The sequence below is a fragment of the Eubacterium sp. An3 genome (assembly GCF_002159465.1).
Lineage (GTDB): Bacteria > Bacillota > Clostridia > Lachnospirales > Lachnospiraceae > Anaerobutyricum > Anaerobutyricum stercoris.
Genome location: NZ_NFIR01000006.1, coordinates 1 through 57671, shown reverse-complemented (window position 1 = coordinate 57671; position 57671 = coordinate 1). Strand labels below are relative to the sequence as shown.

General features: G+C 47.0%; 56 protein-coding genes, 1 tRNA gene and 1 pseudogene (1 of these 58 running past the window's edge). 49 read left to right on the top strand and 9 right to left on the bottom strand.

The annotated features are described in order from the left end of the window. From B5F87_RS21585 to B5F87_RS07755, 7 genes and pseudogenes are all read left to right on the top strand, one after another. Positions 1-114: the 3' portion of a hypothetical protein gene (locus B5F87_RS21585; RefSeq protein ID WP_275532334.1), read on the top strand. 21 nt of this gene lie to the left of the window's left edge; 114 of the gene's 135 nt are visible here — the last part of the coding sequence; its start codon lies beyond the left edge, outside the window; it ends in the stop codon at positions 112-114. Between the two features lie 13 nt (positions 115-127). Continuing rightward, positions 128-331 (top strand): hypothetical protein, encoded by a 204-nt coding sequence (locus tag B5F87_RS21700; protein ID WP_343215741.1) that lies wholly within the window; start codon positions 128-130, stop codon positions 329-331. Continuing rightward, the gene (locus B5F87_RS07775) at positions 328-1722 is read left to right on the top strand and encodes a hydantoinase/oxoprolinase family protein (protein ID WP_343215740.1); all 1395 of its coding nucleotides are present in this window, start codon (positions 328-330) and stop codon (positions 1720-1722) included. Before B5F87_RS21700 ends, B5F87_RS07775 begins: the two co-directional genes overlap by 4 nt. A 22-nt stretch (positions 1723-1744) precedes the next feature. Further along, entirely contained in the window at positions 1745-2500 is a 756-nt protein-coding gene (locus B5F87_RS07770; RefSeq protein ID WP_087279287.1) for a hypothetical protein, read from the top strand. Positions 2501-2524: 24 nt separating this feature from the next. Next, positions 2525-2983: a YhcH/YjgK/YiaL family protein gene (locus B5F87_RS07765; protein WP_087279284.1), complete on the top strand. Its 459-nt coding sequence runs from the start codon at positions 2525-2527 to the stop codon at positions 2981-2983. A 37-nt stretch (positions 2984-3020) separates the two neighbouring features. Further along, positions 3021-4109, top strand: coding sequence for a mannonate dehydratase (locus B5F87_RS07760; RefSeq protein ID WP_143405234.1), 1089 nt, complete (start codon positions 3021-3023; stop codon positions 4107-4109). Then, positions 4025-4270, top strand: a pseudogene (locus B5F87_RS07755) (PfkB family carbohydrate kinase); the annotation flags it as partial. The gene B5F87_RS07760 and the pseudogene B5F87_RS07755, both read left to right, overlap by 85 nt. A gap of 97 nt (positions 4271-4367) precedes the next feature. Here the strand turns inward: B5F87_RS07755 and B5F87_RS07750 are convergent. The 4 genes from B5F87_RS07750 to B5F87_RS07735 form a co-directional block, all read right to left on the bottom strand. Continuing rightward, the gene (locus tag B5F87_RS07750) at positions 4368-6749 is read right to left on the bottom strand and encodes an ABC transporter permease (protein WP_087279281.1); all 2382 of its coding nucleotides are present in this window, start codon (positions 6747-6749) and stop codon (positions 4368-4370) included. Beyond that, entirely contained in the window at positions 6733-7428 is a 696-nt protein-coding gene (locus B5F87_RS07745) for an ABC transporter ATP-binding protein (RefSeq protein WP_087279277.1), read from the bottom strand. The genes B5F87_RS07750 and B5F87_RS07745 overlap by 17 nt, the downstream gene beginning before the upstream one ends. A 61-nt stretch (positions 7429-7489) precedes the next feature. Then, positions 7490-8728 (bottom strand): HAMP domain-containing sensor histidine kinase, encoded by a 1239-nt coding sequence (locus B5F87_RS07740; protein ID WP_087279275.1) that lies wholly within the window; start codon positions 8726-8728, stop codon positions 7490-7492. Beyond that, the gene (locus B5F87_RS07735; protein ID WP_087279273.1) at positions 8725-9426 is read right to left on the bottom strand and encodes a response regulator transcription factor; all 702 of its coding nucleotides are present in this window, start codon (positions 9424-9426) and stop codon (positions 8725-8727) included. Before B5F87_RS07735 ends, B5F87_RS07740 begins: the two co-directional genes overlap by 4 nt. Positions 9427-9618: 192 nt before the next feature. Here B5F87_RS07735 and B5F87_RS07730 point away from each other — a divergent pair, with 192 nt between their 5' ends. The 3 genes from B5F87_RS07730 to B5F87_RS07720 all read left to right on the top strand — a co-directional run bounded on the left by B5F87_RS07730 (position 9619) and on the right by B5F87_RS07720 (position 14469). Next, positions 9619-11355, top strand: a complete 1737-nt coding sequence (locus tag B5F87_RS07730) for an ABC transporter ATP-binding protein (RefSeq protein ID WP_087279271.1) — start codon at positions 9619-9621, stop codon at positions 11353-11355. A 2-nt stretch (positions 11356-11357) separates the two neighbouring features. Next, positions 11358-13115, top strand: a complete 1758-nt coding sequence (locus tag B5F87_RS07725; RefSeq protein WP_087279268.1) for an ABC transporter ATP-binding protein — start codon at positions 11358-11360, stop codon at positions 13113-13115. A gap of 196 nt (positions 13116-13311) precedes the next feature. Next, a complete protein-coding gene (locus B5F87_RS07720) occupies positions 13312-14469 on the top strand; it encodes an MBL fold metallo-hydrolase (RefSeq protein ID WP_087279265.1) in 1158 nt (385 codons plus the stop codon). 15 nt (positions 14470-14484) lie between these two features. Here the strand turns inward: B5F87_RS07720 and B5F87_RS07715 are convergent, their stop codons facing one another. Further along, on the bottom strand, positions 14485-15612 hold the full coding sequence (locus B5F87_RS07715; protein ID WP_087279262.1) for a ribonuclease H-like domain-containing protein: 1128 nt from the start codon (positions 15610-15612) through the stop codon (positions 14485-14487). Positions 15613-15714: 102 nt separating this feature from the next. On the opposite strand from B5F87_RS07715, the gene ruvA reads away from it, so the two are divergent. The 7 genes from ruvA to B5F87_RS07680 all read left to right on the top strand — a co-directional run bounded on the left by ruvA (position 15715) and on the right by B5F87_RS07680 (position 23888). Continuing rightward, on the top strand, positions 15715-16395 hold the full coding sequence (ruvA, locus tag B5F87_RS07710) for a Holliday junction branch migration protein RuvA (protein WP_204246062.1): 681 nt from the start codon (positions 15715-15717) through the stop codon (positions 16393-16395). 25 nt (positions 16396-16420) lie between these two features. Continuing rightward, positions 16421-17425 (top strand): Holliday junction branch migration DNA helicase RuvB, encoded by a 1005-nt coding sequence (gene ruvB / locus B5F87_RS07705; RefSeq protein WP_087279255.1) that lies wholly within the window; start codon positions 16421-16423, stop codon positions 17423-17425. Between the two features lie 24 nt (positions 17426-17449). Next, positions 17450-17896 (top strand): cell division protein ZapA, encoded by a 447-nt coding sequence (locus B5F87_RS07700; protein WP_158096993.1) that lies wholly within the window; start codon positions 17450-17452, stop codon positions 17894-17896. Then, positions 17847-20399: a U32 family peptidase gene (locus tag B5F87_RS07695; protein WP_087279250.1), complete on the top strand. Its 2553-nt coding sequence runs from the start codon at positions 17847-17849 to the stop codon at positions 20397-20399. Before B5F87_RS07700 ends, B5F87_RS07695 begins: the two co-directional genes overlap by 50 nt. Before the next feature lie 125 nt (positions 20400-20524). Then, on the top strand, positions 20525-21772 hold the full coding sequence (locus B5F87_RS07690) for an FtsW/RodA/SpoVE family cell cycle protein (RefSeq protein WP_242964324.1): 1248 nt from the start codon (positions 20525-20527) through the stop codon (positions 21770-21772). Then, on the top strand, positions 21726-23276 hold the full coding sequence (locus B5F87_RS07685; protein WP_242964323.1) for a penicillin-binding transpeptidase domain-containing protein: 1551 nt from the start codon (positions 21726-21728) through the stop codon (positions 23274-23276). Before B5F87_RS07690 ends, B5F87_RS07685 begins: the two co-directional genes overlap by 47 nt. Positions 23277-23435: 159 nt before the next feature. Further along, a complete protein-coding gene (locus tag B5F87_RS07680; RefSeq protein WP_087279243.1) occupies positions 23436-23888 on the top strand; it encodes an NUDIX domain-containing protein in 453 nt (150 codons plus the stop codon). A gap of 95 nt (positions 23889-23983) precedes the next feature. Here B5F87_RS07680 and B5F87_RS07675 read toward each other — a convergent pair whose 3' ends face one another. Beyond that, a complete protein-coding gene (locus B5F87_RS07675; RefSeq protein WP_343215739.1) occupies positions 23984-24769 on the bottom strand; it encodes an HD domain-containing protein in 786 nt (261 codons plus the stop codon). Positions 24770-25136: 367 nt separating this feature from the next. Between B5F87_RS07675 and B5F87_RS07670 the strand changes: the two genes are divergently transcribed. The 24 genes from B5F87_RS07670 to B5F87_RS07565 all read left to right on the top strand — a co-directional run bounded on the left by B5F87_RS07670 (position 25137) and on the right by B5F87_RS07565 (position 45115). Then, on the top strand, positions 25137-25811 hold the full coding sequence (locus B5F87_RS07670) for a DUF6198 family protein (protein WP_087279241.1): 675 nt from the start codon (positions 25137-25139) through the stop codon (positions 25809-25811). A 203-nt stretch (positions 25812-26014) separates the two neighbouring features. Beyond that, the gene (locus B5F87_RS07665; protein ID WP_087279238.1) at positions 26015-26509 is read left to right on the top strand and encodes a pyridoxamine 5'-phosphate oxidase family protein; all 495 of its coding nucleotides are present in this window, start codon (positions 26015-26017) and stop codon (positions 26507-26509) included. A gap of 46 nt (positions 26510-26555) precedes the next feature. Continuing rightward, positions 26556-27872, top strand: a complete 1317-nt coding sequence (locus B5F87_RS07660) for an MATE family efflux transporter (protein WP_087279235.1) — start codon at positions 26556-26558, stop codon at positions 27870-27872. Between the two features lie 118 nt (positions 27873-27990). Next, on the top strand, positions 27991-28749 hold the full coding sequence (locus B5F87_RS07655) for a flavodoxin (RefSeq protein ID WP_087279232.1): 759 nt from the start codon (positions 27991-27993) through the stop codon (positions 28747-28749). A 207-nt stretch (positions 28750-28956) separates the two neighbouring features. Beyond that, positions 28957-29271 carry a nucleotidyltransferase domain-containing protein gene (locus B5F87_RS07650; RefSeq protein WP_087279229.1) on the top strand — a complete coding sequence of 105 codons (315 nt, stop codon included), beginning with the start codon at positions 28957-28959 and terminating at the stop codon, positions 29269-29271. Further along, entirely contained in the window at positions 29261-29710 is a 450-nt protein-coding gene (locus B5F87_RS07645) for a HEPN domain-containing protein (protein ID WP_087279226.1), read from the top strand. Before B5F87_RS07650 ends, B5F87_RS07645 begins: the two co-directional genes overlap by 11 nt. Before the next feature lie 508 nt (positions 29711-30218). Beyond that, positions 30219-31145, top strand: coding sequence for a hypothetical protein (locus B5F87_RS07640; protein WP_143405233.1), 927 nt, complete (start codon positions 30219-30221; stop codon positions 31143-31145). A gap of 77 nt (positions 31146-31222) precedes the next feature. Continuing rightward, complete coding sequence (locus B5F87_RS07635; protein ID WP_087279220.1) at positions 31223-31591, top strand: hypothetical protein; 369 nt, start codon at positions 31223-31225, stop codon at positions 31589-31591. A 31-nt stretch (positions 31592-31622) separates the two neighbouring features. Further along, positions 31623-32063 (top strand): hypothetical protein, encoded by a 441-nt coding sequence (locus B5F87_RS07630; protein WP_087279217.1) that lies wholly within the window; start codon positions 31623-31625, stop codon positions 32061-32063. Continuing rightward, positions 32033-32404, top strand: a complete 372-nt coding sequence (locus B5F87_RS07625; protein ID WP_143405232.1) for a hypothetical protein — start codon at positions 32033-32035, stop codon at positions 32402-32404. Before B5F87_RS07630 ends, B5F87_RS07625 begins: the two co-directional genes overlap by 31 nt. 525 nt (positions 32405-32929) lie before the next feature. After that, the gene (locus tag B5F87_RS07620) at positions 32930-34075 is read left to right on the top strand and encodes a DUF362 domain-containing protein (protein WP_087279210.1); all 1146 of its coding nucleotides are present in this window, start codon (positions 32930-32932) and stop codon (positions 34073-34075) included. Continuing rightward, positions 34068-34493, top strand: coding sequence for a permease (locus B5F87_RS21695; RefSeq protein ID WP_343215738.1), 426 nt, complete (start codon positions 34068-34070; stop codon positions 34491-34493). The genes B5F87_RS07620 and B5F87_RS21695 overlap by 8 nt, the downstream gene beginning before the upstream one ends. After that, positions 34487-34978, top strand: a complete 492-nt coding sequence (locus B5F87_RS21690) for a permease (RefSeq protein ID WP_343215737.1) — start codon at positions 34487-34489, stop codon at positions 34976-34978. Before B5F87_RS21695 ends, B5F87_RS21690 begins: the two co-directional genes overlap by 7 nt. 266 nt (positions 34979-35244) lie before the next feature. Next, the gene (locus tag B5F87_RS07610) at positions 35245-36717 is read left to right on the top strand and encodes a sensor histidine kinase (protein ID WP_242964321.1); all 1473 of its coding nucleotides are present in this window, start codon (positions 35245-35247) and stop codon (positions 36715-36717) included. A 3-nt stretch (positions 36718-36720) separates the two neighbouring features. Then, entirely contained in the window at positions 36721-37305 is a 585-nt protein-coding gene (locus B5F87_RS07605) for a response regulator transcription factor (RefSeq protein ID WP_087279208.1), read from the top strand. Positions 37306-37489: 184 nt separating this feature from the next. Further along, positions 37490-37594, top strand: coding sequence for an AAA family ATPase (locus B5F87_RS20950; RefSeq protein WP_158096992.1), 105 nt, complete (start codon positions 37490-37492; stop codon positions 37592-37594). Next, positions 37591-38676, top strand: a complete 1086-nt coding sequence (locus tag B5F87_RS07600; RefSeq protein WP_242964320.1) for an AAA family ATPase — start codon at positions 37591-37593, stop codon at positions 38674-38676. The genes B5F87_RS20950 and B5F87_RS07600 overlap by 4 nt, the downstream gene beginning before the upstream one ends. Positions 38677-38811: 135 nt before the next feature. Further along, complete coding sequence (locus B5F87_RS07595) at positions 38812-39897, top strand: Ig-like domain-containing protein (protein ID WP_087279203.1); 1086 nt, start codon at positions 38812-38814, stop codon at positions 39895-39897. Between the two features lie 111 nt (positions 39898-40008). Further along, positions 40009-41226, top strand: coding sequence for an aminotransferase class I/II-fold pyridoxal phosphate-dependent enzyme (locus tag B5F87_RS07590; RefSeq protein WP_087279201.1), 1218 nt, complete (start codon positions 40009-40011; stop codon positions 41224-41226). Between the two features lie 225 nt (positions 41227-41451). After that, positions 41452-41922: a MarR family transcriptional regulator gene (locus B5F87_RS07585; RefSeq protein WP_087279198.1), complete on the top strand. Its 471-nt coding sequence runs from the start codon at positions 41452-41454 to the stop codon at positions 41920-41922. Continuing rightward, positions 41903-43348 carry an MDR family MFS transporter gene (locus tag B5F87_RS07580; RefSeq protein WP_087279195.1) on the top strand — a complete coding sequence of 482 codons (1446 nt, stop codon included), beginning with the start codon at positions 41903-41905 and terminating at the stop codon, positions 43346-43348. The genes B5F87_RS07585 and B5F87_RS07580 overlap by 20 nt, the downstream gene beginning before the upstream one ends. Positions 43349-43512: 164 nt before the next feature. Continuing rightward, positions 43513-43896 carry a hypothetical protein gene (locus B5F87_RS07575; RefSeq protein ID WP_087279192.1) on the top strand — a complete coding sequence of 128 codons (384 nt, stop codon included), beginning with the start codon at positions 43513-43515 and terminating at the stop codon, positions 43894-43896. Beyond that, entirely contained in the window at positions 43896-44375 is a 480-nt protein-coding gene (locus B5F87_RS07570) for a hypothetical protein (protein WP_087279189.1), read from the top strand. Before B5F87_RS07575 ends, B5F87_RS07570 begins: the two co-directional genes overlap by 1 nt. After that, on the top strand, positions 44372-45115 hold the full coding sequence (locus B5F87_RS07565) for a dihydrofolate reductase family protein (RefSeq protein ID WP_087279185.1): 744 nt from the start codon (positions 44372-44374) through the stop codon (positions 45113-45115). The genes B5F87_RS07570 and B5F87_RS07565 overlap by 4 nt, the downstream gene beginning before the upstream one ends. Before the next feature lie 161 nt (positions 45116-45276). On the opposite strand, the gene B5F87_RS07560 is transcribed toward B5F87_RS07565, so the two are convergent. From B5F87_RS07560 to B5F87_RS07550, 3 genes are all read right to left on the bottom strand, one after another. Continuing rightward, positions 45277-45359 (bottom strand) — tRNA-Leu (locus B5F87_RS07560). A 230-nt stretch (positions 45360-45589) separates the two neighbouring features. After that, the gene (locus B5F87_RS07555) at positions 45590-46993 is read right to left on the bottom strand and encodes a HAMP domain-containing sensor histidine kinase (RefSeq protein ID WP_087279182.1); all 1404 of its coding nucleotides are present in this window, start codon (positions 46991-46993) and stop codon (positions 45590-45592) included. Then, complete coding sequence (locus B5F87_RS07550) at positions 46986-47687, bottom strand: response regulator transcription factor (RefSeq protein WP_087279179.1); 702 nt, start codon at positions 47685-47687, stop codon at positions 46986-46988. The genes B5F87_RS07555 and B5F87_RS07550 overlap by 8 nt, the downstream gene beginning before the upstream one ends. Before the next feature lie 249 nt (positions 47688-47936). Between B5F87_RS07550 and B5F87_RS07545 the strand changes: the two genes are divergently transcribed. The 8 genes from B5F87_RS07545 (at position 47937) to B5F87_RS07510 (ending at position 57577) form a co-directional block, all read left to right on the top strand. Continuing rightward, positions 47937-50609, top strand: a complete 2673-nt coding sequence (locus B5F87_RS07545) for a YfhO family protein (protein ID WP_158096991.1) — start codon at positions 47937-47939, stop codon at positions 50607-50609. A gap of 99 nt (positions 50610-50708) precedes the next feature. Next, positions 50709-51290, top strand: a complete 582-nt coding sequence (locus B5F87_RS07540; RefSeq protein WP_087279174.1) for a sugar O-acetyltransferase — start codon at positions 50709-50711, stop codon at positions 51288-51290. 142 nt (positions 51291-51432) lie between these two features. Continuing rightward, on the top strand, positions 51433-52563 hold the full coding sequence (locus B5F87_RS07535; protein ID WP_087279171.1) for an aldo/keto reductase: 1131 nt from the start codon (positions 51433-51435) through the stop codon (positions 52561-52563). Between the two features lie 323 nt (positions 52564-52886). Continuing rightward, positions 52887-53735: an aldo/keto reductase gene (locus tag B5F87_RS07530; protein ID WP_087279501.1), complete on the top strand. Its 849-nt coding sequence runs from the start codon at positions 52887-52889 to the stop codon at positions 53733-53735. 74 nt (positions 53736-53809) lie between these two features. Then, the gene (locus B5F87_RS07525; RefSeq protein ID WP_242964318.1) at positions 53810-54817 is read left to right on the top strand and encodes an alpha/beta hydrolase; all 1008 of its coding nucleotides are present in this window, start codon (positions 53810-53812) and stop codon (positions 54815-54817) included. A 234-nt stretch (positions 54818-55051) separates the two neighbouring features. Further along, entirely contained in the window at positions 55052-55981 is a 930-nt protein-coding gene (locus tag B5F87_RS07520) for an ABC transporter ATP-binding protein (RefSeq protein WP_087279168.1), read from the top strand. Beyond that, the gene (locus tag B5F87_RS07515) at positions 55974-56777 is read left to right on the top strand and encodes an ABC transporter permease (RefSeq protein WP_087279165.1); all 804 of its coding nucleotides are present in this window, start codon (positions 55974-55976) and stop codon (positions 56775-56777) included. The genes B5F87_RS07520 and B5F87_RS07515 overlap by 8 nt, the downstream gene beginning before the upstream one ends. Next, complete coding sequence (locus tag B5F87_RS07510) at positions 56774-57577, top strand: ABC transporter permease (RefSeq protein ID WP_087279162.1); 804 nt, start codon at positions 56774-56776, stop codon at positions 57575-57577. The genes B5F87_RS07515 and B5F87_RS07510 overlap by 4 nt, the downstream gene beginning before the upstream one ends. Positions 57578-57671 lie beyond the last annotated feature (94 nt).

Sequence of the window (57671 nt, the reverse complement as noted above, 5' to 3'; positions counted from 1 at the left end):
TGGGGCGTCAGCTATGCTAAGGTTTCAACGAGAGAACACCTGAAGAAAACTCTGCCATATGCGTGGATTATCTGTATCATCATGCAGGCGATCACTTATGTAATGTTCGGTTAAGGAGGAGCGGAAAATGAGTAATAGAAAAGTTCGAATGGGTATTGATGTGGGCGGAACGCACACAAAAGCGGTTGCCATTGATAATGAAACGCATGAGATCATCGGAAAGTCTTCTGTGAAGACGACCCATGATGACAAAGCCGGCGTGGCGGCCGGCGTGGAAGTGCCTTTGATGATCATGCGAGGCGCGGCGGTGTTATGGAGATCAGCGAGATGAAAAAGAGACCAGTGCTTACCATGCTCTCCGGACCGGCAGCCTCCGTCATGGGCAGTCTCATGTACCTTCGTGCATCCAACGGCGTGTACTTTGAGGTGGGCGGCACCACCACCAATATCGGCGTTATCAAAGACGGACGTCCTGCCATTGATTATTCTGTGGTCGGCGGGCACCGTACCTACATCAGCAGCCTGGATGTCCGTGTTCTGGGCGTTGCAGGCGGAAGCATGATTCGTGCGGATAAAAATGGAGTGAAGGATGTCGGTCCTCGTTCTGCGCACATAGCCGGTATGGATTACGCCGTGTTTACGCCGGAAGAAGAGATCGTGGATCCGAAGGTTGTTTTCTTCAGTCCGAAAGAAGGCGATCCGGATGATTATGTTGCCATTGAACTGAAAAACGGAAAACGTATCACCATCACCAATACCTGCGCGGCAAATGTACTGGGGCTCATCAAGCCGGAATATTTCGCTTATGGAAATGCCAGCGCGGCTCGCAAGGCCATGCAGCCTCTGGCGGACTACATGGGAAAAACTGTAGAAGAGGTGGCGACGCAGATCCTTACGAGAGCTTATGAAAAGATTGAGCCGATCATTATGGATCTGGCAGAAAAATATCGTCTCGAAAAAGACCAGATCAGCCTGGTGGGCGTCGGCGGAGGAGCTGCCGCTCTGATCGGTTTCTGCTCCGATAAGATGGGACTTCGTTATTCGATTCCGGATAATGCGGAGGTCATTTCCTCCATCGGCGTTGCTCTTGCCATGGTTCGTGACGTTGTGGAACGTGTGGTTCCAAATCCGACGCCGGAAGATATCCGTTCCATTAAAGCGAAAGCCATCGACAAAGCGGTGGAAAGCGGCGCGGCAGCAGACAGTGTGGAGGTGCATATAGAGATAGACCCGCAGACTTCCAAGCTGACAGCCATTGCCCTGGGTTCAACGGAAGTAAAGACGACAGATCTGTTAAAAGAATGTACGGCAGAGGAAGCCTGTCAGCTGGCGGCCGACGATCTGAAAGCTGCGCCTTCAGAAATCACGGAAGAATGTGCGACAAAACATTTCTTTGTATTCGGTATGGACAGGAAAGGAAAACATCCGCTGCGCATCCTTGACAAAAAAGGATTCATCAAAGTCCAGAGAAATGATGGAAAAGCCGTTCTCTGCAAAGCGGGAAGCTACCGGAATGTGGTCTCCCAGCTGTGGGAAGAGCTGGCAATCTATCAGCAGGATGCAATTCTTCGTCCGGATTATTATATTTGTTCCGGCGCGAGGGTCATGGACTTTGCCGGTTCCATCGATCTTGATAAGATCATGATGCTGATGGAAGTGGAAATGCAGACGATCAATCCGGCGGATGACGTCATCATCGTCGGGGCAAAGAACAGTCTGTAAGACGACGGAGAGGAGTGCTTCTATGGGAAAAACGGAAAAACTGAAAGAGCTGTTTTGTGCATTTTGCGGTGGGAGCACTCCTGCGCCTGTGAAAACGGAGCCGGAGCTTCCATTGAAAGAAATGGTAGGGAAACTGGAAAGCTTTGATGAGGAAGACTGGGGACTGTACGCATTTAACCGGGAGCCGCTTTCCGGCAAATTTTCCGCCGGGCAGAAGAGACAGTATATCAGGAAGGCAAACGATTGCGGAAAAGAATGGGCGGAGCGTATCGCAGGAGAATATCATACCCGCAGACCGGGAGAGATTGCCGCGAAAATGGGTATCAGGGTAGAGACGCCCGCTGTTCCGGTGGGAGGAAAGCTTGTTTTGTTCGCGCAGTTTGTGCAGCCCGATGAAATTACGATTTTTACCGATTGTCTGGACAAAGCTTCTTCGATGGAGAAAGAAAGCGGCTGCCAGATGTTAAACAGGGAGGGATTATTTGAGATTCTGCTGGCGCATGAATTGTTTCACGCGGTGGAAGAAAGGCACGAGCAGGAGATTTACACCCGCACGGAAAAAGTGGAGCTCTGGAGAAAGCCTTTTTCTAACAAGTCTTCAATCGCCTGCCTGTCAGAAATTGCCGCCATGGCATTTGCCGCGCAGCTTTTGGGGCTTACAGTTTCGCCCTATATGCTCGATGTTCTGCTTGTCCGGGCATATGACAGAAACATGGCCGCCGGTTTGTTTGAGGAAATCTGTCGTCTGACGGAAGAGAAGATGAGGGGACAACAATAAATATTTAATTAATGAGGAGATGAGATGTTAACGACAAATCTTTCGTTGGCTGAGAAGTATGATTATCTCAGCGATAAATTTAAAAAAGCCTTTACATTTTTAAGGGAAACGGATCTTGCCGCTCTGCCGACAGGCAACATTCCCATTGAAGGTGAAGATATATATGCAAATGTACAGAGCTATACGACCATGGCAGCAGAGGATTGTCCGTTTGAAAGTCATCGTGCGTATTTTGATCTGCAGTATGTGGCAGAGGGGGAAGAGTGTTTTGGCTATGCGCCGGTGAATACTCTGCTTGCATCCATGGAGTATGATGAGGAAAGGGATCTGATTTTCTATGAGGAGCCGGCTGAAGCAGGAGCAGTGATTCTGAAAAAAGGAGACTTTGCCATTGTTCCTCCGGAGGATGGACATGCGCCGAGACGAATGACGGCGGCCGGCCCTTGTAAAGTAAAAAAGATCGTTGTGAAAATAAAAATATGACAAAAATCCATCTGCAAAGTAGAGGAGGAAGAACAAAATGAAAAGTTCATTTCGCTGGTACGGGGAAGATGATCCCGTTACATTAGATAAAATCCGCCAGATTCCGGGGATGCGTTCGGTTGTTTCGGCTGTATACGACGTAAAACCGGGACAGGTCTGGCCGGAAGAAAGCATCCGCCGTCTGTCAGAACTGTGCAGAGAGCACGGCCTGGTGTTTGACGTGGTGGAATCCATTCCGGTCACCGAAGAAATCAAGCTGGGAAGACCGGAAAGAGAAGAACATATCGCAAACTACTGTGAGTCGATCCGCCGCTGTGCCAAATATGGCGTCAAATGTATCACATATAATTTTATGCCGGTATTTGACTGGACGCGAACACAGCTTGATAAAGTGGCGGAGGACGGTTCCACCAGCCTTGTTATGTACTGGGAGCAGATGAAAGGGCTGGACCCGCTGAAAGATGATATTCATCTTCCGGGCTGGGACGCCAGCTATACCCAGGATGAAGTGAGGGAGCTGATTCGCGCCTATCAGGAGCTGGGCGAGGAAGGCTTATGGAACAATATTGAATATTTCTTAAAACGAGTGATCCCGGTGGCGGAGGAATGCGGCGTTATCATGGCGCTTCATCCGGATGATCCGCCATATCCGATCTTCGGACTTCCGAGAGTGATTACCTGCGAGGCAAATCTGGATCGCTACCTTTCCATCGTGGACAGCCCGTCCAATAGCCTGTGTTTATGTACCGGCTCTCTGGGATGTTCGCCGGAAAACGATGTGCCGGCTTTGGTCAGAAAATATTCCGCCATGGGACGAATTGGTTTCATGCATTTGCGCAACGTCAAAATCCTGCCGGATACTTCCTTTGAAGAGTCCGGTCATCTGTCGCAGGAAGGTTCTCTTGATATGAACGCCATCGTGAAGGCTCTGGTTGAAACCGGGTTTACCGGATATTTCCGTCCTGATCACGGCAGGATGATATGGGGAGAGACAGGAAAGCCGGGGTACGGACTTTTTGACCGCGCTTGGAAGCGCTTACTGGAACAGATTATTATTTCAGTAAAAAATATAAGATGCACATTGTGGATCGTGTGGGCGGCGGAGACAGCTTTGGAGGCGGATTGATCGCAGCATGTCTAAACGGATATGGACCGCAGGAAACGATTGAATTTGCTGTTGCAGCCTCCTGCCTGAAACATTCCATTGAGGGAGACTATAATATGGTGTCAGTAGATGAAGTGCTGAAGCTTGCGGGCGGAGACGGCTCAGGCAGAGTACAGAGATAAATTGTCAATAGATTCCTCCAAAAATAGATCTATATGAACAGGGGCAGATGCAATAAACATAATCGCATCTGCCCCTCTGCCGTGGAAGAGGCAGCTGTTATTCATGGGATATCACATCAACCACCGACATTTCCCGGATTCTCTTTGCAGGGCCATACACAGCCGCGCTGCTGGAAAGACCGATGACCAGCACGATGACGGCGAAGGCTGAGGCAGGAAAATGCCACGGATCGTTCCAGCGGCTGGCAATGAGCATCTGCCACATATAATAATGAAGCGGTAGACCGATGATAGCACCGCTGAGAATGCCACAGAAAGCGTAGACGAATGTTTCCGCGCCGATCATCTTTGTGAGCTGTCCGATTTCAATACCTACCGCCCGCATGGCTCCGTACTGTTTTATATGTGCTGAGACGCTCATGGAGATGCTGTTGATGATATTGAAGGCGGCAATCATGGCGATGATGGCAAGAAAACCGTACACAAACAGGGCGAAAGAGAAGAAAGCTCCTCTGGTTTCCTGATTGCTCAATCTCTGGTCAGAAAATGCCAGACGGCCGCCCAGGCTGTCTCTGGCCAGCTGACGGATGGCGTTGACGTCGGCGTCGGTGGCATTATCTTCCAGCTGAATATCAATAATGGTATAATTGTCGTTTCCGGTGATCGCTGTGAACAGTTCTTCTGAACAGACGAGAATCCAGTCGCTGCCGGCAAGATCGAACGGACACTGATACAATGTGTCGGAGACGGTCAGCGTTCCCCGGTCGGTGACGATCTGATCGCCTTCCTGCAGCGGCTGCGCCATGTTTTGTGCCGCCAGCACGTAGTTTTTGCCAACGGTATTCCCTCCGCTGTCCATCACCTGCTGCAGTTTTTCTCCTCCGGCAGCCCATCCTTTCTGCTCTGCCCAGCCGAACTGGTTTTCTTCATAAGAGATCAACGTGACGGTGACATCGCGGCCTTCACAGGTGGCGTTGATGTCTGCGAAGCTTCGTCCATAGACACGTTTTACATAATCCAGCTCCCCGATTTCCTGCGCCAGACCCTTATCGATAATGCAGCTGTTGTCCGAGACGGCGACAGAGAGATCCGGCGTGTAAGGCTGCAGCGGATTCAGGGCACGGTGCATAAAATCCACAAAAACAGAAAAGCCCAGAAAGAGTATGATGCTAATGGCAAAAGAACCAGTCATCAGGAGCAGATTCTTTTTATTTTGTTTTGCGTGGTGCAGCCCCAGAGCTGTATGGACTTTTAAAAATCTGGTATTGGCAGCCCGCCGGATTTTTGTCTGTGGTCCGGCGTTACCGGAAACTGCGGTCAGCGGCGATACCCGGGAAGCCTTTTTTGCCGGGGAGCCGGCTGCCAGAAGGACAGTAAGGATGCCGACGACAGCGCCTGCGATGATGCCGGAGAGGCTGAAGCCGAAAACCGGCAGCTCTGCGAACATGCCCGGACTTAAGTATCGGAGCATGGCGCAGAGAATCCATGTGACCAGAAGGCCGAGAAAAACACCGGCAGGTATGGCGGCTTTACACCAGTTCAGAGCTTCCAGACGGACGAACCGCATGATTTGTTTCGGCTCTGCTCCCAGACATCGCAGCATGCCGAAAAATTCTGTCCGCCTGGAGACGCTGCTGTTCAGGCTGCTGGCAATCATCAGAACGCCGGCGGCCAGCACAAAAAGGAAGAGAACAACAGCCGCCACATACAGATCGGTCATATAGGAATCGCTGCTGAATCCAAGGACGCCCAGAAGTGCGGTGTTCTCGCCCACATTGTCATCATTCAGCTGATATTCTTCTTTGATATTCTGAATGGAACGGCGCATGTTGCAGTTTTCTTTAAACTGCACATAGTACGTCATATCGGAATCGGTCATGGTTTTCTGATTTACAGTTGCGAAAAGATTCTGATACGTGTGCAGAGACATAAAGACGGCAATGGCGTCCACTTTTGAGGTCAGCACGTTATTGATGCTGAAGCCGGAAATGGTAAAATTCATAGTCCCGCCGGAAGGAATGGTGAGGGTAACTGTATCGCCGATGTTCACGCCCAGGATATCCTTTGCATTTTCCGTCAGGAGAATCTGATTCTTCTTATAAGGAAACTCTCCCGAACCAAGATTATTCATAATGTCGTTTACCAGCGTATCTTCTACGCCGCAGATAGCGACCTTCGACCCGTTTAAGGCATAATTTTCTTTCAGGCGATAATTCATCACAGCATACCAGGAAGAAGCGGCCACATCAGGACGCTGCGCGATGAGAGAGGCGTCTTCCTGTGAAATGTTTTGGATGGCTATGTGCCAGTTGCCATTGTCATAGATAGCGCGGATCTTCTGACTTCGGAGTTCCATGTCCGCCATACTGAAAATAGTGCTTACCAGAAAGACGGCCAGAATAATACAGAGCAGCGTCATTTTGTTCTGCCGCCGGTGAACTTTTGCGGAAATGGGAATGAGGCTAAGATAACTTTTCATCGCTGGTCCCTCCCAAATCTTTTAATACGCCGTCGCTGACGTGAAGCACCCGGTCGGCGGCGCTGGTCAGATTGATATTGTGCGTGATCATCAGGATGGTCTGGCGGTATTTCCGGGAAGCGGCGGTCAGAAGCTCCACCACATCCCGGCTGCTCCGTGAGTCGAGATTTCCCGTCGGTTCATCGGCAAGGATCAGCATCGGTTTGGTGATCAGCGCCCGCCCAATGGCCACCCGCTGCTGCTGGCCGCCGGAAAGCTGGCTTGGCAGATGCCGGCGGCGTTCTGTGAGTCCCAGCACCTCGAGAATCTCATCTACCGCATCCTGATCGGGCCTCTGATAGTCCAGAAGAAGAGGAAAAATGATGTTCTGTTCCACATTTAGTTCCGGAACAAGCTGAAAGGACTGGAAAACAAAGCCGATATTGCGCCGCCGGAAAATTGTCCGTTTTTTTTCAGACATGGCAAAAATATCAGTATTATTGATATACACTTTTCCGCCGGTCGGATGATCCAGTGCGCCTATGCAGTTTAGGAGAGTGCTTTTTCCGGAACCGGACTCTCCTACAATGGCGGTAAACTCTCCGCGGGGGACAGTGAAAGAGACGTCGTTGAGAGCTTTCACTGTGTTTTCGCCGGAGCCGTAAATCTTTGTAACATGTTCTACTTTTAATATTTCCATATACATACCTCCTTACGCTCTTATTATGTCAGAGGCAGCTTACAGTCTGGTGAATGCAGTCTTACAGTTTTGTAAGCTGGGAAACCTTACTGCCGGGAAAAGATAGAAGAAAAGTAGTTCCGGCTCCCGGAAAACTTTCTACGGTGAGAAATCCTCCCTGTCCCTCCATGATGGATTTAGCCAGAGGGAGCCCCAGACCGACTCCCTGGGCGTCCCGGGCATTTTTGCTGCGGTAAAAACGTTTGAAAATATGATGGATGTCTTCTTCCGGGATACCGGATCCGTCGTCGGTGACGGACAGCCGCGTCATGTCCGGGGAGCTTTCCCATGAAATGCGGATATGACCGCCGTTATCCGTATGGTCAAGAGCGTTCTTAACGATGTTTTCCAGGGCTTCCATGGTCCAGTCTTTGTCACAGAAGATCGGCGCCTGTTCCTCTCCGTGGAGAGAAAGAATTTTTTGCTCCCGCCCGGCTCTGGTAGTCAGCTCTTCAATGGATGTGCGGACCAGAATGCCGGCCGGACAGCTTTCTTTATGGAATTCAATGCCCCCGGCGTCAAGGCGGGTGAGTTTCAGTAATGTTTTGATGAGGTGTTCCATCCGGTTTATGGAAGCAGCGGATTTTTCAGAAAAAGTCTGCACGGTCATAGAATGATTGGTCTCGTCCCGGATGATCTCGTTGTACATGGACAGGGCGGCAAGAGGCGTTTTTAATTGATGGGAAATGTCAGAGACAGTATTTTTCAGAAAAATTTTTGCCTGTTTTTCAGTCTCCTGACCTGCCTGGAGAGCCGTTGCCATAGTGTTGATTTTGTCGAACAGATGGGAGAGTCCGCCGTTATCCCACGGAGGAAGCAGACATGAAAAGTCGCCGCCGGTGTAACGGGTGACCGTTTCTGCTGCTTCTCTATAGAGGGATTCCTGTTTCCGGACAAAAAGAAACAGAACAAGAAGCTGCAGACAGCCGGTAAAGGAGATAAAAAGCAGCGTCGCCGTGAGGAATGTGTTCTGTGTTTCGTGAACAGAAAAACTGTTGTTTGCAGAAAATCCCAGCTTGCGAAGGAGAGCCGCTCCCTCGGAGGATATCCTGTTTCCGGTGACGGCCCTGGCGCAGACGTCTGCCGGGACTCCGTCTTCAAGCAGGGCGCTCACCATAGCGTTGGTTCGGGTCAGCGCCAGATGCTGTATCCGTTGTTCCTGCAAAAGGTTCAGGGCAAACATGCCGACCAGCAGAAAGCTGAGAAGAAAAATGGTGGTCAGAATCAGAGTACGCTGTCGTTTATCTTGTAATAATGTCATTGTCTCACCTCGTTCCACCGGTATCCGAAACCGCGAACGGTTGTGAGAAGTTCGGGCCGGGAAGGATTTTTTTCTATTTTTTCCCGCAGACGGCGGATATAGACGGAGAGAGTATTATCATCTACAAAATGTCCGGCTCCGTCCCAGAGTTCATCAAGGATCATACTGCGGGTGACCACTAGTCCTGCGTTTCGTACCAGCAGGCAGAGAAGGCGGTATTCGGCAGAGGTCAGCTCCAGCGGCTGACCATAAAGGGTGACACGGCTGGTGAGCAGATCGATGGAAATATTTCCGGAAGTAAGGACAGAGGAATCCCCACCCGGAATGTTTTTGCTGCCGCTTCTTCGGAGCAAAGCCCGAATCCGGGAGAAAAGTTCGCCCAGACGAAAAGGCTTTGTGATATAGTCGTCTCCGCCGCTGTCCAGACCGCGGATCACATGAAATTCTTCGTCAGAAGCCGTAAGGAAAATGATAGGTACTGCGTTGCCGTTTTTTCGTATTTCCTCACACAGATCGAAACCGTTTCCGTCAGGCAGGGTGACATCAAGAAGTAAAAGGGTATATGATACAGAGGACAGAAGCGCTCTCGCTTCAGCCAGAGACCGTGCGGTATCCACGGAAAAATTATTCTTTTTCAGGCTGTATTCCAGTCCGTCGATCAGACTAGCGTCATCTTCCAGTAATAATATTTTTTGCATGGTAGTTCTCCTCTATAATATGGCAGTTCTCATCTATAATAAAGAAAGTTGCGTTCGAGACTTATTATAGTTTAAGGAGCGGGAAAATGGCAAGAATGTACGGAAAGAAAAAATGATTTTAAACTTTTAAACTACTGGAAAAAATGATAGACTAATCGGGAAGAAAATAGTCAGGAAAAGGAAGTATAAGTTATGAAAATGATTATCCGGTTTATGAAAGACTATAAAAAGGAAAGTATCCTCGCGCCCTTGTTTAAGATGCTGGAGGCGATGCTGGAACTGCTGGTGCCTCTGGTGGTTGCAGCCATCATTGATAAAGGCATTTACACGGGCAGCAGGCGTTACATTTTTATGATGTGTCTGGTACTTTTCGCGCTGGCGCTTATTGGTCTTTTGTTTTCCATCACAGCGCAGTATTTCGCGGCAAAATCGGCGGTGGGAGCGGCTTCGGCCATGCGCTCCCGGCTGTTTTCGCACATTTTATCATTTGGATACAGGGAAATGGATGATATCGGCAGTTCCACCCTTATCACCCGTATGACCAGCGATATTAATCAGGTGCAGAACGGCATCAACATGGTGCTGCGCCTGTTTCTCCGGTCCCCGTTTATCGTGTTCGGCGCCATGATCATGGCGTTTACCATTGATGTGCGGGCAGCGCTGATTTTTGTTGTGACCATTCCGCTGCTGTCCCTGGTAGTCTTTACGGTCATGGGTGTGACGAAACCTATCTATAAGAGAGTGCAGGCGGCGCTCGATCATATTCTGAACATAACCCGGGAGAATCTGACCGGCGTGCGCGTTATTCGCGCGTTCAACAGAGAAGAGAGCGAGAAAGAAGCGTTTTTTGCAGGTAATGACCGGCTGACAGCGCTGCAGAAACTGGCGGGTATGATTTCAGGTCTGACCAATCCGCTGACTCTCGTGATCATCAATCTGGCGATCATTGTGCTCATTCAGACCGGAGCCGTGCGGGTAAATGAAGGCTCTCTTTCTCAGGGTGAAGTGGTGGCTCTTTATAACTATCTGTCTCAGATTCTGGTGGAGCTTATCAAATTTGCCAACCTGATCGTGACCATCACAAAGGCTCTCGCCAGTGTGAATCGTGTGCAGGATATTTTTGCGATCGCGCCGGAGATGAAGGAAGGCAGCCTGGAGTATTCCTCTTTTTATCCGGAGAAGCAGTCTGGCGTTCCGGCGGTAGAGTTTTCAGACGTTTCCTTCTGCTATAATGAGGGAGGAGAAGCGGCTGTCAGCGATATTACTTTTCGTGTGGAACCGGGAGAGACTATCGGCATTATCGGAGGCACCGGAGCCGGTAAAACCACTCTTGTGAATTTAATCCCTCGTTTTTATGATGCAGTATCCGGGACAGTTTCGCTTTTCGGGCATGATGTGAAGGAATACAGTTTCCGGGAACTTCGGAATATGGTGTCGGTGGTGCCGCAGAAAGCACAGCTTTTTGCGGGAACTATCCGGAGTAATCTCCTGATGGGGGTGCCGGAAGCTGCCGAACAGGAGATAGAGGAAGCTCTTGCCATTTCACAGGCAAAAGAATTTGTGGATGAGAAAGACGGCAGGCTTGATGCTTATGTAGAGCAGGGCGGCAGAAATCTGTCCGGCGGTCAGAAGCAGAGGCTGACACTGGCCAGGGCACTGCTGAAAAAAGCGCCGGTGCTTATCATGGACGACAGTGCTTCGGCCCTTGACTTCGCGACGGATGCCCGGCTGCGTCAGGCAATCAAAGAAATGAAACATAAACCGACCGTGTTTATTGTGGCACAGAGGGCGTCGTCTCTGATGCATGCCGATAAAATTATCGTGCTGGATGACGGAAAGATCGCGGGTATGGGTGACCACGCTTCCCTGCTGCAAGAATGCGACATTTACCGGGAAATTTATGAGACACAGTTTAAGAAGGAGGCATAACCATGGAAAAGAAGAAAAAAATGACGCAGAAAGAAACGGCGGCGCGCCTCTGGATTTATCTGAAGCCTCATAGTTTTTTTGTGATCCTGTCTCTGCTCACGGCGGCGGCGACGGTTGCGGGAACGTTGTATCTGCCGATATTGATGGGGGAGGCTATTGATCATATTATCGGACCGGGGCAGGTTCATTTTACCGTCATTGGAAAAATTCTCCTGTCCGGAGTGGCAGCCGCCATTGTGACCGGGCTTGCGCAGTGGATAATGAATATCTGTAATAATCGCATCACGTTTCATGTGACCCGGGATATCAGAAACCGCGCCATAGAAAAAATTGAAATTCTTCCTCTGAAATATGTGGACGGTCATTCCTACGGGGACGTGGTGAGCCGTGTCATCGCTGACGTGGATCAGTTTGCCGACGGACTTCTTATGGGTTTCACCCAGTTTTTCACGGGAGTCATCACTATTTTAGGGACCATAGGTTTTATGTTCTCTATTCATGTGTGGATTGCTCTGCTGGTAGTATGTCTGACGCCGATATCTTTGTTTGTGGCGCGATTTATCGCCAGTCATACTTATTCTATGTTCCGGCTTCAGTCGGAGACCAGAGGACAGGAAACGGCGCTCACAGAAGAAATGATGGAAGGACAGAAGGTTGTGAAGGCTTTTGGCTATGAACAAAGAGCGCAGGAACGATTTGACGAGATTAATGAACGTCTGAGAGACTGTTCTTTGCAGGCAACTTTTTATTCTTCTCTCACTAATCCCTGCACCCGGTTTGTCAACAGCATTGTTTATGCCAGCGTAGCCTTAAGCGGAGCGCTCACGGCGCTGACCGGCGGATTATCTGTGGGACAGCTTACGGTGCTGCTGAGCTATGCCAATCAATATACCAAACCGTTCAACGAGATTTCCGGTGTGGTGACAGAATTACAAAATGCGTTTGCCTGCGCGGCACGTATTTTCGAACTTATCGACGAAACGCCGCAGACGCCGGAGCCTGCAGATGCAAAAGAACTTGTCCACGTGAAAGGAGATGTATCTCTTTCCCATGTAAAGTTTTCTTATGAACCGGAGAAGAAACTCATTGAGGATTTTAACCTGCAGGTAAAGAAAGGACAAAGAGTGGCTATCGTAGGGCCCACGGGATGCGGAAAGACAACGATTATTAATCTTCTCATGAGGTTCTATGACGTAAATGCGGGCGCCATTCAGGTAGACGGCGAAGATATCCGGCAGGTGACCAGATACAGTCTCAGAGATTCCTATGGTATGGTACTGCAGGATACCTGGCTGAAAACAGGAACTGTCCGGGATAATATCACTCTGGGCAGTGACGTTTTTACTGACGAGGAGATCATACATGCGGCCAAGGAAGCGCATTCCTATAGTTTCATAAAGAAAATGCCGAAGGGCCTTGATACGTGGATTACAGAGGACGGCGCCGGCATGAGTCAGGGACAGAAACAGCTTTTGTGTATTACGAGAGTCATGCTGCATGTGCCGGCAATGCTGATCCTGGACGAGGCGACCTCATCGATTGATACAAGAACGGAACAAAAGATTCAGAACGCATTTGCCAAGCTCATGGAGGGGAGAACCAGTTTTATCGTCGCCCACCGCCTTTCTACAATACAGAATGCGGATACGATTCTCGTGATGAAAAACGGCAGGATCATCGAGCAGGGCGATCATGAAAGTCTGCTGGCGCAGGATGGTTTTTATGCGCAGCTGTATAACAGTCAGTTCGCGAATGTGTAGCAGTTTCTTACATTTATTGAGAATTTTGTTTCTGTAAAGATACAGCAAATGTATGGCGGAATACTTGTTTTTTCGTGGAAAATCCCTTATAATCAACTTGCTGACCAATAAAAGACAGATTGTCTGCAACTTTTAATCTTTTATTCGCGGCACTAAAAAATATAATGATACATTTTTATTTTATGAGGTGAACAAAATGTTTAGTAAAGTAACAGAGGATATCTATTACGTGGGAGTCAATGATCATCAGATTGATTTGTTTGAAGGCCAGTATGTGGTTCCAAATGGTATGGCTTATAACTCTTATGTGGTAATGGATGAGAAGGTGGTTGTATTTGACACGGTGGACGCGCATTTCAAAGATGAGTGGCTTGCCAACGTGGCGGAGGTACTGGACGGCCGGAAACCGGATTATCTTATCATTCAGCACATGGAGCCGGATCATTCCGCCAATATCGCGGCTTTTGCGGAAGCATATCCGGAAGTGAAGATCGTTGCCAACGCCATGGCTTTCAATATGGTAAAACAGTTCTTCGGCACAGACTTTGCTGATAGAAGACTGGTTGTAAAAGACGGAGAGACTCTTTCTTCCGGTAAACATACCTTTACTTTTGTGTTTGCTCCGATGGTACACTGGCCGGAAGTTATGGTAACCTATGATTCTGCGGATAAGGTATTGTTCTCCGCCGATGGTTTTGGTAAGTTCGGCGCGCTGGACGTGGAAGAGGAATGGGCCTGCGAGGCGAGAAGATACTACATCGGTATCGTTGGCAAATACGGTCTCATGGTGCAGAAGCTTTTACAAAAGGCGTCTGCTCTGGATATCCAGGTGATCTGCCCGCTCCATGGTCCGGTATTAAAAGAGAACCTCGGTTATTACCTTGATCTGTATAACACCTGGTCTTCTTACGGTGTGGAGACAGAGGGAACAGTCATTGCTTACACCTCTGTATATGGCAATACCAGAAAAGCAGTGGAGCTTCTGGCAAAGAAACTGGAAGAAGAAGGCTGCCCGAAGGTTGTGGTAAATGACCTGGCCCGCTGTGATATGGCAGAGGCTGTGGAAGATGCCTTCCGTTACGGCAAGATGGTTCTTGCATCCACTACATATAATGCGGAGGTATTTCCGTTCATGCGTGATTTCCTGGCGGAAATTACAGAGAGAGGCTATCAGAACCGTAAAGTGGCCTTTATTGAGAATGGTACCTGGGCGCCGACAGCAGCCAAAGTGATGAAAGCGGCTTTTGATAAATCCGCTAATATTACTTTTGCTGATACGACGGTTACTATCAAGTCCGCAATGACTCCTGCTAACGAAGAGGAAATCGCTGCGCTTGCAAAAGAAATGAGATAGAACGATAAAAAGCTGTCACTGCTTTGTGGCAGCTTTTTCCATATCGGCGATAAAAATGTGTTTTAAATAATCACAGAGATAGAAGGTGGTCAGATTATCGCTTGCTGAAAGCAGTACATCCAGCTCCACAAAAGAATGTTTGTCTTTATAGTTATTTTTATACAGAGTGAGGGAATCCGCATAAGACTTTTGCGAGGTCTGGATGCCCTTATATTTTTTGTCCGGAAAGAGCGGAACGAAATGACCTGTTTTGCGGATATAACATGTGGCAGGTTTGGCTTTTTCCCGAAACCGGCTGTCCACATAGCAGCCTACGGATTTATGGATGGCCCGGTCCTCCTCGGGAAGATAGTAATAGTTTCTGTAATCCGGGTAAAAATATTTCAGAGATCCGCTTGTGACCGGGACAGAGAGTTTCATCAGGTCGCCGGAAATATCAAGGGAGCCAATGGGAACAGTGATTTGTAATGGTCTGGACAGCGGTGCTTTTAGCTGGCAAAAGGCGGTAAAAGAAGCAGAACAGGAAACTTCCCGCAAAGAAAAAGCGCCGTTCATCAGTCCCTGGTAAGAGGCAAGAGGAAGCAGAGCTTCCATACCCCGGATGTCCTCCATATTGTGGAGAAGAAGAATATCCAGCAGTCCGGGATCTTTTTTTATAAGATACTGTTTGTACATGCCGATAAGCTGTCCGCCGCTGTAGAGATCTTCCCGGTCGATGCCAAGGAAATGTTCCCAGTCCTTTTGCTTTCCGTGAGGAAGCCGGAACAAAGTCTGAAAAGGGCGGAGCATCCGGTACAGGTCAAGAGAACCGATGAGATTCAGCCGGAAGTCCATATTATTGAGTTCATAATGGCGATTTAAATAAGGGATATCAAAGCTTTCTCCGTTGAATGTGAGCAGCGGAGCCGGATGTCCGGACAGAAAATCCTGAAGGGCCAGGAGCATGGCAGGTTCGCTGACACCATCGTCGTTAAACCACTGGATAATGTGATAATCATCATTCTCGTGCCAGCCGCATCCGATGAGGTAGAGAATGGTGGCGTCTCTTTTGAGTCCGGTAGTTTCGATATCTATGAAAGTATATCTCCCTTTTCCGGCAGTTTGCGCTGTGCCGGAGGGGAAACAGTAATGTTTTGTGAGCATAAGCAGTCCTTTCTGTTTCGGTAAAATGTTCAGGCAGTCTGTACACTGTCAGCTGAATAGTATCAAAGAAAGGGAGGACTGTCAAATGAGGGGACAAACTCCTTGGTTGTAATTCATCGGGAAGTATGGTATCATTTGATAGAATATAAGTTCGAGACAGGAGTTAAAAAGTTGATTGCATATATAAAAGGCACGGCGGTGTACGCGGATGAAGAATGTATTGTGGTGGATAACCGGGGGATGGGATATGAGGTGAGGACTTCTTCCGCCACCTGTAATCAGGTGCGTACCGGTGATGAAGTCACGCTTTATACATATCTTTATGTGAGGGAAGATATGATCGCTCTTTATGGTTTTTTGTCAAGAGAGGAGCTGAGGGTATTCAAGCTCCTTCTGGCAGTCAGCGGAATCGGTCCGAAGGTGGCGGCTTCTGTGCTGTCGACTTTGAGCGTGGAAGATTTGTATTACGCAGTGATCAGTGAGGATGCCAGAAGTATCGCCCGGACACCGGGAATTGGTCCGAAAGGCGCCAGACGTCTGATTATTGAGCTGAAAGATAAGCTTGATCTGGCAGATCTGGGTACAGGCAATGAAGATGAGACGCCTGCGACAGCGGCAGTCTCAGAAGAAGGCAGCCAGATCATGGATACAATGGAGGCGTTGATCGCCCTGGGATATTCCAACGGTGAAGCGTATCGGGCTGTTCATAAGGTGCCAGGTGCGGAAGCCATGGACGCGGAGCAGCTTTTAAAAGAAGCGCTTAAGATAATTATGACATTGTAGAAATAGAGTTTGGCAGGGTGACAAGATGGACAGAATGATAACGACAGAACTGCTGGATGAGGACGTTGCTGCGGAAGGAAGTCTTCGTCCGGTATCACTAACAGAATATATCGGTCAGGAAAAGGTTAAGAAAAATCTGAACATTTTTATTCAGGCCGCAAAGATGCGGGGAGAGCCTCTGGATCACGTGCTTTTGTACGGACCGCCGGGACTGGGTAAGACGACGTTGGCGGGTATCATCGCCAACGAGATGGGAGGACATCTGAAGATCACGTCGGGTCCCGCCATTGAGAAACCGGGAGAGATTGCCGCGGTGCTGAACGGGCTTTCTGACGGCGATGTGCTTTTTATTGACGAGATTCACCGGCTGAACCGGCAGGTTGAGGAAGTTTTATACCCGGCCATGGAAGATTTTTCCATTGATATTATGATTGGAAAGGGAGCTTCTGCCCGTTCCATCCGGCTGGACCTCCCGCATTTTACTCTGGTGGGGGCGACAACCCGCGCCGGAATGCTCACTGCTCCTTTAAGAGATCGTTTTGGAGTGGTAAACCGTCTGGAATTTTATACAGATGAGGAGCTTCAGACTATAGTGGAGCGCTCGGCAGAGCTTTTGGGTGTGGAGATTGACTGCGACGGCGCTCTGGAGATTGCCCGCAGAAGCCGCGGGACGCCAAGGCTTGCCAATCGCCTGTTGAAGAGAGTGCGTGATTTTGCGCAGGTTCGTTATGACGGAGTAATCAGCCGGCAGGTGGCGGGAAATGCTCTGGATTTGCTGGAGATTGATGCTTTGGGTCTGGATACTACAGACAGAAATATTCTTGACACGATGATCGTCAAGTTTGCCGGGCGTCCGGTGGGACTTGATACGCTGGCGGCGGCCATTGGCGAGGATGCCGGGACTATTGAAGATGTGTGTGAGCCGTTTCTGATACAGAGAGGGCTTATAAAACGGACGCCGAGAGGGAGGGCGCTGACGCCTTATGCTTACGAACATCTGGGCCTTCCTGTTCCGGAGGAAGTATTTTAAAATACAGCGATGCGGGGGGATAAAATGGAAAACAAGACGAAAGTATCTGTGGTGATTGACGGAAAGGTTTATATGCTGGCGGGGAGCAGCAGCGAGACTTTTATGCAGCGGATTGCTTCTTATGTGGATGGAAAAATCCGTGAGCTGAAGCAGCAGAATGGCTATTCCAAGCTGCCGCAGGAATATAAAAATATTCTTCTTTCCTTAAATATTGCGGAAGAGCTTTTTAAGCTTCAGGATGAGGTAAACATTTTTAACCAGGAACATCAGGAAAATGAGCAGGAGCTTTACAAGTTGAAGCAGGAGATGGTGGATAAGGAAATGCGGATAGACACAGCAAATAAATTGGTGATTGAGTATAAAACCAAGGTCAATGAGCTGCAGAAGCGCATTATAGAGCTGGAAACACGGAGTGAGCTTCATGAAACAAAACGAAATGATTCAAAAAACAATGATACAAAGAAAAACTAAGCTGCCGGAGCTTTTGGCTCCGGCAGGTTCTTTTGAACACTTAAAAGCCGCCATAAAGGCGGGAGCAGATGCTGTTTATATGGGAGGACAGCAGTTCGGAGCCAGGGCATATGCAGATAATTTTACCGGAGAGAAGTTGGTGGAGGCACTGCATTATGCCCATTTTTATGACAGACGCTTATATCTGACTGTAAATACCCTCATGAAAGAGAAGGAAATCACGGAGAGACTGTATGATTTCCTTCAGCCTTTTTATGAGGAAGGTCTGGACGGCGTGATCGTGCAGGATGTGGGAGCGGCTGCCTTTATCCGCAAGAATTTCCCCGGCATGGAGATTCACGGAAGCACACAGATGACCATAACAGATGTGTATGGGGCAAGAGCCGCCGCGAGGCTTGGCATGAACCGGGTAGTGCCGGCGCGGGAACTGTCCCTTTCCGAGATTCGCCGTATGAAAGAAGAAGCTGGTCTTGATATAGAAGTTTTTATTCACGGCGCCCTCTGTTATTGTTATTCCGGACAATGTCTTTTGAGCAGCAGGTACGGCGGGCGCAGCGGCAACCGGGGGCGATGCGCGCAGCCATGCCGGCTGCCTTACCGGGTGATGGAAAGAGATTCCCAGTCTTCTGCCGGCGCTCATCTGCTGAGCCCCAAGGATCTGTGCGCCATTTCCTGGCTTCCATCGCTGATTGAAGCCGGTGTGGATTCCCTGAAAATCGAGGGTCGCATGAAAAATGTAGAATATGTGGCAGGAGTAACTGCCATTTACAGAAAGTATCTGGATCTCTACCGGGAGATGGGAGAGGAAGATCTGTCGTTGGACAAAAAACAGGAGCACCGGCAACGAAAATGGAAGATTTCTAAGAAAGATTACGAGGTTCTTGAGGAACTTTACAGCCGCAGTGGTTTCACAGACGGCTACTGGAACCGGCATAATGGTTCTGAGATGATGGCCACGATACATCCAAGAAATCTCGGACGGAAAATCGGATGGGTGCGTCAGGTGCGCCGCGGGCAGATCGCAGTGGAGCTTGACGGGGGGACAATCTTGCATCCGAAGGATATCCTGATTCTGCCGCTGCCCGGTCAGGAAGAGATGGCGCTTACGGTGCCGGAGCATCTTCGGAAGGATGGCAGGAGAATTATTCTGAATGTCCCGGGAACAAAAGCGCTGCGTGCCGGCATGGAAGTATATCGAAGAAAAAATGATAGTCTTTCTTCCTGGATAGAGAATGACATTTTAAAAAAAGAGATAAAATATCCGGTACAGGGAAAAATCATTGTGCGAATCGGCAACTCATCGGAGCTTTTGCTGCGATGCAGAGGGGAAGAGATTCTTGTGTTGGGAAAAGCGGCGGAGCCTTCCGCAAAACGTCCGGTCACAGAAGAAGATATTTATCGGCAGATGAATAAAACCGGAGACGTGCCGTTTTATCTGGAAGATCTGGATGCCGATCTGGAGGAAAATGCATTTCTTCCCATGTCGGCGGTAAAAGAGTTGAGACAGACGGGATTCCGGATGCTTCAGGAGCAGATGGAGCGCCGGGCATGCCGGAGTGTGTCAGAAGAAAAAAATAAAAGAGACAGAAAGATTTCCTTGCAATCAGAAGAAAAAAGTGATACTGTTATTTCACTAAATAACAATAAGAAATTTGATGATTTTCATGCTGATAAGAAAAAAATGGCAGTGGTTTATGATAAGAAAATAGCGGAATTTTGTTTGTCGCATCCATTTTTCAACAGCATCTGCCTCCCTCTGGATTTTTGGGCAGAAGAAGATAGTCTTTCTTTTGCGGCGCAGATCTGCCGGCAGGGGAAGAATGCATATCTGTCTCTGCCTCTTATCTTAAGGGAGGATGAGGCGGCGGCGGACAGCCGAAGCGAACTGTCTGTTGTGTGCCGGTCGCGGCTGTGGTCCGGTATTTATGCGCATACTATGGGACAGGCGCAGTTTCTCTGGGAGATGGAGGACCGAACGGCTCCGGTTTACGCAGCGTCTTCATTTTATCAGTGGAATCATTTTTCTCTGGCGGAGACAAAGCGGATATTTGGGATTGCCGGAGCAGAATTGCCGCTGGAGCTTTCCGGCGGAGAGTGCCGGGAGATGCTTGCAAATAGACAGAAGGACGTGGCGGTCGAATGTTCTGTTTACGGGAGAATTCCTTTGATGAAGTCTGCTCAGTGTATTAAGAAAACGCGGGGCGGATGTGATCGCCGCCAGGAAGTGCTTTTTCTGGAAGATAAGAAGAAGCGCCGTTTGCCGGTTGTGAGCCATTGCAGATATTGTTATAATACCATTTGGTCGGACACGCCGCGGAATCTTTTGGGAGAGGAAGAGGGAGCATTTGTCAGAGGACTTGATGCGGTGATCTTTCATTTCTTTCTGGATGACGAGAGGAGCGCGCGGGAGGCTGTCCTTGATTATGAAAGATGGGAGAAAAACGGATTTGGTCCGGCGAAAGGAAAGGAACCGGACGCATACTGGAAATATGGAATTGAGTAGGTGAGGTCATGCTAAATATTATATCAACAGGATCCAATTACATTTTCATGATTATGTGCGCAATTTACGCTGTGTCTTGTTTTACAGTTTTTCTTCCTTCCACGGAAGACCGGCAGATAAAACGTATGAACCGGCAGGAACGATTCATGTTTATTTTTCATTTTATCTGCTATGGCGTCTTGTTTTTAAAGACATTTGACGTAAAAATACTTATCCTATATGTGGCGCAGGCTGTTTTTTTTAAAGTGCTGATCCTCATTTATGAACGTATATATGCGGATTGTTCGCGTATTTTGATGAATCATACCTGTTTTCTCCTGCTGATTGGCTTTGTAGTTCTGACCCGGCTGGATTTTGCACAGGCCGTCCGGCAGTTTGCGATTGCTGCGGTCAGCTCTCTTGTGGTGCTCATCGTTCCGTATTTTCTGGAAAAGGCATACTGGCTGAAGCGTCTTCGATGGATATACGGGTTGATAGGGCTGGCGCTGCTCGCCTCTGTTTTTGTGATCGGAACAACTAAAAATGGATCGACTAACTGGATTTCCATCGGAAGTTTTGCCATGCAGCCTTCGGAATTTGTAAAGATTGCCTTTGTGTTTTTCCTGGCGGCCATGCTGGAGCGTCCTGCGAGTTTTAAACGGATTTTCGTGACGGCTTTGTTTTCCGGATGCCATGTGATGGTGCTGATCATGGAGAGAGATCTGGGCGGCGCTTTGATTTATTTCGTGATTTTTGTTTTCCTTTGTTATGCGGCCACCGGGCGGGGCGTTTATGTGATCGGCGGAGCTTCTGCCGGCGTGCTGGCAGGACGGCTTGCCTACATATTGTTTTCTCATGTCAGAGCCAGATTTGACGCGTGGACGGATCCATGGTCGATCATAGAGGGGAGAGGTTATCAGATCACCCAGTCTCTGTTTGCCATTGGTACGGGCAGCTGGTTTGGCATGGGGCTGACCCAGGGCAGCCCGTCTGACATACCGGTGGTTGAAAGTGACTTTATTTTTTCGGCTATCGCAGAAGAATTCGGCGTTTTTTTCGCCATTTGCCTGATATTTATTTATCTCGGCGTTTTTGTACATTTCCTGCAGATTGCCATGGATGTGAAAGGACGCTTTTATAAGCTGGTGGCTTATGGATTTTCCATCTGTTTTATTTTCCAGGTGTTTTTGTGCATCGGAGGCGTCACAAAGTTTATCCCGTCCACCGGTGTAACATTGCCGTTGATCAGCTACGGAGGAAGTTCCGTGGCCAGTACCCTGATTATATTTGCAATCATGCAGGGCATTTTTATGATTGCCTATAAGGAAGATGAGGAAGTGGTAGAAGATGAACAAACATCAGAAATCAACACAGAGAGACAGAACGTCCGGTAGACAATCAAACAGGGTGCAGACAGAGTCCGTGAGTATATGGGAACGTCTGGCTGCCCTCTTCGTACCCAAAAAAGGACGGAAGCTCAGGACGAACCGATATATGTTCCACACCAGCCTTTTTGTGGTAGTTATTTTTCTCGGACTGATCGGTTATCTTGTGAAGTTCACAATCTACGACGCTCCGGGGATTATCAACAGCCCTTATAATAAACGCACCACCTCGCTTTCAGAGAAAGTGCGGAGGGGAAGTATCATGAGCGCGAACGATAAGATCCTGGCGGAAACCACAGTGGATGATGAAGGCAACGAGACAAGGGAATATCCTTATGAAAATATGTTTGCTCATGTGGTGGGCTATAATTCTCACGGGAAGGCAGGGCTGGAGTCTGCCTATAATTATGATCTGCTGACCTCTCATGAACAGCTGGTGGAACAGTTGAAGGGGGGCGTCTCGGGAGAAAAAAGCGTTGGCGATACCATTGTCACAACGTTGGATACCCGTTTGCAGAAAGCTGCTTATAATGCTCTGGGTGATTACAGGGGAGCGGTGGTAGCCATTGAACCAAAGACCGGAAAAGTGAGGGCGATGGTTTCCAAACCGGATTTTGATCCCAATGAGCTTGATGATATATGGGAAGAAATTAATTCTGATGAAGATAACAGCTGTCTGTTAAATCGTGCGACCCAGGGCTTATATCCTCCGGGTTCCACCTATAAAGTGTTGACGGCTCTTGAATATATTGAAGAACATCCGGGCTCATATGGAGATTTTTCTTATGATTGTACCGGAGAAACAGTTGTGGACAGCGTGCGCATCAGTTGTTATGAGGACGAAGAACACGGTGAGGTGGATTTAAACGAGGCCTTTACCAAGTCTTGTAATACGGCGTTTGTCACTTTGGGAAGCACGCTGAATCTGAAACGTTTCGCGGCTCTGAATGAGAAGTTTTTATTTGGACAGAGCATTCCTTTTGATCTGTCTGTGAAGCAGAGCCGTTTCGATCTGGATGAGAATTCTCAGAAAAGTGAAGTGCCGCAGACAGTCATCGGGCAGGGAAATACGCTGATGACGCCATTTCATAATGCGCTCATCATGTGCGCCATTGCCAATGACGGCGTATTGATGAAACCGTATCTGGTCGAAAGCGTGGAAAGCTCGGATGGAGCGGTGGTCGAAAAGACGGAACCGACAGAGTATAAAACACTGGTGGATAAGAAGGATGCAAAAACTCTGCAGAAAATGCTTCAGAATGTAGTAACTGACGGTACGGGACGAACATTGGAGACGGATTTATATACGGCGGCAGGAAAGACAGGTACGGCGGAAAATGAGGGAGAACGCTCCCATTCCTGGTTCTTTGGCTATTCCAATGTGGAAGATCCGGATCTGGTAGTCTGTGTTATTGTGGAAAACAGCGGAGCGGGCAGCGAATACGCGGCGCCGATTGCAAAGGAGGTCTTTGACTCCTATTATAACAATGAGATGAAGGATTATTATTCCTGATAAATACGTATGGCAGAGAGAATGATGTCCCTGCGGAAAATATAACTTAAAATTATATTTGCAAAAATCAGTATGCTTTCTTGCAAAGGACAGAGGGATTTGATATACTGATACCAAGTGTAATACACACCAGAATTGTTTGCATAGGAGGAAGAGATCATGATAGAGGCAACAAGTTGTGGTGGTGTGGTAATTTTTCGCGGGAAGATTCTTCTTTTGTACAAGAATTATAAGAATCGGTATGAAGGATGGGTGCTTCCAAAAGGAACAGTAGAGGAGGGAGAAGAGTATAAAGAGACCGCACTGCGGGAAGTGAGAGAGGAAACCGGTGCGAGAGCTTCTATTATCAAATATGTGGGAAAGAGTCAGTATACTTTTAATACCGCCCATGATGTGGTGGTGAAGGATGTACACTGGTATCTGATGATGGCGGACAGCTATTATTCCAAGCCGCAGAGAGAAGAATATTTTGTGGATTCCGGTTTTTATAAATTTCATGAAGCCTATCATTTGCTCCGGTTCCCCAATGAAAAACAGATCCTTGAGGATGCGTATCAACAGTATCTGGATTTGAAAAAGGCGAATCTGTGGGGAAGCCGGAAATATTTTTGAAAAAATATTTCTGAAAAACGAAAGACTGCATATGAGAAAGAGGAAAATCACCTCTTTTCCCATAGGCAGTCTTTTTAGCTGTTGAATGGTTTTCATTATTTTTTGCGGGTGTTGATCCTTGCGCAAAAATAGTCCTGCAGGATTTTTTTGATTTCCTGCATCTGAGCGGCGGTTGTTGGATTGTCATAAGGAATTCGCGCAATTTGCCGTTCCACATAATGGTGTTCCTGTATGATTTCCAGAGTTTCTTCATAGTTGATATCATAATAATAGGCAAGATAGGAGAGCCAGTAGTCCATCTTTGTTTTTCTTGTGGGAGAGTAAATGGATTGGTGATTCATGAACTGTGCCATCACCTCCGGCGTGATGGCAGAACTGCCGACTTCCTCTGCCGACACGCCCAGTATGGTCTCGATGGAATCCTCCAGCTTCACCCGGCAGTTGTCGAGTTTATCGGCGTCCCGAATCAGCCTGGCGTGAAGCAATTCCCTCTCGTCGGTGACGCCCTCCAGCTTAAAATCACTGTGGCGGGCGATGGCGGTACGGATAATACTGTCCCAATCAGTTTCGGCGACGTAGTCCCGGATTCTTCCTTCCTCAAAAAGAATCTGCACGCCGAAAGCCGCGTGATCCATGGTGTCCGGCTCGAAACTGTTATATTTTTTCAGCTGTTCAAACCGTCCGATGTCATGAAGCAGACCGATGAGCTGCGCCAGAATGGTATCTTCTTCAGAAAGATGCATCCGCTCACAAATCCTGCGGCTGCATTCCATCACCCCATAGGTATGGATGATTTTCAGGCGGACTTTGTCGTCCGTCCGGTCGTACTGGTCCAGGTAGGACTCAAACTGCTGCCTTGCGTGAGATAAATCTATGTTCATGTTTTTGTTCCTTTCTAATGTCTTTTATCGTTTTGTTGTTTTGCAGGTTAAAAGCTATTGTAACACATTTTCCGAGGAAGCCCTATATATTTCCTTGTATTACATATAATTCTGCACATTTTTCAATAAACTGCGTGGCATTTTTATTTTTACACCGGAGTCTTAGCATTTTTTATACTGGAGTCTTATGCCTTGCACCTCCGGCTGCCGTATGTCATACCACAGCAGTCTTATACCATACCCCGGCGGTATTCTTTACAAAAGCAGAGAAAAAGACTATAATTGACATGAATTTGCGGGAAAATCCCGTGCAGAAAGCAACAACAGGATGTTATTTACAAAAATAACAGTAAGGAAGGTGAGAAAAATGTGTAATAGAAAAACAGATGGACCGAAGGGAAAGAGAACGTTTGATCATCCGTTTTTACGGTTTATTTTTTTGTGTCTGGGATTGTCCATCATGGCTTTCGGAGTTGCTTTTTCGATTAAAGCCAATCTGGGGATCTCGCCCATATCCACAGTTCCTTACGTGACTTCGCTGATTTCCGGCTTATCGGTGGGAACCACGACTATCATCATGAATTTTCTTTTTGTTTTGATTCAGATTGCCATTTTGCGCAGACAGTATGACTGGTTTCAACTGCTGCAGTTTCCGGCGGCCATCGTTTTTGGAACGATGATCGATGTGGCGGAATATTTGCTGCGGAGACTGCATGTTTCCAGCTATGCGGGAGAATGGCTACTCTGTATTGCCGGCATCGTGCTGATCGCTTTTGGTATCAGCGTGGAAGTGAAGGCGAATCTTGTCACCACCGCAGGCGAAGGCATTGTACTTGCCATCTGTAAGGTCGCGCCGGTGAAGTTCGGCAATATGAAGATGACCTTTGACATTACCCTTGTCTGCATCTCCCTGGTATTATCTTTTGTTTTCCTGGGAAATGTGGAGGGCGTTCGGGAGGGAACCCTCGCGGCCATGATACTGGTGGGTCAGGTCACGAAAGTGACCAATAAATTTCTTGACAAGCCTTGTGGCTTATGGTAAAAACGTAGAGGAATAAAACGTGTGGTTCGGGCAGTTTCTTGTCCGACTCCGCACTGACATAAAATGCTTGCCGCCGGGTAAGAGCAGGAGCGTTGATTTCGCATCGTTAGGCCGTTGAAGATGCGAAGGTCAATGCTTTTCTTTTGCCTTTTTGCAGAAAAACTTAAAAATTTCATGTGAAAAACTAAAAATGGAGGAGAAAAATGTTTCGCGAGATGAGAAGAAAAAAGCAGCAGCTGACGCAGGAAGAAACCATGGTGATATTGCGGGAGAGAACTTCGGGAGTTCTGTCTCTGACAGGAGACGAAGGGTATCCGTACGGCGTTCCGCTCAGCTATGTATATGACGGAGATAAGCTGTATTTCCATTGTGCGAAGGAAGGCCACAAGATTGATGCCATACGGAAGAATCCGAAGGCTTCTTTTTGTGTCATTGCGCAGGATGAGATTGTGCCGGAGAAATACACCACCTGTTACCGGAGCGTCATTGCGTTCGGTTCCGTTCGTATTCTGGAAAACGAAGGAGAAAAGCGCCGCGCCATTGAGGAGCTGGCGCTCAAATATGCGCCGGAGGACTCCGAAGAGAACCGGCAGAACTACATTGAGAAAGACTGGGAGCCGCTCTGTATGCTGGAGATGACTGTGGAGCATCTGTCAGGCAAGGAAGCCATTGAGCTTGTGAGAAGAAAGCAGAAGTGATACGCATGGGCTATGCATTTTATGAGATATATTTTGGGAGGTTTGTATGAAAATGAAAAATCGAGTGCAGGATTTTGCGAAATACGTCTCACTGAACGTGATGGGAATGATCGGTTTGTCCTGCTATATTCTTGCCGATACTTTTTTTGTGTCAAAAGGTTTGGGAACGGACGGCCTCACAGCTCTCAATCTGGCCATTCCCATTTACAGCTTTATTCACGGGAGCGGACTGATGATCGGAATGGGCGGCGGCACCCGGTATTCCATTCAGAAGAGTCAGAAGGACAGTGCCGCGGCTAACCGTACATTTACTCATGCGCTGTATCTGGCGGCAGTGTTCGCCGTGTTTTTTGTGGCGGTCGGACTGCTGTTTGCCGGGGACATCGTCTGGATTTTCGGGGCGAGAGAAAATGTATTCAATATGTCCAGAACATATCTGCGGGTCATCTTGTCCTTTGCTCCGGCATTTCTGCTCAATAACGTGCTGCTCTGTTTTGTGAGAAATGACGGCGCACCGCAGCTTTCCATGGCTGCCATGATAGGCGGAAGCCTTTCCAACGTGGTGCTGGACTGGGTGTTCATCTTTCCGTGCGGCATGGGGATATTTGGCGCGGCGTTCGCCACGGGTCTGGCGCCGATCATCAGCATGCTCATTTTGTCGCCGCATTTTATCCGGAAACATAATAAATTCCATCCGGTGAAATGCCGGCCGCAGGCGAGACAGGCAGGCTGGATCCTGTCCAGCGGCGTTCCGTCTCTGGTAACGGAAGTATCCAGCGGCGTGGTCATGATTGTCTTTAATTCGATCATCATGAATTTGAACGGTAATGTGGGCGTGGCCGCCTACGGCGTAATCGCCAACCTTTCCCTGGTGATCATCGCCATTTACACGGGAATCGCCCAGGGAATCCAGCCGCTCATGAGCCGGAGCTTCGGACTGAAAGATTACGATGCCATCCGGGCGTTTCTGCGTTATGCGATACTGACCATGGCAGTCTTTTCCATCTGCATATACATGATCGTATTTTTCGGCGCGTCGCCGATTACTTCTATATTTAACAGCGAACATGACGCCATGCTGCAGGCTATTGCCATGGACGGGCTCCGCCTGTACTTTATCGCCTGTCCGTTCGCCGGATTCAACATCATCCTGTCCATTTACTTTACGTCCACGCAGCGGCCGCTGCCGGCACACATTATATCCTTGCTCCGGGGATTTATCGTGATCATCCCGATGGCGTTTCTGCTTTCGGTGGTCGCGCAGATTCACGGCGTATGGTGCGCTTTCCCGGCAACGGAGTTTGTGGTGGCGGTGATCGGACTGCTGCTGTTCCGGCGGTATTCGACAGGAGACAGCCGGTAGTCAATACCTTTTCGTTTAAACTGGAAAACTTTTGGAGAGTTCACAGACCGCTGTTTTTCCGATATATTTACGGTGTAAGAAGTAAAACAAAACGCATCGTAAAAGGAGCAGTGATAAAATGAGAGTAAAAAAATTTCTTTCCATGTGTCTGGTTGGTGTGACAGCGGTAAGCCTTTTGGCCGGCTGCAGTTCAGGAAACAGTGGTCAGTCTGGTGACGCACAGCAGGAGACTCAGACAGAGGCACAGAGTACAAATGCCGCACAGAATGAGGCAGATACCTCCTCAGAGAGCGCGCCGGATACTGCGGCGCAGGACGGAGCAGATGCTGCTGCCGAGGCAGACACCACAGCGGAAAGTGATACAGAGGAAGTTACTGACAATGTTTCCGACACAGGAAATGTTCTGGTCGTCTATTATTCAGCGACCGGCAATACTGAAGAAGTGGCCAATATGATTGCGGATACCACAGGCGGCGACATTTTTGAATTGGAGCCGACGGAACCGTACACTGACGCAGATCTGGACTGGACCGATGACAACAGCCGGGTTTCCCAGGAGTACGCAGATGAAAGTCTTCGGGATGTGGAGCTGACCTCCACCACAGTGGAAAACTGGGATTCCTACGACACAGTGTTCATCGGTTACCCGATCTGGTGGGGGATCGCCGCATGGCCGGTAAACATCTTTGTGGAGAACAATGACTTCACCGGAAAGACAGTGATTCCGTTCTGTACCTCAGCTTCATCAGGACTTGGCGAGAGCGGAGAGCTGCTGGAAGAGATGGCAGGAACCGGCGACTGGCAGGAAGGCGAGCGATTCCGCTCAGGCGCAGATGAAGCGGACGTGCAGGAATGGGTCGAAGGCCTGGGATTGTAATTGTCAGGAATATAGAACAGAATATGTCAATATATAAATTGGGCAGAATCGCGTATTCTGCTCTTTTTTTATTTTAAAAGGTAAATTCTGGGAAAATAATCTGTCTGAATATTGTTTCGGATAGATAAGCAAATGGTTCTGTGGTATACTGTATATATAATTCAAAACGAAATTTCAGGTGAGTTTGTGTGAAAGGATGTGAACAAGATGATCAACAGTGAAATCAATGCAATTAAAGACAGAATCTGTATGACTATCATGCCGAAACGGGTCTATCTGTTCGGTTCCTTTGCAAAAGATACCTATAATGAGAACAGCGATTATGATTTTTATGTTGTTGTTCCTGATGATGCCGGTAACAAAATTGAACTGTCCCAGAAAGCATATAAATCTCTCCGCGGAGTTCGGAAGCGTCCGGTGGATATTGTTGTGGGCTATGAATCTTCCTTTGATGAAAGGGCAAAGAAGAATACACTGGAAAAGGTCGTAAAGCAGGAGGGTGTGCTGTTATATGAAAAATGAAAAAATCCTGAAAGAGTGGGTGGAGTTTGCCAGGATGGATTTCCTCACAGCGAAGCATCTGCATGAGTATATGCATCCGAAACCGTTGGAGATTATTTGTTACCATTGTCAGCAGGCTATAGAAAAGCTGTTGAAAGGTGTTTTGATTTCTAAAGGTGTTACGATTAAGAAGACACATGATCTCGGTCTATTAGCAGAAATGCTGCAGGAATATACAGAAGTGGATGAAAAGTATCTTGAAATGTGTGATGATCTGACGCCTTACGGAGTAAAGATTCGATATCCTCAGGAGTTGTTCATTGAAGAATACCATGTAAAGAAAGCTTTGGAAGAGACTCAGGAACTGTATGATTGGCTGTTGACATTGCTGCGGGTAGAAAAGGTGAATTTGGATGCCATAGAAGAGCAAGAAGACTCAGGGGAAGAAAATCATTCTTGATATGGGGCTATATATTTTTAAGTGCCATTTAAAGTGCCAAGAGGTGTTTTAAATGGCACTTTAAATGATATTCTGCGCCGTTTTTCTTTTTTGAAACAGTAAGAGTGAGCTCATAGAGGAACTGATAGGAGAGAATAATTTGGAGGTCAGTATGATTTGAAAAATTAGATATCGGAATTTAGAAAAATTATGCTACCAGTTCCCCTTCTACCACTTACCGAGCAAAAACACATCATAGGAAATTGGAGCAGCTGCTTTCTTAATATGAGCGGCTGAAATGAGGAGAAAAAATGGTTAAAGGCTTTATTGACTTTCAAGAAGGAAAAATTCCATTTGTAATTGAAAATTACCGCATGAACTATTTACAGATAGTGAACTTCTAAAGAATTTTTCAAAAAAATATAATTTCACGACAAACTATATTCTTCATGGACAGTATTTTGGTATAGGAAGTCAAGGACAAACAGCTACTTTTCTAGTGGAGTATTCTATAGGTAGTACTTGCTATTTGCGTTGCTATATCATTGATAGTCTTGCATCAGAAGGCGAATATGAGGCCATAGGTCTTCAGTCTCCGTTTCTTGACGATATTTTCGGGTACAAATATAAATACTTGGATATGGTTAGAGAAGGCATTAATTTGGCATTGGAACCTAAGGACGTGTATGTAATACCGTTTGATATGAATAACAATCATTATGAGTTAAAATATCGTATAGGACATGACAATCGTCTTGGGCTTCTTGAAGATTTTGAGAAAAAGGGAGAACTTCTGCTTACCTTACAGACTGATGATATACAGGAGTGTTATAATATTTCGGTAGTTTTGTACCGTCTAGCAATGTTTATGATGTCTAAAGCAGAAGTGCCATTCAAGCAGATTACTCTGTATAAAAAAGGGATAAAAGCAGGATGGTTTTATTGTCCTCTGGTTTCAGAGAAAGCAGTATCAGGGAATGATGTCTTTTTCAATGAACTTGACATTATGAAATATATACCCAAAATCCTGAATAACATAGCGATAGATTCCGGGAACAAAATAACCAAAAGCATACCGTTAGGACACTTAGGAAGTTTTGATACTTTGTTTTCTCCGCAACGATTTTTGGAACAGGTTATGGCATTTGAATATCTGTTTGAAAAACTAGAGCACAAGAAATCTAAGGATCGAAAATTCCCTCTAAAAGATGAATTGAAATATATGATTAATGAGTTCCCGCAATTGATAAAATCAAACTTATCTTCAGACGAGGTTAGCGAGAAGATAAAGGAAATGAGACGTCAGATAGCCCATGGATATACATATTATTATGATTTTAAAAACGATTCGGAGATCAAATATGTGATTATCCTTCTCGACAAATTGATCAGAAATATGAGTTTATGGTGGGTTGGAGTTTCAAAACAAGAAATTGAAGAATACCCTGTCCTATAGGCTGTAAAATAAGTATTATCGAAAACTGGAACAGTTATTGTCATTGCGCAAGATGTTGAAATGAGGTGAGATACAGTATGATACATTTTTATAATGAGTTGGTTGCCAGAACAGTCGAAACAATAAAGGAAGCCCGCGATTGTACAGACATTCTCAATGACTTGAAGCGTATCGATCAGGCGATCACAGATATTAATTTGTGTGGGAACGTATCTGCCGCTGATCAGCTTGATCGAGAATTACGTCACAAATATCCGTGCATAAATAATATGATAGAGTTTGCTAATTCGATTCCTGTTTCGGAGCTACGATTAAAAAAGAATTATTCTGCAAGTGAAGCAGCACTATTAAATTTAGAGCAGGACTATTATGGAATTCTCTGTGATACTGCAATCAAAAAGCAGATGGTTCATAGTATCAAAGAATTTATCAAAAATGTGGATTAAAAAAAGTGTACGAAAGATAGGGTGAACAAATATGGGGAGAGAAATAGGAGAATTTATTAGCACGAATTGGCTTGATATTCTACTTGTTGTAGTAGGCGCTTCGGCGTTCTATATTTATTGGGCGCAGGAACGCCGAAAAGTGTCAGAAGCTGCTTCGCTAATCATTATGCAGGTTGAGGATTTGCAGAAACGTATACGAGAAATAGGTTCCTATATCTCAGAAGGAAATTTAAACGATACAGCCTTTTATGAATCACAAATTCTATTTAAAATAGACTATTGGAACCAATATAAGCATTATTTTATTCGTAAATTGGATTCTTTTAGTTTTAATGCCTTAGATGAGTTTTATAATTGTGCTGCTGAAATTCTTGAACAACAGGAATTGATGAAAAATTTGCAGAAGAACTTTTTCTTTTATACACAACAACCATTATGCAGATGGAGGGAAATGCAATCTTACAAGTTTTGAATTCGTGTAGTCAAAATCCAGTCGATGCTAATGAGGTAGTTAAAGGATTAGTCGCAACTATTCCCGAGGGAATGAATGGTGAGAAAAAGCAGGCGGTAGAAAATATGCTGAAACAATTTAGTATCGCGAATCAAAATAGAAATTACGACCAGTTTTGGAGTCTTTACAAGAAAGAAAAGCAAGACATTATTATGGCGGTTAATCAGAACGCGCTTGACAGGTATACTCCCGTCCAAATTAGAATCAGCATAGAGAATGCATTGAAAAAGTTAAATGCTATTTCTATTATTGGGTGTGAGGGGTATACAAAAATGAAAAAAATCGCTAGGAGAAAAATTTGATATAAAGGATTTCAGTTTTTTAGAATAGAATGGATTTATGGGGGAGTTCAGATGACACAAAACACACTTTTGTATTCCATTAAACCAGTAAAATCAAGGGCAAGGGGAGACGACCTCCGGTTTAGTACCCAATTTGGCAAGGGCATCGCCGCATGACCGGTAAACAGCTTTGTGGAGAACAATGATTTCACCGGAAAGACCGTGATTTTGGTCAGACTCAGATGAAGCGGACGTGCAGGAGTGGGTTGAAGGTCTGGGACTGTAATTAAATAGTTGAATTTAGAAAAAGGCATGATTTGGGAGTGAGTCATGTCTTTTTATTATAAAAGAGAATTGTCAGCATGCGAAAAAGAGGCATCTGCAGGCAAAAATATCATACTTTGCGGAGGTGACTTTTATATCGTCCATTTCAGTATGCTTTCAGAGTATAGTTATATATGTGTCTTTGGCATTGTACTTTCTGCGAAATGTAGATTATTCTGTATATAGAGAAGAATACGACAATGAAGGAGGAAACGAATAAAGATGAGGAAAAATATAGTTTGTCTGATTTTAGGAACCGCCTTGCTGGGGGCTACGCTGGCAGGCTGCGGAAATGAAGATGCGACATCTGCAACTTCTGAGAGCTCTACGACATCTACGACATCCGCAACATCTGCGACTTCTGCAACCTCACAGTCTGAAGGAGAATCCGGGACACAGACTACCGAAACGGAGGGAGAGGCGGTTCCGGGAGAAAGCATTCAAACCAATGGCGGCGAAGTTATTTCTCTTGCCTCTCTGGAACATCAGGATGCAACTTCGGATACTGTTGTTTATTTTACATCTGATATCAGTCCGGAGGCCATGGTGGCGGCTTATGATGCTCTGGGTACGGGACTGACAGGTGAGAATATCGCGGTGAAGCTTTCCACCGGTGAGCCGCCTGCCAGCAATTATCTGGATCCGGATCTGATCGTTGACCTGGTACAGCAGGTGAAGGGAACGATCGTGGAAAATAATACTGCTTATGGCGGGCAGCGCTCCGGCACGGCCATGCATTATCAGGTGGCTGAGGATCACGGATTTACAGATATTGCAGATTTTGTGGTGCTGGATGAGGATGGTTCCACATCCCTTCTGGTGGAAGGAGGAACACAGCTTACGGAAAACCTTGTGGGGGCACATTTTCCGGAGTATGACGGCTATCTGGTACTTTCTCATTTTAAAGGGCATGCCATGGCAGGATTTGGCGGCGCCATCAAGAATATATCTATTGGCATGGCATCGCAGGAAGGCAAATGTCTGATACACACAGCAGGAGAGAGCCATACCAGTCCGTGGGGCGGTGAGCAGGATCCGTTTACAGAGAGCATGGCGGAAGCAGGAAAATCTGTGGTGGATGCCCTGGATGGGAATATCCTCTACGTCAGTGTTATGAATCACCTGTCCATCGACTGCGACTGTGATGGAAATCCTGCAGAGCCGGATATGCATGATATTGGAATTCTGGCATCCACAGACCCGGTGGCTCTGGACCAGGCCTGCGTGGATTTAGTATATGCATCTCAGGATGACACAGAATCTCTTATTGACCGGATGGAGTCACGCAACGCAGTCCATGTGCTGGAGCATGGAGAAGATATCGGACTGGGCAGCCGGACCTATCAGATGGTAAGTATCGATGAGTGAGATATTTGAGATTCTGCACAGAGAGTTCGTCTATATCTGGTATTACTTTGATGTGCAGCTCCGACAGATCTTAGGCTATTGGGCATTGGGTATCCTGCTGGGCTCCTGTGTCTCCGTTTTTCTGAAGGATAAGATCTATGGTCTGCTCAGGGGTATGAGCCAAAGTCAGATGGGTTTGCTTGGAATCGTTCCGGCAAGTCTGCTTGGAATTGCTTCTCCTCTATGTATGTACGGCACGATCCCTCTGGCGGCCTCTTTCTCCGGAATCGGCATGAGGGATGAGTGGCTGGCCTCATTTATGATGTGCTCGATTTTACTTAATCCACAGCTGATCATTTACAGTACAGCGCTGGGAACAACGGCGCTGGCTGTGCGGATCGTGTCCTGTTTTTTTGCGGAATTACCGCCGGTTTGCTGATCCGTGTCTTTGGGAGAGGAAAGCCGTTCTTCCGCTTTGACAGCTTTGACGAGCCGGTAAGCCGTGACACCGATCCGAATCTTCTGATTCGCCTGTTGAAAAACATTGGACGAAATATCCGGGCCACAGGTCCGTATTTTCTGATCGGCGTTCTGCTGTCAGCTCTTTTCCAGCGGTATGTGCCGGAAAATCTGATGACCGCGGCATTCGGAGGGAATGAAGCCTTTGGCGTGCTGATGGCGGCCACTGTGGGGGTGCCGCTCTATGCCTGCGGAGGTGGAACGATTCCGCTTCTCCAGGCATGGCTCATGGACGGGATGAGTATGGGAAGTGCGGCAGCCTTTATGATCACCGGTCCATCCACGAAGATTACCAATCTGGGAGCGCTGAAAATTGTACTGGGCGTAAAAAACTTTGTAATATATCTTATATTTGTTATGATGTTTTCCTTTGTCACAGGATTGGCCATTAATCTTCTGATATAAAAACTTCTTGACCGATTGTTACTACCGGATAATATAATCGTCTGTATAAACCGATGGGGTTCATCGGAATGTGACACATTTCAACGTATAAATGGTATGGTATTGCTGTATCTTCTTTGGTGCAAAAGGAGCGCAGGTAAAACACGGAAGTGAGTTGGTCATTCCTATAAAATGAGGGAACAGCCGCCCGCCAATTTTCTTGACATGTGATTCGATATCTTCTATCATTTTCTTATAGTTTGTCCATAAAGAAAGTGTGAGGGTCTATGTCAAAGATGGAGGTAACAGGGTTCCCGACGGAGCTTCTGCTCCTGTTTACCCTGTTGATCTGGGCGCTTTATTTTCTGATATTTTATTCCAGTCCCAGAAATAAAGTGAATCAGTGGAGCTGTATCTGCGGCTTTTTGCTGAGCATTGGGGTTTTGAAAGAATACATTTACTACAGCGGGATATTCTATGGCAAAGAGATCCTGCTTTTTGGTGTGCTCTATTCTCTGGATGATCTTCTTAATTCCATACTCACAGCAGTCCTCTATTATGTAGCCATGCCCTGTGTGATGATTTTCAGTTTTCATTTCTGCCATCTGGAGGAATATTGGCCGAGAATCACGAAAGTGCTCAAAGTGCTGGTTTTTCTGCCTGTTGCATGCTTTGGCATCGTCTATCCCTGGAGTCAGACCAGGGAGATACCTGTGACTAATCCGGAGGCATATACCATTGTGGCGTCCTACAATCTGATTTATGGAGTCATTGCCACGATCCTGATCATTGCGACGCTGTTTCGGGAACGGCGGGAGATTTCGTTCCGCCAGCGGCGCCTTGTTTCGGTCATTGCGCTCCTTCCTTTATGGTATTGGTTGATCACCCTGTTCTGTTTTCATCTTTTAAAGCTCCATGAGCTGGATAAAGCCTGGCAGGGAAACGCAGTGATTCTGTTGCTCTTATTCATTTATTATGTGCGGCATTTATTCAAAGGCGGCGTATGGGGAATGCGTCTCAGCCGGGAATATTTTGATTGGTCCGGCGACTCCACGGACATTTCTGTCAATGAGCGGTATCTGATCCATATGCTTAAAGGAGAGGCGGCAAAGATTGGCTGGTGTTCCCACTATATCCGCAGTCTGGGTGTCTCCGAGGTGGACGATGAACTCACGATAATTGATAATTCTGTCCGGCATATGGAAGAATTTGTGAGAAGGAGCAGTCTGTATTCCGATGAGATTGTTCTTCAATGGTCGGAAGTTGAGATAGAGAAACTTTTTCAGGAAATAAAAGAGGAGACGGAAGCCCGTTGGAAGGGGGAAGTCCGGCTGAATATTTCTGAGGCCGCCGAACCGGTTTCCTGCGACTATTATTATATGAAGGAAGTGCTTCTGAATCTGACTGACAACGCATTAGACGCTATGGGCGACGATGGAGTTCTTAAACTTACCTGCAAGAGACCCCGGAAAAACATTGTTCTGCTGAGCGTCTCCGATAATGGATGCGGTATTCCACAGGAGGATATTCCACGGCTTTTTACCCTTTATTACAGCGGCCATCACGATGCTTCCCATTTTGGTATGGGATTGTCTTACTGCCAGAAGGTGGTGAGGGCACACGGCGGATATATCCAGGTGGAAAGTTCCACCAATCCGGAAAGGCACGGAACGGAATTTACCATCTGTCTTCCTGCCGGCGGACGGAGACAGAAGAGAAAAAAACGCGGGAATAAAAAGCACAGGGGAGAGAGGGGATAGCAGATGACAGAGAATGTCCGCGTATTTATTGTGGAGGACGATAAAGATTTTATATTTCTCATAAAGAAAATGCTGGAAAAACAGCCGGAAATCGAGGTGATCGGTTCTTGCAGCAAAAAAGAAGAGGCGGTGCAGATGGCTTGCGCCCTTCGCCCGCAGATTGTCATCATGGATCTGAATCTTGGCATTTCCGAGGCGGACGGCATCCGCATCTCCAGAGAAATCCGTCTTCTCACCGACGCTAAAGTCCTGATTCTGACCTCGCTGGACTCTCCTGATATCGTGCTGAGAGTAGCGAAAGAAGCTTTTGCTTCCGGTTACATTTTCAAGAACCAGCCTAACCTGCTGGTGGAAAACATTCTGGCGCTGGCCAGGGGCTATACCGCCCAGGAATATCTCATCGCATCCATGGCTCTCTCGGGACTGACGGAAGCGGAGATGGGGGTTTTTCAGATGCTCATGGGCAAGGATATAAAGCTACAGTCGTCTCCGAAGACTATAGCTAATCAAAAAACTAAAATTCTAAAGAAACTGGGTCTGGAAAGCCAGCGGGAGCTGATGCATATATTCAAACTATTTCGTAATTAGAAAAGGAAATCCTGATCACCGCGTGAATCGTAACTAATCCCCGGTATGGAGGGATTTCTTTTTTTGCCCGGAGAATGCAGGGCTTTTTTTAATAAATATTTTTCCGGCTCCGGTTGCAAAAGAACAGAAAATATATGATAATAGTATGAAACAGGATGTTTTTGCGCGGAGAGGAGGTTTTATTGTGGGATGGAAACCGCTGCCCATTGGCATTGATGATTTTAAAAAACTGATCGAACAGGGTTATTATTACCTGGATAAATCCCTGCTGATAAGATGGCTGACATGATTCGTTCTCTTTTCGAGTCTGTGCTGAAATCTAATGAGAATCTTGCCTTTGCCGTGGTGACCGGCTGCCTTCGTATCAGTAAAGAGTCTATTTTTTCAGGGCTTAACAACCTCAATGTAATTTCCATCACCAGCGACGCCTATGCGGAACATTTTGGATTTACGCAAAAAGAAGTAGATGATCTGCTTAAAGCTTATGATCTGCAGGACAATGCCGATATCGTCCGGGAATGGTATGACGGCTATCGGTTTGGTGAGACGGAAGTTTATAATCCCTGGAGCGTTATCAACTATATACAATCCTGTTATAGAAATAAGAAAGCATTGCCGAAACCTTACTGGTCCAACACCAGCTCCAACAGTATTGTCCGCACTTTGGTGGAAAAAGCGGATTTGTCGGTTAAGCAGGAGATTGAATCTCTCATCGAGGGCAGGACCATTATGAAACCGGTTCATGAAGATATTACTTATGAGGACATGTATTCCACACAGAACCACCTCTGGAATTTCCTCTTTTTCACCGGTTATTTAAAGAAGGTCAGTGAAAGGCAGGAGGAAGAAAATGTCCTGATGGAACTGGCCATTCCCAACAGGGAGGTCCGGTACATTTACAAGACTACAGTTCTGCGCTGGTTTGAAGATAAGACCAGACAGAAGGAATTGTCGCCTCTTTATGAGAGTATCCTGGAAGGAGATGCAGAAAAAATAGCGGAAATTCTCTCAGAGAATCTCATGGAAACCATCAGTTTTTATGATTATCAGGAGAGCTATTATCATGGTTTCCTGGCGGGAATGCTGAAAAATATGAGCGGTTATATCGTCCTTTCCAACCGGGAATCCGGCAGTGGCCGTCCGGATATCCTGCTGAAGTATCCCAGCGTAAAAGGTAAAGCGGTAATTTTTGAGGTTAAAATATCAAAAACTTATCAGGAATTACAAAAGAAATGTGACGAAGCCCTCCGGCAGATTGAGAGGAGGGATTATGCAGCTTCCCTTCGCCAGGAAGGCTATCAGGATATTCTGGCATACGGAGTGGCTTTTTACAGAAAAGAATGTCTGGTGAAAAAATGCGAAAAACTGTAATGTATTTCAGACGCTATCTCAGGGGAATCCTAAACAATTTAGGATTCTCTCTTTTTATGCTTTTATCATGGTAAAATTAGAACATCATGTAGTAACAATTCAAGCAAAACAGTAACTTGAGAGAGGAGATGTGTTATGAAAAAGAAAACAAAAAAATTCAGGATGTGTCGATACTTTACGGTCGGATGTCTGGCAGTGGTGATGGCATTCTTTCTCTGGGGAAGTGTAAATAAGAGTCTTCCGGTACAGGCGGCGTTGTATGAATATGGGGATGAAGCTATTAATAAAATAGGAAATTCTTACAGAGACAAAAATGGAAGATATATTCTTAAAGTTGGAGATACGATGACTTTTACTGCCACATATTCCGTATACTCGTATAAGACAGGTATTCGCTGGACTATTTCCAATCCCAGCGTATTGCAATATGCGGGAGGATCATCCAGTTCGTATACCCGAACTGTTCGGGGTGTCAGTCCAGGGGTGTCCACTCTAAATGGAATCATAACATCATACTATTTTGGACCAAATTTTACTCAGGATGTACAGGATGCAGACAATCCATTCCCAATCCATGTAGTAGAACCATTGTCCGGGGCAACTTTATCTCATACGACAATGGCATTGGCTCCGGGAGCAACCGGAAAAATAGATTTGATGACCATAACTCCAGACAGCCTGTATTCTTTATTTGTTACGGAAAGAAGCTATGCATCCTCGGATACTTCAGTGGCAACGGTAGATAATTCAGGTAATATTCAGGCGCTTAAAAATGGAACGACAACGATTTCTTTTATGGGTGACGGCAGAGCGCTGGCAAGTTGTGTTTTAACTGTATCAGACGGAACAAATAATTCAAATAATTCATCTGGAAATAGAAATAATAGTGTATCATCCGGGGGCAAGTCGGGAATGAACCGTGGAAAAGTAAAAGAGTTATCCTTATTAGGTTCAAGGTCATTAAGAGTCCAGATTAAACGGGATACAAACGCTTCCGGATATCAGATTCAGTATTCTACAAACAAAAAATTTAAAAAGAATAAAACGAAAACGGTGAATCTGAAAAAGAATAAAAAGACAACGAAAGTATTAAAAAAATTGAAAAAAGGAAAGAAGTATTACATAAGAGTTCGTTCCTTCAAGAAAACTCGTTCCGGTAATTCCACAACAAAAGTATTTGGGCGTTGGAGTAAAATAATAGTTTCAAAGAAAATCAAATAAGCATTGAAAACTTGCACCTCTCTTTCATGCGTAGTAGAATAGAAGCTACTTTGAAATGAGAGGTGTAATTTTTTGTGCCAGTTACACTGATGAAACGGAGGATGATTTCACATGAAATACGATTTTACTTCCATCATGGACCGCAGGGGTAAAGACGCCCTGGCCATTGATGGTATCGGAGCGGATAAAGTATGGGGAAATGAACCGGACGAGCCCAAGGAAGGCTTTGACTTTATTCCCATGTGGGTAGCAGACATGAATTTTCCTACTTGTCCTTCTGTGACAGAGACGGTCGTAGAGAGACTTCGGCATCCGGCTTTTGGCTATTTCCGGCCATCAGAAGAGTATTATAATTCGATTATCCGGTGGCAGGAGAAGCATTTCGATGTGACCGGACTGAAAAAAGAACATATCGGATATGAAAACGGCGTCCATGGCTGCGTGACCAGCGCGGTCAACGTATTGTCCCAGCCGGGGGATAGAATTCTGATTCACAGTCCGTTTTATCTGGGATTCACCTCAGATATTGAAGGACTGGGAAGAAAATCTGTGTTCAGCCCGCTTAAGAAAGACGCGGAGGGTGTCTGGCGGATGGATTATGAAGACATGGATCGGAAATTGAGGGAGAATCACATTCATCTGGCGATTTTCTGCTCGCCGCATAATCCATGCGGCCGGGTGTGGGAGCGCTGGGAACTGGAGAAGGCTATGGAAGTCTATGCGGCCAACGACTGTTATGTGATCAGCGACGAGATCTGGGCGGATTTGACCTTTTCCGGACACAGACATATTCCAACGCAGATGGTCAGCGACTGGTCGAGAGAACATGTGATCGCCGTGTATGCGCCCAGCAAAACATTTAATCTGGCAGGCATGATCGGCAGTTTTCATGTCATTTACAGCGACTATCTGCGGGACAGAATCACCCGGTACGGCGATGCGACCCATTATAATGAGATGAACGTCCTTTCCATGCACGCCCTCATCGGTGCCTATAAGCCGGAGGGCAGTGAATGGCTTGGGGAATTGCGGACGGTTCTTGAGGAGAATGCACGCTATGCCGTCGAGTTTATCAAAAAGAATTTCCATGGGGTGGATGTGGTCATGCCTCAGGGAACATATATGATATTTTTGGACTGCACGGAATATTGTAAACAGAGTGGAATGACCATTGAGCAGCTGGTAAAAGCAGGCTGGGATGTGGGCGTTGGCTGGCAGGACGGAAGGCCGTTTGGCGGTCCGTGTCATATCCGTATGAATCTGGCTTCTCCGGCCAGCAGGATTAAAGAAGCCTTTGAGCGGTTGAAAAAATATGTATTTTTGCCGTGATGTGAGCAAGATGTTTTTTTAATGAGAATAAAATAGTGGAAACGAAATTTAAAAATGTTTATGAAATATTAATTTACAAAATAATAGTTGACCTCGCTACTATTTTGTGCTATAGTTTCACACGCGAAAAGTTAGTTTGCAAACGTACAGGAAAAGAATTGAAAACTGTGCGGAAAATATAACTAAAAATCCTGCACTTTTATATCAGGAGGAGTGTGAAAAGAAATGTACGACAGCTTTTCCAGAATGGGACGCTGGGTCTCGATTTTTGACAGGCTGATGAAAATGTACTATGACCGCGGTCTGTCTGACTTTGACATCGGCTGGGGACAGCAGTTTTATGTGGAATATCTGTATGAATATCCTGGCGCTTCGCCTCAGGAGATGGTGGAGAGGTTCCGGGTGGATAAAGCAACACTTACAAAGACCATCCGAAAGCTTACCAAAGTGGGATATATCCATGTGACCGGCGATGAGAAAGATCGCCGGATGAAGCACCTTTATCTGACAGAGAAGGCGATTCCGGCGGCAAGGCAGATTAAAAAAATTCATGCGGAATTTTATCAGACGCTTCGGGAGGGAATCTCACCCGAAGCGCTGTCTTTGACAGAAGAGACTCTGCAGAAAATGACAGATAATATTAATCAGAAAGTATGGCACAGAATGGAGGCACAACATGGACAATCTGAAAAATGAAGAAAAACAGCATGCGGGAAAGCGGACAGGAAGTGTACTGCTCAATGACAGAAAGCGCGGCCTGATTTTTATATGTCTGATTGTATCAGGAATAGCATCGTCGACGCTGTCCACAGCCATGACCACGGCTCTGCCGAATCTGGTGGAATATTTTGGCGTGAGCACTTCCATCGGACAGTGGGTGACCAGCGGATATTCCCTGGCCATGGGAATGGTGCTGCCGCTGACGGCATTTTTGATCACACGTTTTCCCACAAAGAAGCTGTATCTGAGCGGGATTGCATGCTTTATTCTGGGGCTGCTGCTGAGCATTTTTACGACAAACTTCGGCGTGATGATGGCGGGACGGATCCTGCAGGCCTGCGGCAACGGCGTTCTGATGTCGGCGGCGCAGGTGGTGATTCTTACCATCTATCCGGTGGAAAAACGGGGGACTATGATGGGAACCTACGGACTTTGCACCACGGCCGCTCCCATCGTGGCGCCGACCATCGCGGGACTGCTCATCGACGCCTTTGGGTGGAAGTCCATTTTTTATGTAGTACTGGTTATCATGGCGGCTTCCCTGCTGCTGTCCTGCTTTGTATTTGAGGACGTGCTGGAACTGCAGGATAAGAAATTTGATGTGATTTCCTTTGTGGAGAGCATTGTGGCCTTTGGAGGCATTACCCTCGGTATTGGAAATATCAGCAGTTTCGGTCTGGTGAGCCTGGAGGCAGGCGCACCTCTGGTTGCAGGAATCATCATCTGCTTGTTTTTTGTTTTCAGGCAAAACAGTCTGGAAAAACCGTTCCTCGATGTGAAGATTCTCAAAAACCGGAATTATGCGGTGAGCGTGATCGCCAGCATGGTTCTCTATCTTGTGATGATGGGATCCTCGGTGATGATGCCGCTGTATGTACAGAGCGTCATGGGATACTCCGCAGTGACCTCGGGTCTTGTAACTCTGCCGGGTTCCTTTGCCACGGCGGTCGTTAGTCCGTTTGCGGGAAGAATCTATGACAAAATGGGTATAAAGAAGCTGTTTGTGGCCGGTTCGGCTGCTCTGCTTGTCAGCAATATAGGAATGTTTTTCCTGACCATGGAGACGCCCCTCTGGGTGGCGGCGGCCTTGAATGTGATTCGGAACATTTCCATAGGAAGCCTCATGATGCCGCTATTAACCTGGGGAACCAGTAATGTGGCACCGCAGAAGGTGGCAGACGCCTCATCTCTGCTGACCTCCTTCCGGACCATAGCCGGCTCCATCGGATCCGCCGTTTTTGTGGGAATCATGACGGTGGTCAGCGCATCCTCCGCACAGACTTATGGGGATGCAGCCATGATGCATGGCATGAACGTCGCCTTTTTCTGGATGGCAGCAGGAGCGCTGGTGCTGCTGCTGATCTCTGTTTTGACGACCGGAGGCTCCAGAGTGTCTTCCTGAAAACGAAAAGCACGGTGACGGGGGAACGGATATACGGCAGCAGATAACGGAGTATAAAGTGAGAGGTACTAACTGCCACACTAAAGGAGACTTCTGTTTGAGGCCTCCTTTTTTTATTATATAAAAGAAGAAAAATATTTCTTGATAGAATAAAGGAGGCAGCAATGAAGAAAATGTTATCGTTGGTTTTATCTCTCACCCTTGCCGCGGCCTGCATGGGCTGCGCAGCCACCGGGGAGAATACACAGAACAGCCTGTCAGAAACAGGTGCGGCGGAGCAGACAACGCAGGAGAAGGAAACTTCTTCCGAAGCGCAGGCACATGAGTCGCTGACTTCGGTAACCCAGGCTGAGATTCCCGAAACCCTCGCGCAGGTTCCGGAAGGATACGAGTTACCTGCCGAACAGCAGGGCTCCATTGAAAGGCTGGATTATACCACCTACGAATCCATGAGCTACGAGGAACAGTCCGAGGAGCTTGAGAAGACCGCGTTGTATACCTGCCTTACGGATATGACGAGGAAGAGCAATACAATGTTTTCTATCTGATGCACGGCGGATGGAGCAACGAGACCACCATGATGGGAACCGACCGGTCGCCGTCAACGCTGAAGAACATCGTGGATCACGCCATCGAGGATGGCCGGATGCAGCCGATGATCATCGTCTGCCCGACTTACAATAATACAAGTCCGGAGGACAGTTCCGATTACGGTCTGGCGCTGCAGCTGACGGACAATTATCATAATGAGCTGATGAACGATCTGATTCCGGCGGTGGAGAGCCGTTACAGTACCTTTGCCGATGATACAACGCCGGAGGCGCTCACGGCTTCCAGAGACCACAGGGCATTTGGCGGATTCTCTTTGTGGAAGCGGACAATGAACAGGAAGGCAATCTCGCCTACAGAGTCCAGGAAGCCGGAACACATTCCGGAGAATACGCGTCCCAGTACATTTACAATGGCCTCTGCTGGTTCTGGAACGAGTAGCAGAATAGATAACAGAGAAGGGAGACATACAAAATGAAACAGAACAAAAACAGACCTTACGTGGTCTGCCACATTTTAAGTGCGCTGGACGGCAATATCAGCGGTTCTTATTTTATGATGCCGGAACTGCAGCCGGTGCAGGAGGCCTTCGCCCGCATCCGTGCCGACTATCAGTGCGACGCGTATCTGGCAGGGGCGGTGACGGCGGCGTCCATCTATGCCGATGGATTCCTGGACGAGGAAGAGATAGAAGAGCTGGAAGCAGCGCGGATTTACCCTCGGGAGACCTACGTGGCGGACCCTCAGGCGCAGCATTATGCGGTCATCATTGATACGGAGGGCAGTCTTCGATGGAACAAAGGGCACATAAAAAGAGCAGGTATGCCGGAGCTGCACATGATCGAGGTCCTGACAGAAAATGTATCGGACGGATACCTTGCCATGCTCCGCCGGGCAGGCATTTCCTATCTGTTTGCCGGAAAAGAACGTCTGGATATCGGACGGTTCCTGGAGACCCTGAAAAAAGAGTTTGGCGTCAACTCCTTGATGATCACCGGCGGAGGCATGGTTGACTGGTCCTTCCTCCAGGCGGGAGCCATCGACGAGCTGAGCCTTGTGTTAAGTCCGCTGGCCGGCGGCGAGACCGACAAGGCGACGGTATTTGACCGCTCCGATTATCTGGCAGAAAATGTACCGGCAGCCTTTTCTCTGCTGGACGTCCGGAAGGTGGAAGGCGACGGAATCTGGCTGCGGTATGTGCCGAAGAATCGGAGATAATAAAAAATAAAAATCTCTTCATGCATCGAATTGGAATGGTGATGCTTTCAGCAATATTTTTTAGTTTAATCAGATGCCCCATCAGGAACTAAAAATCCTGGTGGGATTTTCTTTTTATCTGAACAGCAAAAAAGCTCTTCCGCTGTTGGAAGAGCTTTTTATGCCGATGGCCGGACTCGAACCGGCACGGATTATCTCCGCTTGATTTTGAGTCAAGTGCGTCTGCCAATTCCGCCACATCGGCTTATATTCTGTTCTGCATGTGAGAAGCAGAGAGAATACTTTAAACAAAAACATAGAAAAATATCACGCAGCTGTAACTGATGATTTTGCACATCAACTCTGATATACTATCATATCATAAAAATTCTGTCAATGATTTTTTTGCGTTTACTTTCCTTTTTATATCCTGTAAAAAATGCATTTTTTTGCCTGTTTATGAGAACAGAGATTTTTTCGCCTGTTTTTCCGCTGTTACCGGTGCAGCGTCAGCCGGAAAGGGGAAGATTCCTGTTTTTTGAGCGGAAAGGTTAAATGAACGGTAAACGCGCCCTGGCAGCGTTCCATATCCAGTCTGCCCCCAAGGAGATCTACCATTTTCTGAACATTTTTCAGGCCGATATTGTTGCTGTCCGCATCAGAATATTCTTTTCGTACAGTATTGCCGACAGAAATGTGCACCTGTTCGGGAATGGTGCGGATGACACAAAAGATCCTGACAGGACTTTCCTTGTCGCCGTATTTGAGGATGTTGGAAAACAGATTGGTAAAAATCCTTTTCAGCATCAGGCTGTCGCTGGACAGTTCGGCAGATTCTTCCGGAAAATGGCAGTCCGTCCGGAAGCCGGCAAGTCGGATGTATTCGCAGTTTTCCCGGAGATATTGCAGCAGAGTGTCGGTGGTAAGAACAGAAAACTCCGGGATTTCTTTTTCCTCGGAAACAAGCGCATATTCAAACATGCGGTCTGTGAGCTCCTGGATATCTCCGGTTTTTTTCAGGCACCGGCGCAGATATTCTTCATGGATTTCCGGATTGCGGCGAAGCTGCATGACTTCCAGATAGCCCCGGAGAATCGTAAGAGGGGTACGCAGATCGTGGGAGAGAGCGGTGATCAGATCCTGATTGGCTTTCCGGCTCTCCTGTTCCTGTATGATGTTTTCACGCAGCGTCATCCGGAGATGATCGAGTTCTCTGCCAAGAATGCCGATTTCATCGTTGCCCTGTACACTGATGGGATGCTCCAGATCGCCGGTGGACATACGGAGAATATCTTTTTCCATGGAAATGATGGATTTCATTTTTCTGTTGATAAAGAACAGAAGCGCTGACAGAAACAGTACCACGCAGAAGATAAAGCAGAAAATGTAATAATAAAAAATAAATTCTGCGTTGTGGTACAGATATACTTGAACGCTGTAATAACCGTTTTTAAAATGAAGGGAAAGTTCGACATATTCTTCCCCTATGTTATCAGTAAAATTGGCAGACAGATTATAAAAGAAACTGCTGTGTTTATAAAAGTATTCCGGAAATCTTCCGGTGCGGTAGATACCATCGTCGGCGCCATAAATATACATGCCGGTATATTCGTCGCACAGATTGAAAAAGGGCGCAAATTCTCTCTGCTGTTTCAGATTATTTTCGGAGTCAGGCACAGAATATTCTTTTGCATGGTCATAAAGATTCTGAAAAAAATCATCATGGGATTCCGGAATAGATACTATTCCCATATGTCTTGCGGCATATGCGGCTTCCCATTTGTTCTGCCAGAGAAATTGAAATAATGAGAAACAGAGAACGCCGGTAAGAAGCAGGAGAAGGAAAAACTGATGACGGATTTTCAGGGATGAAATCCAGATGCCAATGTTTTTAATCACAGCGATACCCCTTTCCCCAGATAGTTTTGATAAGAACCGGATTTTTTGGATCTTTTTCAATTTTTTTCCGCAGATTTCTGATATGTACCATGACCGTGTTATTGGCGCCGTAATAATACGACTCTTTCCACACAGTTTCATAGAGGTGTTCCGCGGAAAAAATCTGATGTCTGTGTGTGACAAAAAGAAGGAGAATAGCGTATTCGGTATCAGTGAGGATCAGAGGATTTCCGTCCGCAAATACTTCTTGTTCTTCTTCATGAATTTCCAGATGGTGATATCTGAGAATTTTTTTGGATGAGGATGGCTGTTCCTTACCTTTATAGACCAGATAGCGCCGGATTAAAGCCTTGCTGCGGCTGATTAATTCGTTATAGGAAAAGGGTTTGGCCAGATAATCGTCGCCTCCGCTCGAAAATCCCAGTGTTTTATCACTGTCCTGTGTTCGGGCGCTCAAAAAGAGCACTGGCGCGTTGCAGTTTTTCCGTATGGAGACACAGGTCTGGTATCCGTTTTTCCCCGGCATCATAATATCAAGAATAATCAGGTCAAAATCCTTTTCCATGGTGAGCTGCAGAGCTGTCTCCCCGTCTGCGGCCTCCTCAATCAAAAATCCCTCTCCTTCCAGGAGGACATGAATGATTTCTCTGATTTCAGGATTGTCGTCTACAATTAAAATTCGTGAGTGTTCCATCGTATTTCGTTCTCCTTTCCAGACCATTTTCCTGTCTATTATACCGAAAATTAAGAAAAAACGGGGCTCTCTTAAGAAAAATTAAGAAATGATTTTGGGGTTTTTTAAGAATCCTCGTTTAGAGTTAGTCCCAAAATGGAAAGCTATGTGCGGACGCGTTTTTATCAGGAGAATGCATCAGTAAAATGCATACGGCTGCGCAGGATAGCTGCTGGAGGTGTAAAACAGGTGAAAATAGGACAACTGTGGATGAAAGGACAACCATGGATTGAGAGAAATAAAAATAGAAAATATTTGTCGGTTCTTCCGCCGCTGCTTCTTTTGCTGCTTACTGTATTTTTTTGCTGGCTGTTTTGTCTGCGGTTTGGCGTGTTCGGATCAAAAATTGACTGGATCAGCCAGCATAGCGTGATACCTGATTATTTCAGGCAGCAGTTTTATGACACCGGCAATTTTTTTCCGGAGTTTGCGGCCAATCTGGGAGCCGGACAAAATATTTACCATTATTCTTATTACGGACTCTACAGTCCAGTCATTTTAGTTTCTTATCTTCTGCCTTTTGTAAAAATGTCAGATTATATGATGGCGGCGCAGTTCGTCTGTCTGGCGTCTTCTGTCATTCTTATGTATATCTGGCTGCAAAAACAGCAATTTAGAAGAAGTATATGTTTTGGTACGGCAGTATTATTTCTTCTGGCCGCGCCAATGATTTTCCATTCTTATAATCAGATTATGTTTGTAAACTATATGCCGTTTCTCTGTATGGGGCTGCTGAGCGTAGACAGGTATTTTCAGTCAGAGGCAGGCGGACGAAAAAAAGGCGGTTTGCTGATTCTGAGTGTTTTTCTTATGATTATGACCAGTTTCTATTTCAGCATTGGAGGAATGCTTGTTCTGGGTGTTTATGCCGTTCACCGGTATCTGCTGGAATGCGACCGGCAGGGGCTGAGAATCACTGTTTTAGATTTTATCAAAGAAGGCGTGGGATTTGCCGCCCGTCTTATATTGGCCGTAATGATGAGCGGAGTGCTTCTCATTCCGACTTTGTATGCTCTGACAGGGAGAGGAAGCGGTACAAATGATATTTCCTGGAAAGAGCTTCTTATTCCGCAGTTTCATATCAAGGAATTTTGTTATACGCCGTATGGACTGGGGCTGACGACACTCGCTTTTACTGTGCTATTATCCGTGTTGTTCTTTAAAAAGCGGCACAATAAAATACTGGCAGGAAGCAGTTTGATTCTGCTGCTCATTCCAATGTTTTCCTGGATGCTGAACGGAGGTCTTTATATCAGGGATAAAGCATTGATTCCTTTTCTTCCGGTACTTTGTTATCTGATCGCTTTATATCTTCATTCTATGGAAAAAGTCAGAAAAACGAAGACGGAATTGTACTGGTATATTTGCCCCTATATATTGACTATAATTCTTATTGTCTTGCAGCGGGAACAAATCGGAGCAAACTGGCAGTTTCTGTTGTTTATGGCTGATGCTGTCTTTATGCTTTTATGCTTTTGCATTGTCTGCAAAAAGAGAAATGCGCTGGTGATTTTAACTCCGGCAATATGTTTCCTGATTCTGTTCGGAACCGTATGCCATCAAAAAATGGACCGTGCGATCGATACGGAATATTATAAAACGCTGACCGACAAAGAGATTGGAAGTCTTATAAAAGAAACATTAGATGGAGAAACAGGGATGTACCGGACGGAACAAGCCGGCAGTTCAGATGAAAATGGCGCAAATATTAACCGTATCTGGACAGAACAACAATATATTTCTTCTATGTATTCTTCCGGATACCATCAAGGTTACGACAGTTTTCGAAAAGAAACTTTCCAGCTGGAACAGCCGTTTAGAAATTGTCTGATGCAGTCTTTTTCTTATAATCCTGTGTTTCAGAGATTAATGGGAATAAAATACATTTTATCAAAAAAAGACATATCAGGTTATGAGAAAGTGGGAGAGCAGGGAGATTGGAACGTTTATGAAAATAAATCTGTTTCTCCGGTCATTTACAGCACAGACCGTGTTATGACGGCTTCGGAATATGAGAAACTTGAATTCCCGTATAATCAGCTGGCACTGCTGTATTATGCCGTTGCAAATAATAACGTGGCGGCTGATGAAGGCAAAGAATCTTATATCGGGGTACAGGAAGAGATACGGAAAGATGGAAATATTCAAGACATTTTTGACGAGTTTGTATCCGGAATCAGTGAAAGCAGCTGGCTGAAAAAGAGTTCCGGAAGGATTGATATATCTGCAGAAGAGGAGAAAAAAATTTCGGTTTCTGTCCCTCAGGAAGAAAACTCGCAGGGAAAACAGGACGATGGACGCCAGAATGTGATTTTCATACAATTTAAGGTAAAAAATCTGCATCCAAATCAGGATATGTCCATTCAGGTGGGTGATGTAAAAAATACTCTGACAGCAAAATGTCACTATTATTATAATGATAATACTACGTTTTCTTTTGCAGTTCCGCTGGAGGAAGGCCAGGAAGCCGTCGAAATATCTTTTAAAAAAGGAGAGTATCAGCTGTCAGATATGCAGGTTTACCAGGGCAGCTTGCCGGCACAAAGCGGCCTGTATCAATCGGAATTATCACTGGATAAGGATAAAACGAAGGGAAATGTCATCTCCGGCGAGATTACTGTGACAAAAGCCGGATACTTGGTCACGACAATTCCTTATGAAAATAATTTTACCGTATATGTGGATGGAAAAAAGACAGAGACGAAGGAAGTTGATACGGCGTTTCTCGGATGCCTGATTGAGGAAGGCACTCATTCCATTGAAATCGTTTATCACGCGCCGGGATTGTCGGCAGGGAAAGCAATGTCACTGTCAGGCTGGCTTCTCTTTGCGCTTCTGTCTGGTATACAAGAATGGAGAAAAAGGCGGGAGCCCGCAGTATAATTTTCTTTACATTTCCATACGGAAGTATTACCATAAAATGGCTGCAGGAAACTGCAGAATAAATAAAAGATCTGATGGAATCAGAAAGGAAAGATAGTGATGACAGAACGTGAAAAAAGGGATCTTGGACTGTGGTATGACGCTAATTATGATGCGGAACTTCTTGAAGAACGTGAAAAGGCGGAGGAGCTTTGCTTTGCGTTAAATCATATCGCTCCCCGGGAGCACGAGAAACAAAATAGAATAATAGGTGAGCTTCTGGCTCAATTTGGAGAGGGGAGCACCATACTGGCGCCGTTTAATGTGGATTATGGATACAACTGCCGCATCGGTGATAATACCTTTGTTAATCATTACGCATATTTTATGGATTGTGCGCCGATAACTATCGGTAACTACTGCTTTATCGGCCCATACTGCGGTATGTACACTGCTATTCATCCGCTGGTGGCCGGGGAGCGTAATCAGGGACTGGAGATTGCCAAACCGATCACTGTGGGAGACAATGTCTGGATTGGCGCAAATGTGACGATTCTTCCGGGCGTTACTATCGGAGAGGGAAGCGTCATCGGAGCCAAAAGCGTGGTGACCAAAGATATTCCTGCCAATGTTCTTGCCGTAGGGAATCCGTGCAGAGTCATCCGGGAGATTACCGAGGAGGACAGGATTGCGAGAAAGTAAATGTGATGATACCTGTAAGACGTTTCAGGCATAGCAAACTATACGTTTCAGGCATTTGCAACTTAATTCGATGAGATTTATAATAAAAATGATAAACAGAAGCGTATGAATATAATGCTTGAGGAAGTCAGGAGGATGAAAAATGGTATACAGAGATTTTCAGGATTTGAAGTTATCGGCGCTGGGTATGGGCGCAATGCGTCTTCCGGTCATTGACGGCGATGACGCCAGAATTGACGAGGCGGCTGCAGAACAGATGGTTGCCTACGCCATGGAACACGGCGTCAATTATTATGATACGGCGTGGGGCTATCACAATGGCAATTCCGAGCTGGTTATGGGAAAAGCTCTCAGCAAATATCCGAGAGATAAGTTTTATCTTGCCACCAAGTTCCCGGGCTACGACCTGTCCAACATGCCGAAGGTAAAAGAAATCTTTGAAAAACAGCTGGAAAAATGTCAGGTAGAATATTTTGATTTCTATCTGTTCCACAATGTGTGCGAGATGAATATCGACGCTTACCTTGATGAGAAATACGGCATTTTCGAGTATCTCATGGAACAGAAGAAAAACGGACGGATCAGACATCTCGGTTTCTCTGCTCACGGAAGCTATGATGTAATGAAACGTTTCCTGGACGCTTACGGCGAGCACATGGAGTTCTGCCAGATTCAGCTGAATTACATAGACTGGACATTCCAGGATGCCAAGGCGAAAGTGGAACTGTTAAAAGAACATAATATTCCGGTATGGGTAATGGAACCGCTGCGGGGCGGTAAGCTGGCAACGCTGCCGGAGAAAGAAACAGCTGCTCTGAAGGCCCTGCGTCCGGATGAGGATATTCCGGCGTGGGCGTTCCGTTTCCTGCAGTCCATTCCGGAGGTGACCATGGTATTATCCGGTATGTCCAACGCGGAACAGATGAAGGCTAATATCGAAACCTTTGAGACGGATAAACCGCTTAATGAGAAGGAGATGAGAGCACTTCTTTCCATTGCGGACGGTATGTTGAACGGCACACTGCCTTGTACTGCCTGTCATTATTGCGTCAGTCACTGTCCGAAGGGACTGGATATTCCGAATCTTCTGGAACTCTACAATGAGCACAGCTTTACCGGCGGCGGATTCATCGCACCGATGGCATTGAGTGCGGTGCCGGAAGAGAAATGGCCGTCAGCCTGTATCGGCTGCAGAAGCTGTGAGAAGGTCTGTCCGCAGCAAATTAAGATATCCGAAGCCATGGCAGATTTTGCAGCGAAGCTGAAAGGCTGATAATTTCGGCGGATGCTAACGGTGCAAAGACGCTGATGATTCCGGCAGATGCCAATCGTACAAAGGCGCCGGAACAAAAATGTAGAATCATATAATATATCTTTGTCTTCGACCCGGCGTTTTGCCGGGTCTTTTTTCGTCATAGGAGAGCAGTCAACACCTTTAGGTATACAGTTTTATAACACATCGAGAATTCTATTCCCGGAAGGATTCGGCTACAATACATTTGTAAGGAGAAATGAAAAGATAACCCAGGGATTGCGGTGCGTGCGAAGAAACGCGCAGCTGCGGCCCGGCGAGAGTATATCAGGGAGGAATGTATCATGGAATATTTCAACTTAAATAGCGGAACAAAGATTCCGGCAGCCGGTATCGGCACTTTCCTTTTAAGCCCGGCGGAGGCAGAGAATTCTGTGCTGGTGGCGCTGCAGAACGGATATGAACTGATCGACACGGCCAACGGCTATATGAATGAGAAAGGCGTGGGACGGGGAATCAAACGTTCCGGCGTGGCAAGAGAAAACATTTACCTCTCCACCAAGCTTTGGCCAAGCGTTTACGCCGACGCTGATGCGGCCATTGACGCCACATTAAAGAGACTGGACGTGGATTATGTGGATCTGCTGTTCCTGCATCAGCCGGTGGGCGACTATATCGGCGCGTACAAAGCCATGGAGCGAGCTGTGAAAGCGGGAAAGGTACGTTCACTGGGACTTTCCAACTTTACGGAAGATATGATCAAAGAGGTTGTGGACGCCACGGAGATCAAACCGGCGGTACTGCAGACGGAGGCGCATCCGTATTATCCGCAGACAGCCATGAAGGCATTTCTTAAGGACATGGGCACGAAGATTATGGCCTGGTATCCGCTGGGACATGGAGATAAGGCGCTGCTCAACGAGAGAGTATTCACGGAGCTTGCCGGTAAATACGGCAAATCCACTGCGCAGATCATCCTGAGATGGCATACCCAGATGGGCAATATCGTTATCCCTGGTTCTAAGAGTGAGGCGCATATTAAGGACAACCTGAACATTTTTGACTTCACTCTGACGGACGACGAGATGGCAGACATCGCGAAAACAGATAAAAATGTACGGTATTACACAGCAACAAAACAGATGCTGCAGGGATACCTCGCCATGGCGCCGGACTTTGACAGCCAGGAATAATCAGAAAGAAAAGGCAGGAGGAAGAAGTATCTGCGAAACTTTAAGAATTCGTGAAGAATATGAAAAATGTGATAATGATATCGATGATAATGATTATGACCGCTCTGCTCTGTGCCTGCGGAACCAGCGAGGCGCGGCAGAGCAGCGGAGAGCAGACAACGGAAGCGGCAGAGAATGCCACCGCCCGGGCGGACACTCCAACGGAGCCGTTTACACAGGATACTACGGTGGGAGAAGTTATTCATGACCCTGCTTTCGGGGATTTTGGCCGGCTGCTTTTCCCGGTGGACCGCTATATCAGCGAGGACATGACTTTGGCGGATATCAGCAGCAGCGATGTGTATGTCTGGTACTCCAATATTGACGCAGATAAGACCGTTGAGATTGTCAACGATCTGAAAACGAGAGCCGAAAACGGCGAGCAGTTTTTTTATAACATCTATTCGGATGATGAGATAGAAGAAGACGCGTCCAGGGCAGATACGGGATTATTCTTTTTTAAGGGTGATCCGGGAGCAAAATTTGCCATCATGAACGCAGGCGGCGGGTTTATGTATGTGGGAGCCATGCACGACAGCTTTCCTCACGCCCTTGAGGTAAGCAAAAAGGGCTACAACGCATTTGCTCTCATATACCGCCCGGATTACGCCTATGAAGATCTGGCGCAGGCCATTGCCTATATTTATGACCACGCAGAGGAGCTTCAGGTGGATAAAGAGGGGTACTCACTCTGGGGCGGTTCCGCGGGAGCCAGAATGGCGGCGGAGCTTGGCAACGCCAGCTACGGCCCTGCCTATTATGGCAGACCGGATATTCCGCAGGCTGCTGCGGTCATCATGCAGTACACCGGCTACAGCGACGCTTCCCCGCAGGATGCGCCGACTTACGCCTGTGTGGGAACCAATGACGGAATCGCCAGCTGGAGAACTATACAGCGACGTCTTGAGACGCTGGAAGGCTATGGAATCCCGACGGAATTCCATGTATATAACGGACTGAGGCACGGCTTCGGTCTGGGAACCGACACCGTGGCGGAGGGCTGGATCAACGACGCGGTGGCCTTCTGGGAAGCGCAGATGTAACGGGTAATGTGATCCGCTTCCCGGCATACAAAAGATAAATGCAAATAAATACATGTCTTTGTTTTTCTTTCTTTAAAAAGGCTGTTGTACTAAAACGGTACAGCAGCCTTTTTTAAGGAGAACTTAAGGCTGCCTTATCCTTCTTTTAAGGGACACGTGCTATTCTTTCTTCAGGAGCAAAAGTAATTCACGAAAATGCGATATGAATTCATCCGAAGGAAAGGAGGCACAGCCATGAGCCAGTACATGATAGAAACCAATGATCTGACTAAAAAATATGGGGAGCAGTCGGGGGTGTTTGGAGCCAGCCTGCATATAAAGCCCGGGAGGATTTACGGGCTGCTCGGGAGAAACGGAGCCGGCAAGACGACCATCATGCGAATGCTTCTGGGGCTGACAGCGCCCACATCGGGGCAGATACGGATATTCGGGAAACCGCTGCCGGGCAATGAGACACGGATTCTTCCACACGTGGGGAGTCTCATTGAGTCGCCGGGTTTTTATCCGAATCTCACCGGAACGGAGAATCTGAGGATTTTTGCCAGACTGCGGCAGATAAAGAATCCGGAGGCGATACGGGAAGCCCTCGCCCTCGTAAATCTGCCCTACAAAGATAAGAAGCTGTTCTCCCAGTATTCCCTTGGTATGAAGCAGAGGCTTGCCATCGCCCTTGCTATCATGCATGACCCGGATCTTCTGATTCTTGACGAGCCCATCAACGGCCTTGATCCCATCGGCATCGCGGAGGTCCGCGATTTCATACGGAAGCTTTGCCGGGAGAGAGGGAAGACCATCATGATCTCCAGCCACATTTTGTCGGAGATCGCGCTGCTGGCCGATGATATCGGCATCATCGACCACGGCAGACTGCTGGAAGAGGAGAGTCTTGAAGAGCTGGAACGAAAGAACAGCCGGTACATTTATCTGGAAGTGTCGGAGCCGGAGCGGGCAGGAAATCTTCTGGCAGAAAGGCTGGCGCTCCCGGTTGCGGATTATGAGGCAGACGGCGTGAACGGCCTGCACATTTACAATATGCAGGTGCAGATTCAGGACATTCTCCCGGTTTTGGTGCAGAACGGCCTTTCCGTTTCCTGCGCGAAGATCTGCGAGGACACCCTGGAAGATTATTTTAAGAAGGTGACAGGGGGTGAGGGGATTGCCTGAACTTCTTGTATGCGAGTTTATGAAGCTGAAAAGGAAGAAGCTCATTCCGGCCATTGTTGCCCTGTCAGTGCTGTTTCCTCTTTTGGTGGTATATGTGACAAAGTCCGGCATGAGCGGCGATATGAGCGCAGCCTATCTGCAGCAGCGGTTTGATTACTCCTACTCGTTGATGCTTTCTTACGGCCTGGTTCTGCTGGAACCCTGCCTGCTGGGTATTCTTGCGTCGCTTTTGTTTTTCCTGGAGAGAGATAATGACACATTCAAAAATATCCGGGTCATCCCGGTCACGACCACGAAGCTGGTGCTGGCAAAGCTTCTGGTTCTGCTGATCTACAGTCTGATCTATACGCTGGCAAATGTACTGTTCACCGTTTTGTTTACCTGGATTCTCGGGGCAGGGACAGTATATGAGCTGGGATTTAAGATAGGGCTTGCCTGCCTGTTCAGCGTGGGGATCACCGTCGCCTCTTTGCCGGTGATCGTGTGTATTGTATATTTTAATAAGACCTATTTGATTTCTATGTTGTTATCGTTTTTTTACGCGATATTGTCCTGGGGCATGTTGGCGGTGGTGTCCATGAATCTTTCTCTCATACGGATTATCAACTGTTTTCCAATCCTGTGTGTTATGAACTGGACCAGCGGGCTGCTACTGTGGCACAGTCCCCAGAAAAATCTGACTCCGGAAGCCTATGCCATGATTCCGTCGAATCCGGAGGCTTTTGCGGTGCTGGGCGTTACGCTGGCGGTCAGCCAGTTTCTGATCTTTCGGTTTTACAGGAGGTGGACAAGATGAAAGACTGTGTTGTTACGGAATTCTGGAAAATCAAACGGTATTCGGTGGTGAAGGCGGGAGCGGTTATGACGGTTCTTTCGGTATTCATGGGATTTTTTTATTCCACGGCGAGTACCTCTGAGGGCTGGGATTTCTCCTATTACGTTCATGAGATCATCAGCACCAACTGTACATATTTTTTCCCGGTGATCATCATGCTCATGGCGGTTTTTCTGACGGCCCGGGAGAGGACGGATGACACATTAAAATCCATCCTGACGATCCCCGTTTCCTACAGGAATCTGCTGACGGGCAAGCTGATTCTTCTGCTGTTTCTGACCGTGGCCTTCAGTCTCTGCAATATCGTTTTTGCCGTGATGGTCAACGGTTTTCTGGGCCTGCCGGGTATGACGGTGCAGACGGTGGCCGCTGCTGCCGGGCGGATCATCCTGTCAAATGTACTGATCTACGTGGCGGTGCTTCCGCTGATCGTTCTCAATACATTTCTTCTGAAAAGCAGCGTGTTCGGCGTGGCCTTCGCCTTTGTGTACGGCTATCTGGGAACCTTTGAGGGGCGGATCATGAACTGGTATCCTGTCAAGGCGGCGATGATCCTGTCAGACTCGTACTGCGGCAGCGGTTATGATTTAGGAGATTTCACATATCAGGCGCCGCCGGCGGCGGCCGTGCTGGCAATCTTTCTGCTGGCAGCTGTCCTGCTGCTTATGGTGTTGTCCGGACGGAACGGGCAAACGGAAGTCCGGGGAAGAAAAGGCAGGGCAGTATTAAAGAAGGGACACGACAAACGCATGAATGAATAAATTGTGAACATCCATCCTGATTTTCTGGTATACTCAAAGAAAAAAGGATAGGAGTTCTTCTATGAAAGCACTTTTAGATTATGTAAGCACAGTA

Bases quoted from the DNA above. Each gene is read 5' to 3' on its own strand.
- B5F87_RS07725 (WP_087279268.1), top strand. From the start codon at position 11,358: ATGGAAAAGAAGAAAAAAATGACGCAGAAAGAAACGGCGGCGCGCCTC.
- B5F87_RS07660 (WP_087279235.1), top strand. From the start codon at position 26,556: ATGAAAATGAAAAATCGAGTGCAGGATTTTGCGAAATACGTCTCACTG.
- B5F87_RS07700 (WP_158096993.1), top strand. From the start codon at position 17,450: ATGGAAAACAAGACGAAAGTATCTGTGGTGATTGACGGAAAGGTTTAT.
- B5F87_RS07575 (WP_087279192.1), top strand. From the start codon at position 43,513: ATGAAGAAAATGTTATCGTTGGTTTTATCTCTCACCCTTGCCGCGGCC.
- B5F87_RS07670 (WP_087279241.1), top strand. From the start codon at position 25,137: ATGTGTAATAGAAAAACAGATGGACCGAAGGGAAAGAGAACGTTTGAT.
- B5F87_RS07655 (WP_087279232.1), top strand. From the start codon at position 27,991: ATGAGAGTAAAAAAATTTCTTTCCATGTGTCTGGTTGGTGTGACAGCG.
- B5F87_RS07740 (WP_087279275.1), bottom strand. From the start codon at position 8,728: ATGACATTATTACAAGATAAACGACAGCGTACTCTGATTCTGACCACC.
- B5F87_RS07735 (WP_087279273.1), bottom strand. From the start codon at position 9,426: ATGCAAAAAATATTATTACTGGAAGATGACGCTAGTCTGATCGACGGA.
- B5F87_RS21700 (WP_343215741.1), top strand. From the start codon at position 128: ATGAGTAATAGAAAAGTTCGAATGGGTATTGATGTGGGCGGAACGCAC.
- B5F87_RS07775 (WP_343215740.1), top strand. From the start codon at position 328: ATGAAAAAGAGACCAGTGCTTACCATGCTCTCCGGACCGGCAGCCTCC.
- B5F87_RS07570 (WP_087279189.1), top strand. From the start codon at position 43,896: ATGCACGGCGGATGGAGCAACGAGACCACCATGATGGGAACCGACCGG.
- B5F87_RS07750 (WP_087279281.1), bottom strand. From the start codon at position 6,749: ATGAAAAGTTATCTTAGCCTCATTCCCATTTCCGCAAAAGTTCACCGG.
- B5F87_RS07745 (WP_087279277.1), bottom strand. From the start codon at position 7,428: ATGGAAATATTAAAAGTAGAACATGTTACAAAGATTTACGGCTCCGGC.
- B5F87_RS07610 (WP_242964321.1), top strand. From the start codon at position 35,245: ATGTCAAAGATGGAGGTAACAGGGTTCCCGACGGAGCTTCTGCTCCTG.
- B5F87_RS07525 (WP_242964318.1), top strand. From the start codon at position 53,810: ATGATATCGATGATAATGATTATGACCGCTCTGCTCTGTGCCTGCGGA.
- B5F87_RS21695 (WP_343215738.1), top strand. From the start codon at position 34,068: ATGAGTGAGATATTTGAGATTCTGCACAGAGAGTTCGTCTATATCTGG.
- B5F87_RS07600 (WP_242964320.1), top strand. From the start codon at position 37,591: ATGATTCGTTCTCTTTTCGAGTCTGTGCTGAAATCTAATGAGAATCTT.
- B5F87_RS07535 (WP_087279171.1), top strand. From the start codon at position 51,433: ATGGTATACAGAGATTTTCAGGATTTGAAGTTATCGGCGCTGGGTATG.
- B5F87_RS07510 (WP_087279162.1), top strand. From the start codon at position 56,774: ATGAAAGACTGTGTTGTTACGGAATTCTGGAAAATCAAACGGTATTCG.
- B5F87_RS07715 (WP_087279262.1), bottom strand. From the start codon at position 15,612: ATGCTCACAAAACATTACTGTTTCCCCTCCGGCACAGCGCAAACTGCC.
- B5F87_RS07770 (WP_087279287.1), top strand. From the start codon at position 1,745: ATGGGAAAAACGGAAAAACTGAAAGAGCTGTTTTGTGCATTTTGCGGT.
- B5F87_RS07720 (WP_087279265.1), top strand. From the start codon at position 13,312: ATGTTTAGTAAAGTAACAGAGGATATCTATTACGTGGGAGTCAATGAT.
- B5F87_RS07605 (WP_087279208.1), top strand. From the start codon at position 36,721: ATGACAGAGAATGTCCGCGTATTTATTGTGGAGGACGATAAAGATTTT.
- B5F87_RS07585 (WP_087279198.1), top strand. From the start codon at position 41,452: ATGTACGACAGCTTTTCCAGAATGGGACGCTGGGTCTCGATTTTTGAC.
- B5F87_RS07630 (WP_087279217.1), top strand. From the start codon at position 31,623: ATGGGGAGAGAAATAGGAGAATTTATTAGCACGAATTGGCTTGATATT.
- B5F87_RS07625 (WP_143405232.1), top strand. From the start codon at position 32,033: ATGGAGGGAAATGCAATCTTACAAGTTTTGAATTCGTGTAGTCAAAAT.
- B5F87_RS07695 (WP_087279250.1), top strand. From the start codon at position 17,847: ATGAAACAAAACGAAATGATTCAAAAAACAATGATACAAAGAAAAACT.
- ruvB (WP_087279255.1), top strand. From the start codon at position 16,421: ATGGACAGAATGATAACGACAGAACTGCTGGATGAGGACGTTGCTGCG.
- B5F87_RS07590 (WP_087279201.1), top strand. From the start codon at position 40,009: ATGAAATACGATTTTACTTCCATCATGGACCGCAGGGGTAAAGACGCC.
- B5F87_RS07680 (WP_087279243.1), top strand. From the start codon at position 23,436: ATGATAGAGGCAACAAGTTGTGGTGGTGTGGTAATTTTTCGCGGGAAG.
- B5F87_RS07595 (WP_087279203.1), top strand. From the start codon at position 38,812: ATGAAAAAGAAAACAAAAAAATTCAGGATGTGTCGATACTTTACGGTC.
- B5F87_RS07650 (WP_087279229.1), top strand. From the start codon at position 28,957: ATGATCAACAGTGAAATCAATGCAATTAAAGACAGAATCTGTATGACT.
- B5F87_RS07685 (WP_242964323.1), top strand. From the start codon at position 21,726: ATGAACAAACATCAGAAATCAACACAGAGAGACAGAACGTCCGGTAGA.
- B5F87_RS07690 (WP_242964324.1), top strand. From the start codon at position 20,525: ATGAACCGGCAGGAACGATTCATGTTTATTTTTCATTTTATCTGCTAT.
- B5F87_RS07730 (WP_087279271.1), top strand. From the start codon at position 9,619: ATGAAAATGATTATCCGGTTTATGAAAGACTATAAAAAGGAAAGTATC.
- B5F87_RS07550 (WP_087279179.1), bottom strand. From the start codon at position 47,687: ATGGAACACTCACGAATTTTAATTGTAGACGACAATCCTGAAATCAGA.
- B5F87_RS07635 (WP_087279220.1), top strand. From the start codon at position 31,223: ATGATACATTTTTATAATGAGTTGGTTGCCAGAACAGTCGAAACAATA.
- B5F87_RS07530 (WP_087279501.1), top strand. From the start codon at position 52,887: ATGGAATATTTCAACTTAAATAGCGGAACAAAGATTCCGGCAGCCGGT.
- B5F87_RS07765 (WP_087279284.1), top strand. From the start codon at position 2,525: ATGTTAACGACAAATCTTTCGTTGGCTGAGAAGTATGATTATCTCAGC.
- B5F87_RS07665 (WP_087279238.1), top strand. From the start codon at position 26,015: ATGTTTCGCGAGATGAGAAGAAAAAAGCAGCAGCTGACGCAGGAAGAA.
- B5F87_RS07675 (WP_343215739.1), bottom strand. From the start codon at position 24,769: ATGAACATAGATTTATCTCACGCAAGGCAGCAGTTTGAGTCCTACCTG.
- B5F87_RS07565 (WP_087279185.1), top strand. From the start codon at position 44,372: ATGAAACAGAACAAAAACAGACCTTACGTGGTCTGCCACATTTTAAGT.
- B5F87_RS07580 (WP_087279195.1), top strand. From the start codon at position 41,903: ATGGACAATCTGAAAAATGAAGAAAAACAGCATGCGGGAAAGCGGACA.
- B5F87_RS07760 (WP_143405234.1), top strand. From the start codon at position 3,021: ATGAAAAGTTCATTTCGCTGGTACGGGGAAGATGATCCCGTTACATTA.
- B5F87_RS07545 (WP_158096991.1), top strand. From the start codon at position 47,937: ATGAAAGGACAACCATGGATTGAGAGAAATAAAAATAGAAAATATTTG.
- B5F87_RS07540 (WP_087279174.1), top strand. From the start codon at position 50,709: ATGACAGAACGTGAAAAAAGGGATCTTGGACTGTGGTATGACGCTAAT.
- B5F87_RS07620 (WP_087279210.1), top strand. From the start codon at position 32,930: ATGAGGAAAAATATAGTTTGTCTGATTTTAGGAACCGCCTTGCTGGGG.
- B5F87_RS07520 (WP_087279168.1), top strand. From the start codon at position 55,052: ATGAGCCAGTACATGATAGAAACCAATGATCTGACTAAAAAATATGGG.
- B5F87_RS07645 (WP_087279226.1), top strand. From the start codon at position 29,261: ATGAAAAATGAAAAAATCCTGAAAGAGTGGGTGGAGTTTGCCAGGATG.